Consider the following 44,621-nt stretch of genomic DNA (forward strand, 5'->3'; position numbering starts at 1 on the left):
GCCGCCGTCCACATGGGCCGGCTGATCGATGGCCTGCTGGCCTTCGCACGGCTGGGCCGCGCCGCGCTGCGGGTGCAGCCGGTGGACATGCTGGACCTGCTGCGCGCCAGCCTCAACCGCGTGCAGCACGACCCGGCGCTGCGCCGCCCCGCCGACCAGTGCCAACTGCGCTTGCCCGACCAGCTCCCCACCGTGCAGGGCGACCCGCTGCTGCTGGCGCAGGTGTGGGACAACCTGTTGGCCAACGCCTTCAAATACACCCGCCCACGCACGCCCGCCGTCATCGAAGTGGGGGGGCACGTGGCGCACGGCCACGGCGCTGCGCCCGAGGCGGTGTTCTGGGTGCGCGACAACGGTGTGGGCTTCGACCCCGCGCGCGCCGAGCGGCTGTTTGGCATGTTCCAACGCCTGCACCGCGCGCAGGATTTCGAAGGCACCGGCATCGGCCTGGCCCTGGCGCGGCGCATCGTGGAACGGCACGGCGGCCGCATCTGGGCCGACGCGCAGCCCGACCACGGGGCAACCTTTTACTTTGCCCTGCCGCTGGCCTTCACCCCGCCGCCGGCGCCGGACGCGCCAGCCGTCGAGGCCACCCCGGCATGAGCACCCAGCCCCCACCAGCACCGCCGTGGCTGGACGCCCAAGCCACGGCCGAGGCGCTGCCCTACCCTGCGCTGGCCGACGCCGTCGAGGCGCTGCTGCGCGACGACACCGTGACCGTGCCGCCACGGCTGGTGCAGCCCTTGGCCGGCGGCGGCAGCCTGTTCGTGATGCCGGCGGCCGATGACCGCGTCGCCATCACCAAGCTGATCACCTTCGTGCCGGACAACCCCGCGCACGGGCGCCCCGCGATCCAGGGGGACATCGTCGTCTTCGACGCGCGCGACGGCCGCCGGCGCCTGTTGTTGGACGGCCCCACGGTGACGGCACGGCGCACGGCGGCTGTGTCGCTGCTGGCGGCGCGGCGGCTGGCGCGCCGCCCCGGCGGGCCGCTGCTGATCGTCGGCGCTGGCGTGCAAGGCCGCGCGCACCTGGAAGCGTTTGCCGCAGGCCTGGGCGTGCGGCAGGTGCGCATCGCCTCGCGCAGCCGCGCCAGCGCGGACGCATTGGTGGAGCACGCGACGCGCCTGGGCCTGGACGCCCAGCGGGTGGACGACGCCGACGCCGCGCTGGCCGACTGCCCGCTGGTGGTCAGCAGCACCACGGCCCAGGCCGTGGCGTTGCGGGCCCGCCCGCGCGCCGATGCCTTCGTGGCCGCCGTGGGTGCCTTCACGCCGCACATGGTGGAGTGGGCGCCCGAGGTGTGCCGCCACCTGGCGGCCAGCGGCACGGTGGTGGTGGACACCCGCGACGCTGACCACGAAGCGGGCGACCTGTTGCAAGCCGGGCTGGACGTTGGCGCCCTGCCCACGCTGGCCGACGTGGTGCGCGATACCCCGGCTTGGCGGCGCGCACGGCGCGCCGATGGCCCGGTCTTTTTCAAAAGCTGCGGCTGGGCCGGCTGGGATCTGGCCGCCGCCCGCTGCGTGCTGGCGGCCGGCAGCCGCTGAACCTTCCCCCAGGAGTTTGATGCCATGGTGCAACGCTTCGACGTCGGACCACGCCTGTCCGAAATGGCCATCCACAACGGCACGGTGTACCTCGCCGGCCAGGTGCCGGACGACCCCAGCCAGGACATCGAAGGCCAGACGCGCCAGGTGCTGGCCATGATCGACACGCTGCTGGCGCGCGCGGGCACCGACAAAACCCGGCTGTTGATGGTGCAGATCTACCTGGCCGACATGGCCGACTACGACGGCATGAACCGCGCCTGGGACGCGTGGGTGCCGGCCGGCCACACCCCGCCGCGCGCCACCGTGCAGGCCAAGCTGGCCCACCCCGACTGGAAAATCGAAATCGTCGCCACGGCGGCGCTCTGACCCGAGCGGCGGACGGCGCCGCCGCAACGCCGCCCGCGGGTCCACGGCCACCTCAGCGGTAGGTGCGCAGGTGGATGCTGGTCTCGGTGCTGTGGATGCCTTTGATGAGGCGAATGCGCTCGAGGATGTCGGACAGCTCGTTCATCGACAGCGCTTCCAGCTCGGCCAGCAGGTCCCAGCGGCCGTTGGTGTCGTGCAGCTTGACCACGCCCGGCTCACCCAGCAGGCTGGCGATCACCGCGCGCGTCTGGTTGCCCTCCACCAGCACACTCATCCAGGCGCGGATGCGCTCCGGCTCCGACTCGGGCCGCAGCCGCACCGTGTAGCCCAGGATCACGCCGGCGTCCTCCAGGCGACGCATGCGGTTGGTCACGGTGCCGCGCGACACCTTCAGTTTGTGCGCCAGATCGGCCACGCTCAGGCGCGCGTTGCGCCGCAGCAGCGCGATCAGGGCCTGGTCCAGCTCATCCATGGCCACCCCCGTAATTTGACGTTTCGACAATCATGGCTATCTATTTCGACAGCAAAACACCATATCGTCAACATTCTGTCGTTTTAGATTGTCATCGATCCGCTCGACACTTGCGCGCATCCGCAACCTTCCCTCACCGCAGGAGAGCGCAACATGACCCACCCGCACCCCGCGCGCGTGCGCACACGCTACCTCAGCGCCCCGGCCATGGTCCGCCTGGTGCAGACCCTGGGCGTCGAGGCCTGCTTGCGCGGCATCGCCGCGTGCATCCGCGACGACTTTGGCCGCTGGCCCGACTTTGACAAGACCGCCCGCGTGGCCAACCATTCGAACGTCGGCGTCATCGAGCTGATGCCGATCGCCGACGACACGCTCTACAGCTTCAAATACGTCAACGGTCACCCCAAAAACACCCGCGACGGCCTGCCCACCGTGATGGCCTTTGGGGTGCTGGCCGACGTGGCCACCGGCGCGCCACTGCTGCTGAGCGAGCTGACGCTGACCACGGCGCTGCGCACCGCGGCGATGTCGGCGTTGGCCGCGCAGGCGCTGGCGCGCCCGCACAGCCGTGTCATGGCGCTGATCGGCAACGGCGCGCAGGCCGAGTTCCAGGCCCTGGCGTTCCAGCACCTGCTGGGCATCGAGGAGCTGCGCCTGTTCGACACCGACCCCGCCGCCACCGACAAACTGGTAGCCAACCTGCGCGGCAGCGGGCTGGCCTTGACCCGCTGCGTCAGCACCGCCGAGGCGGTGCGCGGCGCCGACATCGTCACCACCGTCACCGCCGACAAGACCAACGCCACCATCCTGACCCCCGACATGCTCGAACCCGGCATGCACATCAACGCCGTCGGTGGGGACTGCCCCGGCAAGACCGAGCTGCACGCCGACGTGCTGCGCAGCGCGCGGGTGTTTGTGGAGTACGAACCGCAGACCCGCATCGAAGGCGACATCCAGCAACTGCCTGCGGACTTTCCCGTCACCGAACTGTGGCAGGTGCTGACCGGCCAGGCCCCTGGTCGCACCAGCGCCGCGGAGGTGACGGTGTTCGACTCGGTCGGCTTCGCGCTGGAGGACTACGCCGCGCTGCGCTTCGTGCACGCGCAGGCCCAGCGGCTCGGCGTGGGCGAAACGCTGGACCTGATCCCGGATCTGGACGACCCGAAAAACCTGTTCGGCCTGCTGCAACCGCGCGCGGCGGCGCTGCGCCGCGCGGCCTGAGCCCGCCGCCGATGGGCCGCTGCACGCCCCCCCGCCGCCGTCAGAACAACGGCAGGCGGTGGGTGTGCTTGACCTCCTCCATCACCGCGTAGGTGCGCGTCTCGCGCACGCCGGGCAGTTGCCACAGCACGTCACCGGCAAAGCGGCGGTAGTCGGCCATGTCGGCCACGCGCGTCTTGACCAGGTAGTCAAAACCCCCGGCCACCATGTGGCACTCCAGCACCTGGGGCGCCGCCTGCACCGCCGCCTTGAACTGCTCGAACACGTTGGGCGTGGTGCGGTCCAGCAGCACCTCCACAAACACCAGCAGCCCCGCGCCCAGCTTGGCGGGGTTGAGGCGCGCTTCGTAGCCCAGGATGTAACCCTCGCGCGTCAGACGCTGCACGCGCGCCAGCACCGCCGTGGGCGACAGGCTCACCGTCTCGGCCAGCTTCAGGTTGGTGATGCGGCCGTCGCGCTGCAGGGCGTCGAGGATGCGCAGATCAATGCGGTCGAGGTCGTCCATGCCGAGATTTTCACTAAACATTGGCCTAAAAACAACATTTCATTCATTTGAAAGCGCATCACACTTGGGCCATCGTCAATGACCACACGCCCCGCCATGAACACCCTGGCCGACACCGCTCACCTGCAACCTGTCCCGACGCCGCTGGCCGATGGCCCCATCGCCCGCGCGCCGACGATGGCGGCGCTGCCCGCCCTGCACCGTGTGCCCGAGCCCGAGCTGCTGGTGTCGCTGCTGCCGCGCGCGCGCCTGGACGACGCCCAGCGCGCGCGCATCACCGCGTTGGCGCAACGGCTGGCGGCCGGCCTGCGTGAACGCGCCCCGCAGCGTGGCCGCGAGGGGCTGGTGCAGGCGTTGCTGCAGGAATACCAACTGTCGTCGCACGAGGGCGTGGCGCTGATGTGCCTGGCCGAGGCGCTGCTGCGCATCCCCGACACCGCCACGCGCGACGCGCTGATCCGCGACAAGATCGGGCGCGGCGACTGGCGCGCGCACCTGGGCCACAGCCCCTCCGTGTTCGTCAACGCAGCCACCTGGGGCCTGCTGTTGACGGGCAAGCTCACCGCCACCCACAGCGAGGAAGGACTGACCACGGCGCTGGGCGGGTTGCTGCGCAAGGGCGGCGAGCCGCTGATCCGGCGCGCGGTCGACATGGCCATGCGGCTGCTGGGCGAGCAGTTCGTCACCGGCCAAACCATCGACGAGGCGCTGCGCCGTGCCCAAGCGCGGGAAGCGCAGGGCTTTCGTTACTCCTACGACATGCTGGGCGAGGCGGCGCTGACCGCTGCCGACGCGCAGCGCTACTTCGACGCCTACCGCGCGGCCATCGACGCCATCGGCGCGGCCAACGCCGGGCGTGGCCCGATCGACGGGCCGGGCGTGTCGATCAAGCTGTCGGCGCTGCACCCGCGCTACAGCCGCGCGCAGTACGCGCGCGTGATGGATGAGCTCTACCCTCGCCTGCGCGCGCTGGCCGAAGCGGCCCGGGCGGTGAACATCGGCCTGCACATCGACGCGGAGGAAAGCGACCGGCTGGAGCTGTCGCTGGACCTGCTGCAGCGGCTGTGCCACGAGCCGTCGCTGGCCGGCTGGGACGGCATCGGTTTTGTCGTCCAGGCCTACCAAAAGCGCGCGCCCGCGGTGGTGGAGCACGTCATCGCGTTGGCGCGGCGCAGCGGACACCGCCTGCTGGTGCGGCTGGTCAAAGGCGCTTATTGGGACAGCGAAATCAAGCGCGCGCAACTGGATGGGCTGGACTACCCCGTCTTCACGCGCAAGGCCTACACCGACGTGGCCTACCTGGCGTGTGCACGCGCGCTGCTGGCCGCCCCGGACGCCGTCTTCCCCCAGTTCGCCACCCACAACGCGCAGACGCTGGCGGCGATTCACGAAATGGCCGACCCCGCCCGCTGGCACCCGCACCAATACGAATTCCAGTGCCTGCACGGCATGGGTGAGCCCCTGTACGAGCAGGTGGTCACCCCGGTCAGCGCCGGCGGGCTGGGGCGGCCCTGCCGCATTTACGCGCCGGTGGGCACGCACGAAACGCTGCTGGCTTACCTGGTGCGCCGTCTGCTGGAAAACGGCGCCAACACATCGTTTGTGCACCGCATCGCCGACCCCCAGATCCCGCTGGACGCGCTTGTCGAAGACCCCGTGGACACGGTGCAAGCCTGGGCACGGGCTGAGGGTGCTGTGGGCCTGCCGCACCCCCGCATCGCGACGCCAGCGCAGTTGTACGGCGCGGCGCGGCCCAACAGCGCCGGGTGCGACCTGAGCGACGAGGCCACGCTGGGCACGCTGGCGCAAGCCCTGCACAGAAGCCGCGCCGCACCGGTGGCCGCGCACGCGCTGCTGGCCGCCCCGCACCGCCCCAGTGGCCCGCTGCGCACCGTGCGCAACCCGGGCGAGCTCGACGACACCGTCGGTCACATCCACGAAGCCGGCGCCGACGACGTGGCCGACGCATTGGCCGTGGCCCAGCGCGCCGCAGCGTCCTGGGCCGCCACCCCGGCATCCGAGCGTGCCGCGTGCCTGCGCCGCGCCGCCGACGCCTTGCAGGCCGACCTGCCCGCCTTCGTCGCGCTGCTGATGCGCGAAGCGGGCAAAACCGCCGCCAACGCCGTGGCCGAGGTGCGCGAAGCGATCGACTTCCTGCGCTTCGACGCCGCCCAGATCACCGACACCCACTGGCCCGCCGACGCCGCGCCGCTGGGGCCGGTCGCGTGCATCAGCCCGTGGAACTTCCCGCTGGCCATCTTCACCGGGCAGATCGCCGCCGCGCTGGCCGCCGGCAACCCGGTGCTGGCCAAGCCCGCTGAGCAAACGCCCTTGGTGGCCGCGCGCATGACGGCGCTGCTGCACGCGGCGGGCGTGCCACGCGACGTGTTGCAACTGCTGCCCGGCGCCGGCGAAACGGTGGGGGCGGCGCTGGTGGCCGACGCGCGCACCGCGGGCGTGCTGTTCACCGGCTCCACCGAGGTGGCCAAGCTGCTGCAGCGCACGCTGGCTGCGCGCGTGCGCACCGGCGCCGACGGCCGCGCCGCCCCCATCCCGCTGGTCGCCGAAACCGGTGGCCAAAACGCGATGGTGGTGGACAGCTCGGCGCTGGCCGAGCAGGTGGTGCAAGACGTGCTGGTGTCGGCTTTCGACAGCGCCGGCCAGCGCTGCTCGGCGCTGCGCGTGCTGTGTCTGCAGGAGGATGTCGCCGACCACCTGCTGGCCATGCTGCGTGGCGCCATGGCCGAGCTGCGCATCGGCCCCGCCACGCGGCTGAGCACCGACGTCGGCCCGGTCATCGACGCCGCGGCGCGCGACGCCATCGTCGCCCACATCGAGGCCATGCGCGCACGCGGCTGCCGCGTTTGGCAAGCGTCCCTGCCGCCCGAGGCCGGGCGCGGCACCTACGTCGCCCCCACCCTGATCGAACTGGACGGGCTGGCGCTGCCCGAGCGTGAGGTGTTCGGCCCCGTGCTGCACGTGGTGCGCTGGCGCCGGGGCGAGCTTGACGCGCTCGTGGCCGCCATCCACGCCACCGGCTACGGCCTGACCTTCGGCGTGCACAGCCGCATCGACGAAACCATCGACCGCCTCACCCAGCGTGTGCACGCCGGCAACCACTACGTCAACCGCAACATGGTGGGCGCCGTGGTGGGCGTGCAGCCCTTTGGGGGCGAAGGCCTGTCCGGCACCGGCCCCAAAGCCGGTGGCCCGCTGCTGCTGTACCGGCTGCTGGCCGATCCGCCCGCCGACACCGTGCAGCGCGCGCTGGCCTTTGCCGCGGGCCAGCCGGTGGCCGGGTGGCCGTCCGCCGTGGTCTTGCGCGGCCCCACCGGGCAGCGCGACACCTACCGCTTGCTGCCGCGCCAGCGCGTGCTGTGTCTGGCCGACGACGCCACTACCGCCGAGCGCATGGCGCACACCCTGCGCGCCCTGGGGGCACAACCCCTGGTGCCCGACGGCACCGAGCCCCTGGCCTGGCTGCAACGCCAGCCCTCGCCACCCCAAGCGGCGCTGGTGGCCGCGGGCGCGGCCACGGTGTTGGCGTGGCAACAGGCGCTGGCCGCGCACCCCGGTCCGCTGGTGCCGCTGTACGCCTGGCGCGGCGAGCCCGTGCCCGCCGCCGCCCTGACCGAGCGCAGCCTCAGCGTCAACACCGCCGCGGCCGGGGGCAACGCCAGCTTGATGGGCCTGGACTGACGCCGCGCCGCCCCGGGGTGTTGTGGCGTGCCGCCGAGCGGTGCCCGCTCACCCCCGCCCCGCGTACACGCGCCGTCCAAAAATCGCGCTGCCCACGCGCACCATCGTGCTGCCTGCGGCGATGGCGTGTTCCAAGTCGTCGCTCATGCCCATCGACAGCGTGTCCAGCTCCGGCGGGTGGCCCAACGCGGCGCGCAGGGCGTCGAACAGACGGGCGGCTTGCGCGAACACCGCGCGCATGGCCGCCGCGTCGGGCTGGGGGTCGGGTATGCACATGATGCCGCGCAGGCGCAGCCGCGGCAGCGCCACCACCGCCTGCGCCAGCGGCACCAGTTGCTGCGGCGCCACGCCTGCCTTGGTCGGCGCGCCATCGATATTGACCTGCAAACACACCTGCAGCGGCGGCAGGTGGGCGGGCCGCTGCTCGTTGAGCCGCTGCGCGATTTTGAGCCGGTCGAGCGACTGCACCCAGTCGAAGTGCTCGGCCACCAGGCGCGTTTTGTTGCTTTGCAACGGCCCGATGCAGTGCCACTGCAAGCCCTCCCAGCCGGCCTGACGCAGCGCCGCGATTTTGTCCACGCCTTCGTGCACGTAGTTTTCGCCAAAGGCACGTTGGCCGGCCGCCGCGGCCTCGGCCACCGCCTGCGGCCCAAAGGTCTTGGACACCGCCAGCAGTGTCACACCGCTGGGGTCGCGCCCGGCCGCCGCGCACGCCCGCGCGATGCGCTCACGCACGGCTTGGAGATTGTCTGCAATCGTTGCCATAATGAGTCCGTCAATCAACCTGCAGCGGTGGTCCTTGTGGGGCCGCCGCCGCCCACGGTGAACATACGGGATGGACGTCACCCAACTGCTGGCCTTTGCGGTCAAAAACAAGGCTTCCGACCTGCACCTGTCGGCTGGGCTGCCACCGATGATACGGGTGCACGGCGACGTGCGGCGCATCAACGTCGAGCCGCTGGACCACAAGCAGGTCCACGCGATGATCTACGACATCATGACCGACGCCCAGCGCAAGGCGTACGAGGAGTTTTTGGAGTGCGACTTCTCGTTCGAAATCGCTGGGCTGTCGCGCTTTCGTGTCAACGCCTTCACGCAGCACCGCGGGGCAGCGGCGGTGTTTCGCACCATTCCGTCCAAGGTGCTGACGCTGGAAGACCTGAACTGCCCGCGCATCTTTGCGGATCTCGCGATGAAACCGCGCGGGCTGGTGCTGGTCACCGGCCCCACCGGCTCGGGTAAATCGACCACGCTGGCGGCCATGGTCAACCACCGCAATGAACATGACCCCGGCCACATCCTCACCATCGAAGACCCGATCGAGTTCGTGCACGAGTCCAAAAAAAGCCTGGTCAACCAGCGCGAAGTGGGGCCGATGACGCACTCCTTCGCCGCGGCGCTGCGCTCGGCCCTGCGCGAAGACCCCGACGTCATCCTGGTGGGCGAGATGCGCGACCTGGAGACGATCCGCCTGGCCATGACCGCCGCCGAAACCGGCCACCTGGTGTTTGGCACGCTGCACACCTCCAGCGCGGCCAAGACCATCGACCGTATCGTCGACGTGTTCCCGGCCGAAGAAAAGGACATGATCCGCGCGATGCTGTCGGAGTCGCTGGTGGCGGTGATTTCGCAAACGCTGCTCAAAACCGCCGATGGCAAGGGCCGCGTCGCCGCGCACGAAATCATGATCGGCACCCCTGCGATCCGCAACCTGATCCGCGAAAACAAGGTCGCCCAGATGTACTCGGCCATCCAGACCGGGCAGCAGTACGGCATGCAAACGCTGGATCAGGCCTTGCTGGAGCTGGTGCGACGCAACGTGATCAGCGCTGCCGAAGCGCGCAGCAAGGCCAAAAACCCCGACAACTTCCCGCTTTGACGGCGGGCGTGCCTGCGCACGGCCGCGCACCACCCCGCCCTACCGGAGCGCCCACCATGGAACGCGATCAAGCGAGCAATTTCATCCACGAGCTGCTGCGGCTGCTGGTCAGCCGGGGCGGCAGCGATCTGTTTCTGACGGCGGATTTCCCTCCCGCCATCAAGGTCGATGGTGTGATCCAGAAGGTGTCGGCGCAGCCGCTGACCGGGCAGCACACCCAGGCGCTGGCACGCGCCATCATGAACGACAAGCAGGCCGCCGAGTTCGAGCGCACCAAGGAGTGCAACTTCGCCATCAGTCCTGCCGGCATCGGGCGCTTCCGTGTCAACGCCTTTGTGCAAATGGGCAAAGTGGGCCTGGTGCTGCGCACCATTCCGTCCAAAATCCCCACCATCGACGAGCTGGGGCTGCCCCAGATCCTCAAGCAGTTGGCGCTGGCCAAGCGCGGCATCTGTATCGTCGTGGGCGGCACCGGCACCGGCAAGTCGACCACACTGGCCGCGATGGTGGACTGGCGCAACGAGCACACGCAAGACCACATCGTCACCATCGAAGACCCGGTGGAGTTTGTGCACCAGCACAAAAACTGCATCGTCACCCAGCGCGAAGTCGGCCTGGACACCGACAGTTGGGAGATCGCGCTGAAAAACTCCCTGCGCCAAGCGCCCAACGTCATCCTGATGGGCGAAATCCGCGACCGCGAGACGATGGAGCACGCGATCGCGTTTTCCGAAACCGGCCACCTGTGCCTGGCCACGCTGCACGCCAACAGCGCCAACCAGGCCATGGAGCGCATCATCAACTTCTTTCCGCACGACCGCCACGCCCAGCTGCTCAAGGACGTCTCGCTCAACCTGCGCGGCATGGTGGCGCAGCGCCTGTTGCCGCGCGAGGACGGCAAAGGCCGCGTGGCCATCGTCGAGGTGCTGCTCAACAGCGCCCTCATCGCCGACCTGATCATGAAGGGCGAGATCAACGAGATCAAGGAGGTCATGAAGCGCAGCACCGAGGTCGGCATGCAAACCTTCGACCAAGCGCTGTTCGACGCCTTCGAGGCGTACCAGATCTCCTACGAGGACGCGGTGCGCAACGCCGACTCGCAAAACGACATCAAGCTGCGCATCAAGCTGGAAAGCCAGCGTGCCCGCAACAGCGACTTGGCCGCGGGCACCGAGCACCTGCAAATCATGTAACCCTTGCACGAGGTCCGCGATGCCCAACGTCAACCCGAAAGCCACCTACGAACCGTGCCCACCCCAACGTGTTGCCTTCATCGGTCTGGGGGTGATGGGCTGGCCAATGGCCGCGCACCTGGCGCTGGCCGGCCACGACGTCACCGTGTACAACCGCACCGCCGCCAAGGCCGACGCGCTGGTGCGTGCGCTGGCCGAACGCGGCGTGGCGCGCGTGCGCACGGCCCCAACGCCGCGCGCGGCCGCCCAAGGTGCTGGCTTCGTGATGGCGTGCGTCGGCAACGACGACGACCTGCGCAGCGTCGTGTTGGGGCCTGACGGCGCGCTGGCGGGCATGGCGCCCGACGCGGTGTTGGTGGACCACACCACGGCGTCGGCCGAGGTGGCGCGCGAGCTGTACGCCGCCGCCCAGGCGCAGGGGGCGCACTTCATCGACGCGCCCGTCTCCGGTGGGCAAGCCGGCGCCGAAAACGGCATGCTCACCGTGATGTGCGGCGGTGACGAAGCGCCCTTTGAGCGCGCACGGCCGGTCATCGCGGCCTACGCCCGCGCCGTCACACGCATCGGGGCCAGCGGCGCCGGGCAACTGGCCAAGATGGTCAACCAGATCTGCATCGCCGGCCTGGTGCAAGGCCTGGCCGAGGCCATCGCCTTTGGCCAACGCGCCGGGCTGGACATGAAGCTGGTGCTGGACGTCATCGGCAAGGGCGCCGCGCAAAGCTGGCAAATGGACAACCGCGGCAAGACGATGGTGGACGACCGCTTCGACTTTGGCTTTGCCGTGGACTGGATGCGCAAAGACCTGGCGCTGTGCCTGCAGGAAGCACGCCGCAACGGCGCGCGCTTGCCGGTGACAGCGTTGGTGGACCAGTTTTACGCCGACGTGCAGGCCATGGGCGGCGGGCGCTGGGACACCTCCAGCCTGATCCGCCGCCTGCGCTGAGCGCCCGGGCGCAGCCTGCCGGGCCGTGCCCCGGCCACCGCCGCCGTCACGGCTGCTTGGTTGGGGCGTCGGCCGGCTTCGGGGCGGGCTGCAGCCGCGCCAAATCCGCCTCGCTGATCAGCTCGAACACGCGCACCACGCGCTGCACGCCGGGCACAGCACGGGCCACCTCGGCGGCGCGCTGCGCCTCGCGCGCGGTCACCAGCCCCATCAAGTACACGGTGCCGCGCTCGGTCACCACCTTGATGGCGTTGGCCGACAGGTCCTTGGCATCGACAAAGGCCGCCTTGACGCGCGCCGTCACCAGCGCGTCGGCCGAGCGCGCCGTCAGCGAGGGCGAGCCCATCACCGCCAGCTCGTCGACCACACCGGCCACGTTGTCCACCCCCTGCACGATGCGCAGCACCCGCTGACGGTCGGCCTCCGAGGCCACCTCGCCGGTGAGCAGCACCTTGCGGTTGAAACTGGTGGCGTTGACCCGCGCGCGCTCGCCCAGCTGCTCACGCACCCGCGCGGCCACCTTGAGCTCAATGGTTTCGTCCTCCAGCTGGGTGCCGGTGGTGCGGCGGTCGCTGGCCACCAGCACCGTGCCACCCACGGCCGCCCCCGCCACCAGCGGGGCGCAGCCCGGCAGCGTCGCGCCCAGCAACACCATCGCCGCCAGCGCCGTGCCCAGGCGCAACCCCCGTCCATGCTTGTTGGATGTCATGTCGTCACCGTCTCCAGCTCGTCGTCGCCCAACAACTGGGCATCCAGCGCGTCGCACAGCGCGTGCAACGCCACCAACTGCGCCTCCAGCACGCGCGGCGCACGCTCGGCGGGCACGGCCGCCCACACGTCGCCGTCGCGCAGCGCGTCGGGCAGATCCCCCACGCGGGCGCCGCTGAGCACCACCACCGCGATGTCGCGCTCGTGGGCCGTATCCACCAGCGCCAGCGCGTCGGGTCCGGGCGGACCCGCGCACACCAGCAGCAGCACGTCACCAGGCAGCCCCAGCGCCCGCAGCTGCCGCACCGCGGCGGCTGCGGCCACATCGCCCACCGTTGCCACCGACGCCAGCGTCGCGTCGGCGCCCAGCACCAGCGCCGCCAGTTCGGGGCGCTCGCGCTCGAAGCGGCCCACCAGCTGCGCCACCAGCGCCTGCGCCAGCGCCGCGGCCACCCCTTGGCCCCACGCCAGCACCTTGCCGCCGGCGGTGAGCCCGTGCAGCAACACCTGCGCGGCCGCTTCCAGCGGCGCCCCCAGGGCCTGCGCGCACTGGTACTGCACGTCGGCACCGTCGATGAAGTGCTGCTGGATGCGGGGCATGAGCATGGGCGCAATCTTAGCCGGTCAATCCCACGCGCCGGCCTCGAACGCGGCGCGCAGCCACTCGATGCGAGGCGGCGGCTGGCCGCCGAGTTCCCCGTCGATGACGACAACGTCGAAGCGGCACGGCGGCACCTGCGCCAGCCGCGCCACAAAGTGCCTTGCCGCAAAGACGACACGCCGCTGCTTGGCCCACCCCACACTGGCCGCGGCCCCGCCGTGGTCGGCGCGGCTGCGCTGACGCACTTCGACAAACACCAGCGTGCCGTCGGGCTCGGCCATAATGAGGTCGACCTCGCCCCCGCCGCGGCCCGGGCTGCGCACGTTGCGCCGCACCAGACGCAGGCCGTGGGCCTGCAAATGGCGCAACGCCAACGCTTCGGCCGCGTCGCCGCGCGCCTTGGTGGTGGGTCGTGCCCCTTGACGTTGCGATGGCATCACCGACATGGACCAATCCCTCCCTGCCCCGCACGGCGTCGATGCAGCCCATGACGTGCACCGGCTGGCGGCCGAACAACATTATCCGGCGCAGGCGTTGTACGTGGTGGCCACGCCGATCGGCAACCGGGCCGACATCACGCTGCGCGCGCTGCACGTGCTGGCGCTGGCCGACACCGTGGCGTGCGAGGACACGCGCCACACCGCCCAGCTGCTGCGCGGCTACGGGCTGCAGCGCCCGCTGCTGGCGGTGCACGAGCACAACGAAGCCAGCGCCGCCCACGAGGTGGTGCAGCGCTTGCTGAGCGGCCAGCGCGTGGCCTACGTCAGCGACGCCGGCACCCCGGGCATCAGCGACCCCGGCGCGCGGCTGTGCGCGGCGGTGCAGGCCGCCGGCCTGCGCTGCATCCCGGTGCCGGGCGCCAGCAGCGTCACCGCACTGCTCAGCGTGGCGGGCCTGGGCGACGGCGCGGTCACGGTGGCGGGGTTTTTGCCCCCCAAAGGCCAAGCGCGCGCCCAGGCGCTGCAACGCTGGCTGGCACTGCCCACCGCGGTGCTGCTGCTGGAAGCGCCGCACCGCATCGAGCGCTTGGCCGACGAGCTGCGTCCGCTTGGTGCGCGCCGGGTGACGGTGGGGCGCGAGCTGACCAAGCAGTTCGAGGAAATCGCAACGCTGCCCTGCGCCGAGCTGGGCGCCTGGCTGCTCGATCGCCCCGAGCGGCTGCGCGGCGAGTTCGCGCTGGTGCTTCACGGGCCCGTCACGGTGGGCGGGCATGCTGGGCCCGAGCTCGACGCCGAGGCACGTCGCGTGCTGGCGTTGCTGCTGCAGGAGCTGCCCGCGGCACGGGCGGCGCGCCTGGCCGCGGCCATCACCGGCGCGCCGCGCGACGCGCTGTACGCCGCCGCCCACACGCCGGCGCCCCCCGCTTGACCCCGACCCCATGCACCGACAGGGAGCCCGCCATGACGATTCGCAACCTCGATGCGCTGCTGCAACCGCGCCGCGTGGCGGTGCTGGGGGCGTCGGACCGCCCCGGCAGCGTCGGCGCCACCGTGTGGCGCAACTTGCACGGACGCTTTCAGGGCGAGCTGTACGCCGTCAACCCGCGCCAGCCCGCGCTGGGCGTGCCGGTGGCACGCAGCGTGGCCGAGCTGCCGCACGCGCCCGACCTGGCGGTGATCTGCACCCCGCCAGCCACCGTGCCGGGGCTCATCGCCGAGCTGGGCGCACGCGGCACGCGCGCCGCGATCGTCGTCACCGCGGGGCTGGACGCCACGCTCAAGCAAGCCATGCTGCAGGCCGCGCGCCCCTACACCCTGCGCATCCTGGGCCCCAACTGCATCGGCATGCTGGTGCCCCACCTGGGCCTCAACGCCAGTTTCGCGCACGCCCACGCCCAGCCCGGCGCCATCGCGTTCGTGTCGCAGTCCGGGGCGCTGGTCACCGCGGTGCTGGACTGGGCCAACGACCGCGGCATCGGGTTTTCGCACTTCATCTCGCTGGGCGACCACGCCGACGTGGACTTTGGCGACCTGCTCGACTACCTCGGCAGCGATGCGCGCACGCGCGCCATTTTGATGTACGTGGAATCGATCACCGCGCCGCGCAAATTCATGTCGGCCGCGCGCGCGGCGGCGCGCAACAAGCCCGTGGTGCTGGTCAAGGCCGGCCGCTCGGCCCAGGGCAGCCGCGCCGCCGCCTCGCACACCGGTGCCCTGGCCGGGGCCGACGATGTGTTCGACGCCGCCATCGCGCGCGCGGGCATGCTGCGGGTCAACACGCTGCAGCAGCTCTTTTTGGCCGTGGAGGTGCTGGCGCGCTTTCGCGACAACCGCAGCGAGCGGCTGCTGGTGCTGACCAACGGCGGCGGTGCGGGGGTGATGGCGGCCGACGCCGCCGCGCACATGGGCGTGGCGCTGGCCACGTTGCCCGAGCCGCTGGCGCAGGCCTTGGACGCCGTGCTGCCCCCCAACTGGTCGCGCGCCAACCCGGTGGACATCATCGGCGACGCCCCCGCGCAGCGCTACGTGGAGGCGCTGCGCATCCTGCGCCAGGATCGCGACAGCGCGATCCTGTTCATCCACGCACCCACCGCCATCGTGCCCGCCGACACCATCGCCGAAGCTCTGGCGCCACTGGCCGCCGAACGCCCGCCGCGCGTGTTGGGGTGCTGGCTGGGCAGCGGTGCGGTGGCCGCGGCGCGGGCCCGTTTTCGGGCGGCGGGTGTACCCGACTTTGCCACCCCCGAAGAGGCGGTGCGCGCCTTTGCCTACCTGCGGCAGTACCACCGCCACCAAGAGGAACTGCTGCAGACGCCGCCCGCGCCGCCTGGCATCGGGTTGGACCTGCCCGCCATCCGCACGTTGGTGGAGCAGGTGTTGGCCAGCGGCCGCGAGTGGTTGACCGAGCCCGAGGCCAAGCGGTTGTTGGCGCACGCCGGCATCCCCACCACCCCGGTGCGCACCGTGGGCCCTGACCCCGACGCCGCCGCGCAGGCCGCCCAGGCGCTGGGCTTTCCGGTGGTGCTCAAAATCCTGTCGCCCGACATCACGCACAAGTCCGACGTCGGGGGCGTACGCCTCAACCTGCACGACGCGGCCGAGGTGCGCAGCGCCGCCCACGCCATGCTGCAACGCGTGGCCAGCGCGCGGCCCGACGCGCGGCTGGAGGGCTTCGCGCTGCAGCCCATGGTGCAGCGCCGCCACGCCCACGAACTGATCGTCGGCGCCACCATCGACCCGCTGTTTGGGCCGGTGATTCTGTTTGGCGCCGGCGGCACGGCGGTGGAGGTGCTGGGCGACCGTGCCGTGGCGCTGCCCCCGCTCAACGTCGCGCTGGCCGACGCGCTGATCGAGCGCACCCAGGTGGCGCGGCTGCTGCGCGGCTGGCGCGACGTGCCGGCCGCGCACCGCCCCAGCATCCACGCCGCGCTGCTGGCCGTGGCGCAACTGCTGGCCGACGTGCCCGAAATCGCCGAGATCGACATCAACCCGCTGGTCGTCGACGCCCAGGGTGCGGTGGCGCTGGATGCGCGCGTGCGGGTCAGCGCCCAGCGCCCCGGCGGCGCGGCGCGCTTTGCCATCCGCCCCTACCCCGCCGACCTGATCGAGGTCATCCCCTGGGGTGACGACACCGTCACGCTGCGGCCCATCCGCCCCGAAGACGAAGCCCAGCACCTGGCGTTTCTGGAGCGCGTCGACCCGGAGGATATCCGCATGCGCATCTTTTACAGCCGCCGCAGCATCGAGCACACCGAGCTGGCGCGGCTGACCCAGATCGACTACGACCGCGAAATGGCCTTCATCGCCACGCGCGCGCTGCCCGAAGGGGGCGAAGAAACGCTGGGCGTGGTGCGCGGCATTTGCGACCCCGACAACGACAGCGCCGAGTACGGCATCCTGGTGCGCTCCGACCTCAAAGGCCGGGGGCTGGGCCGCATCCTGATGGACAAGCTCATCCGCTACCTGCGCGCGCACGGCACGCGGCGCATCGTGGGCCAGGTGCTGCGTGAAAACACCCCGATGCTGGCGCTGCTGGCCCGGCTGGGCTTTGCCATCGCCCCGCACCCGGACGACCCCGAGCTGCGCCTGGTCGAGCTGCCGCTGCAAACCCCGGCGCCCTGATCGCCCACGCCCGGCCTGGCCTGGCGGGGTTGACCGTTCGTCGGATTTTTGTTGCAGCGCAACAAACTGTCCTTGTGTTGTCACACAGAATCCCTATACTTGGTTTTGTTGCACTGCAACATGACCTCACACACAAGGAGTCCTGCCATGATGACCGCCGACCAACTCGTCGCCCTGCACAAGAAAAACGTCACCACCGTGTTCGACCTGGCCGACAAAACGCTGGCCGGCGTCGAAAAGCTGGCTGAGCTCAACCTGCAAGCCATCAAGGCGCTGCTGGCCGAATCGGCCGAGCACACGCAAGCCGCGCTGGCCGTCAAGGACATGCAAGACCTCGTCGCGCTGCACAACGCCATCGTGCAACCGGTGGGCGAAAAAGTGGCCTCGTACCACCGCCACGTGTACGACATCGCCTCGGGCGTGCAGGCCGAAGTGACCAAGGTGCTGGAAGCCCAGGCCCAGGAAGCGCACAAGCAGTTCCTGGCGCTGCTGGACGGCATGGTCAAAAACGCCCCGCAGGGCACCGAGCCGGCCGTGGCCGCCGTCAAGCAAGCGGTGAGCACCGCCGCCGCGGCGATGGAGTCGGTGCAAAAGGCCGTCAAGCAGGCGGCCGAACTGGCCGACGCCAACCTGAAGGCCGTGGCCAGCACCGCCGTGGCCGCCACCAAAACGCCGCGCACCGCCAAGGCCTCGGCCTGACGCGCGCCGCGCAACGGCGCCGCAGCCCGGCCGCGGCGTCAGCCGGGTAACCGACCGCGCCCCTTGGGCGCGGTTTTTTGTTGTTGCGCCGCCGCATAATCGGGCCGTCCCCAACCCCAAGCACCGGAGGAACCCGCATGACCCTGCAAACCATCGGCATCATCGGCGCCGGCACCATGGGCAATGGCATCGCCCAGGTGTGCGCCACCCACGGCTTGGACGTCGTGATGGTCGACATCAACGACGCCGCGCTGCACAAAGGCCTCGCCACCATCACCGCAAGCCTGGAGCGGCTGCTCAAAAAAGAAAAGCTCACCGCCGCCGAGCGCGACGCCGCCTTGGCCCGCATCCGCACCTCGACGAACTACGACGACCTCAAGGGCGCGCAGTTGGTCATCGAAGCCGCCACCGAAAACCTCGAGCTCAAGATCAAGATCCTGCGCCAGCTCGACGCGCTGCTGGCGCCCGAGGTCATCGTCGCCACCAACACCAGCTCCATCAGCATCACGCAGTTGGCCGCCGTCACCGGGCGCGCCGACCGCTTCATCGGCATGCACTTTTTCAACCCGGTGCCGCTGATGGCGCTGGTGGAAATCATCCGCGGCCTGCAAACCAGCGACGCCACGCACGACACGGTGCGGCAGCTCGCGCTCAAGCTTGGCAAGACCCCGATCACGGTCAAAAACTCGCCGGGCTTCGTGGTCAACCGCATCCTGGTACCGATGATCAACGAGGCGTTTTTCGTGCTGGCCGAAGGGCTGGCCAGCCCGGAGGACATCGACGCCGGCATGAAGCTGGGCTGCAACCACCCGATCGGGCCGCTGGCGCTGGCCGACATGATCGGGCTGGATGTGTGCCTGGCGGTGATGAACGTGTACTTCGCCGAGTTCAACGACAGCAAGTACCGCCCGTGCCCGCTGCTGAAGGAAATGGTGGCCGCCGGCTACCTGGGCCGCAAAACCGGCCGCGGCGTGTACACCTACGCTTGAGCGCGCACGGCCGCGCCGCGCGTGCGGGCCACCCGCGCAAGCGGCGCGCCCTACACCACGGACGGCTGCGGCGCCGCCACGTAGTGGCCGGATTTACCACCCTGCTTTTCCAGCAGCCGCACGTCGCCGATCGTCATGCCGCGGTCGGCGGCCTTGCACATGTCGTAAATCGTCAGCAGCGCCACCTGCACGGCGGTCAGCGCTTCCATCTCCACGCCGGTGGGGCCCACCGTCTCGGCCGTGGCCTGCACCCGCACCGCTGGCCCCTGCGGCTCGACGGTCAAATCCAGCGCCACGCGCGTCAGCGCGATCGGGTGGCACAGCGGGATCAGCTCCGCCGTGCGCTTGGCGGCCATGATGCCGGCGATGCGCGCCACCCCCAGCACGTCGCCCTTTTTGGCGGTGCCACGCTCGATCAACGCCAGCGTGGCCGGCTGCATGTAGATGCGCCCTTCGGCCACCGCCACCCGGTGCGTGGCCGCTTTGGCCCCGACGTCCACCATGTGGGCCTGGCCTTGGGCGTCGAAGTGCGTCAGGGGTGAGGCAGGGATGTCGGCGGGGTTGGAGCTCATGATGGCCTTCGTTGGTCGGGAATTTGCCTTGCAGACACGGCATCATACGGCCATGCAACGATCCACGGGCACCCCCCATGCATGGCCGCAACCCGCGCACGGACCTGCGCTGCGCCCTTGGTGCTGCACACGACGCCATTGGCTGGCGCAAGCCCTGCGCAGCGCGTTTGCCGTGCCGGTGGCGGCCGCGCTGGGGCCGTGGTTGGGCACACCGGCCCACGCCCAGACGGTCGCCCTGCCCGCGCTGGGCGACGGCGGCGACATGACGCTGGCCGTAGAACGCGAGCTGGGCGACCAGATCGCGCGCGCCATCTACCGCGACCCGGCTTACCTGGACGACCCCGCGCTGGCCGAACTGCTGCAGGCGCTGTGGCAGCCCTTGCTGGCCGGCGCCCGCCAACGTGGCGAGCTCAGCGACGAGCTGGCGCAGCGCTACGCGTGGCGGCTGCTGCTGGGCCGCGATCCCAGCGTCAACGCCTTCGCGTTGCCCGGCGGCTACCTGGGCATCCACTTGGGCTTGATCGGGGTCACGCAACGCGCCGACGAACTGGCCAGCGTGCTGGCGCATGAAATGAGCCACGTCACCCAACGCCACATCGCGCGGCTGCTGACGCGCCAAAGCCAGCAGGCCCCGCTGGTGCTGGCCGCGATGATCCTCGGAGCGCTGGCGGCCAGCGCGGCCAAAAACGCCGACATCGCCGGCGCGGCGGTGGCCGGCGGCCAGGCGCTGGCGGTGCAAGGGCAGCTCAACTTCTCGCGCGACATGGAGCGCGAAGCCGACCGCATCGGGCTGGCGGTGCTGCAGGCCGCCGGCTTCGACGGCCAGGGCTTCATCGGCATGTTCGAGCGGCTGCAACAATCGGCTCGCCTCAACGACGACGGCAGCTTCCCGTACCTGCGCAGCCACCCCCTGACGACCGAGCGCATCGCCGACATGCGCGCCCGGCTGCAACTGCAGCCCGCCAACCCGCCCACCGCCAGCGTATCGCCGCACTGGTACGCCGCGATGGCCGCGCGCGCGCGCGTGTTGGCCGACCCCGCGCCCGACCGACTGCGCACCCACGCCCGCGCGCGGCGGCCCGAGGACCCCGCCACCGCCTACGCCGCGGCGCTGGCGCACGGCCTGCTGCGCGAGCCCGCCGCCGCCCTGGACGCCCAAGCAGCGCTGCAACGCAGCCTGCCCACCGACGACGCCGCCGCGCAACGCGCCGCACGCTGGCTGCGGCTGGAGCTGCTGACGCTGCTGCACCCGGAAGCCACGCTCGACCCCGCCGCGCGCGCCAGCCTGCCGACGCTGACCCGCGCGGCGCTGGACGACGGCACACGCGCCGGCCTGCTGCTGGCCGCGCAGGCCGCCACCCGCGGTGGCGACGGTGAGCTGCGGCGCGCGTGCGCGCAGCGGCTGCAAGCCTGGTGCGTGCAACGCCCCGACGACGCCCAGGCCTGGGAGGTGCTGGCTGGCGTGCAGCGCGCGCTGGGGCAGCCGGTCCGTGCCGGGCGCGCCGAGGGCGAGGCCCGCTTGGCGCTGCTGGACGAAACCGGCGCGCTGGACCGCTTTCGCGCCACCCAGCGCCTGGCGGCCCAACAGCGCAGCGACGATTGGCAGGAGCTGGCGGTGCTCGACGCCCGCGTGCGCCACGTCGAAGCCGTGCTGCGCGAGCGCGAAGCCGCGCTGCGCCGCCGTCCCTGACAAGCTGCGGCCTGGGCAATCAGCGTGCAACGCGGCCCGATGGCGGGCCCGCCGCTGGCAACGGCAGCAGGCCGTCGTGTAGAGCGCACTCCACACAGGGGGACGTTGGCACGCCACAAGCCCGACCGTTTCGGATATTGCGATTTTCGTTGGTTTCGTTTAAAGTGAGGTTCCTGCTCACGTCGGCCTCGACGAGGAGTCCCCCCTATGAACGCGCCCACCATGGCCCAAACCCTGCCTTCCGCCGAAGACATCGCCCTGGCCCGGGAGTGCGGCCGGGTGTTGTCAACCATCCTCACGACCCGCGCCGAGACCCAGCGGATCGACTTCCATGACGACCAGGGCACGGTGCGCACCGTGTCGATCCCGACGTCGGCCCTGCGCCTGCTGCTGGACGTGCTGACCGAGATCGGTCAGGGCAATGCCGTGTCCATCATTCCGATCCACGCCGAGCTGACCACGCAGGAGGCCGCCGACCTGCTCAACGTCTCGCGCCCCTTCCTCGTCCAGTTGCTCGAGAAAGGCGAGATCCCGTTCCACAAGGTCGGCACGCACCGCCGCGTGCGCTACCAGGACGTGATCGCCTACAAAAACCGCATTGACGCCGAACGGCGCAAGGCACTGGATGCGTTGGCGGCCCAAGCCCAGGAACTCGGCATGGGGTACTGAGGCGGATGGGATCGCACTTCACCGTCGTCTATGACGCCTGCGTGCTCTATCCGGCCCCGCTGCGGGATCTGCTCATGCACTTGGCGCTGTCGGACCTGCACCGGGCCCGCTGGAGCGAGCGCATCCATGACGAATGGACGCGCCATGTGCTGGCCAGCCGCCCGGACCTGACGCGTGAACAGCTGCAGCGCACGCGCGATCTGATGAACGCGCATGTACGGGATTGCCTGGTCACCGGGTTCGAACACCTGATCCCGTCGATCCAGCTGCCGGATGCGGACGACCGCCATGTGGTGGCCGCCGCGATCCACTCGGGGGCGAGCCTGATCGTGACCTTCAACCTCAAGGACTTTCCGCCAGAAGCGCTCAAGCCCTACAACCTCGTGGCCCAACACCCCGACGACTTCATCGTCGACCTGCTGGACCTGCACCCGGCCAGCGTGCTGGAGGCGGCGGCGCGGCACCGGCGATCCCTCAAAAACCCGCCCAAAACGGCAGATGAATACCTGGACACCCTGCTGGCGCAGGGGCTGACGCAATCGGTGGCGCTGATGCGTCCATGGACCGTGGCCCTCTGAGCCGCGCGAGGAGAGGGCGTGGGCACGACGAGCCGATCGTGCTGCTCCTGCCGCACGACAGTGGCGACATCGATCGCGCCGTGTGGGCGCGCACCCACCCAAGCGAACCGGACAAGCAGCTCGATGCCACCGAATCCAGCGTCAAATCACGCTGCCCTTCGGCAGCGCAGCACAACGGCACGAGGTCATCGAAGAGCGTGGGGTACCCGGCGATCCTTGCACGCCCCATCATCCCAGCCGCTATCATGCGCACCCTCGATGCGGTGACCACGACCTTGCAAGCAGCCACTCCACCCATGGCCGGTATCCACATCACGGACATCGAAGCCGCGATCAACTACTGGCGCGCCCGCCAGCCGTCGCCCGACGGCGTCACGCTGCCTGCGCCGCTGCGCGCGTTGGCCGAGGTGTACGCGCTGATGATTCACTACGGCGAGGACGAGGCCGACGAGCACACCATGCCACGCCCCGCCTACGAGGCCTGGCGCGCCTGGTACGACACCACGCCGGACACACCCTGCATCGCCATTTGCTCCACCAACCAGGGTGACGCCGTCTGCAAGGGCTGCGGGCGCACGCACGACGAGGTGACCCGCTGGCCGGCGCTGACCCCCGGCGAAAAGCGCGCCGTGTGGCGGCGCATCACGCGCGAAGGCAGCGCGTGGCGCTTCAACGTGTACGCCGAGCGGGCGCTGGAGCAGCGCAGCACAGACGCGCCACCCGCGGCCACGCCGGCCGCACCGCCTGCCCCGACGCGCTGAAGCTGGGCAGCACGCAGCGGCGCGTGCCCCGGCTGTACGCTCAGATACGCTGCGCCAGCCGCGCCGCCTGGCCGGTGTAGGCCGCTGGCGTCAGCGCGCGCAGGCGGGCTTTTTCGGCCTCGGGGATCGGCAAGCCGTCGATGAGCGCGTGCAGCGCCTCGCGCGTGACGGCCTGGCCGCGCGTGGCCTCTTTCAGCCGCTCGTAGGCGCCGGGCACGCCGTAGCGGCGCATCACCGTCTGGATCGGCTCGGCCAGCACCTCCCAGGCCGCATCCAGGTCGGCCGCCAGCGCCGCGGCGTTGAGCTCCAGCTTGCCCAGCCCCGTCAGCAGCGATTGATGCGCCAACACCGCGTAGCCCAGCGCCACGCCCATGTTGCGCAGCACGGTCGAGTCGGTCAGGTCGCGCTGCCAGCGGCTGATCGGCAGCTTGTCGCTCAGGTGGCGCAGCAGCGCGTTGGCCAGGCCCAGGTTGCCCTCGGCGTTTTCGAAATCGATCGGGTTGACCTTGTGCGGCATCGTCGACGAGCCGATCTCACCCGCCTTCAGCTTTTGCTTGAAGTAGCCCAGGCTGATGTAGCCCCAGACGTCGCGCGCCAGGTCGATCAGGATGACGTTGCTGCGCCCCACGGCGTCGAACAGCTCGGCCATGTAGTCGTGCGGCTCGATCTGAATGCTGTACGGCTGGAACGTCAACCCCAGCCCGATCGGGGCGTCGGGTGGGGTATCGGGCCCCGGCGCTGGCGTTTCCACCACGCTGCGCGCAAAGGCTTCCCAATCCACCTGCGGGTACGCCGCCAGGTGCGCGTTGTAGTTGCCCACCGCGCCGTTCATCTTGGCCAGCAACGGCACCGCCGCGATGCGCGCGCGCGCCGTTTGCAGCCGCGCCACCACGTTGGCCAGCTCCTTGCCGACCGTGGTGGGGCTGGCGGTTTGGCCGTGCGTGCGGCTCAGCATCGGCTGCTCGGCCCAGGCGTGCGCGGCGTCGCGCAGGCGCTCGATGATGGCGTCCAGCCCCTGCAGCAGCACGGCACGCCCGGCTTGCAGTTGCAGCGCGTGGCTGGTGTTGTTGATGTCTTCGCTGGTGCAGGCAAAGTGCACGAATTCGCCGGCGCGCTGCAGTTCCGGCCAGCCTGCAAACACGCCCGGCACGCCCAACTCGGCGTGGCCGCGGATCCAGTACTCCACCGCCTTGACGTCGTGGTTGGTGGTTTTTTCAATGGCCTTGATGGCGGCCGCATCGGCCGGCGAGAAGTCGCGCACGACACGCCGCAGGTGCGCGCGCGCCGCTGCCGACAGCGGGGCAAACTCCGGCAGGCCCAGGTCGCTGAGCCGCTCGAACCACGTCAGCTCCACCTGCACGCGGCGGTGCATGAAGCCGTATTCGCTGAAAATGGGGCGCAGCGCAGCCAGCTTGGCGGTGTAGCGCCCATCCAGCGGGCTCAGGGCGGTCAGGGCGGCATCCGCCGCGGCAAGGGAGGCGTCAGCGTGGGCTTGCATAGTAGCTCGCGATTGTAGGCGCCTACCACCCCCCGCCAGGCGCCGCGCGCAGCCAATCCGTACAATCGGCAGCCCGGCGCCCCGCCCGGTTGCGGGTGGTGGGCGCGGCCACAGCGGATCCTCGACACCATGAAACTCAAGCTCATCGGCAGCCTCACCAGCCCCTACGTGCGCAAGGTGCGCATCGTCATGGCCGAAAAAAAGCTCGACTTCCAGCTCGAGCTGGCCGACCCCTGGGCCGCCGACTCCACCGTACCCGACGCCAACCCACTGGGCAAAGTGCCGTGCCTGGTGATGGAGGGGGGCGAGGCGGTGTTCGACTCGCGCGTCATCGTCGAGTACTTGGACACCCTGTCGCCGGTGGGCAAGCTGATTCCGGCCGCCGGGCGCGAGCGTGCCGAGGTCAAAACCTGGGAGGCGCTGGCCGATGGCGTGCTCGACGCCGCCGTGGCCGCCCGCATGGAGCAGGCATGGGTCGGACGCAGCGACGCGCAGCGCTGCCAAGCCTGGATCGAGCGCCAGCTCGCCGCGGTGCAGCGTGCGCTCAAGGCCATGAGCCTGGGGCTGGGCGACCGCCCCCACTGCCACGGCGTGCACCTGACGCTGGCGGACATCGCGGTCGGCGTGGCGCTGGGGTACTTGGACTTCCGTTTCCCCAGCATCGACTGGCGCACCACCTACCCCAACCTGGCGCGGCTGTACGAGCGGCTGATGCAGCGCCCCAGCTTTGCCGATACCGTGCCGCCGCGCGCCTGACAGCCGCCCGGGGCCGGGCGCCGAACATAAAAAAAGACCGCGAAGCCCCGGCCGAGACAACAGGAGGAGGGAGGGAGGAGGAGAACCGCCCCGGTCGGTCGTTCTGGCAAGTGGCGTTGCAACCAGCCGCCCATTGCCGCGCTTCGCGGTCACGTCAAACCCAACGACGACGCACGCTGCGTGGGAGCCGCGCACGCTGGCCAAAGTTCCCGGTGGATGGCAACGCCGTGCCGCCGTTCGTCGCCCCGACGGACGGCACGCTCACGCCGCGGCGGGCAGGCGCACCTGCACCGCCAGGCCACCCCAGGGCGAACGTTGCAACTGCAACTGTCCGCTGTACAACGACACCACCTCGCGCACGATATCCAGACCCAAGCCGGCACCGGGGGCGCGTTCGTCCGCGCGCACGCCGCGCTGCAGCACGGCCGCACACTGCTCGGGCGTCAGCCCCGGGCCGTCGTCTTGCACGCACAGCACCCACCACGGCCCCTCCTGCCAGGCCCGCACCTCGACGCGCGTGCGCGCCCATTTGCCGGCGTTGTCCAGCAGGTTGCCGGCGATTTCCTGCAAATCATGCGCTTCGCCGGCAAAGGCCAGGCCGGGCGGCGTGACCTCGACATCCCACGCCAACTCGGCCCCCTCGTCGGGGCGCTGCGGCGCATGGGCGTGCACCTTGCGCATCACGCGCAGCAGCCCCTCCAGCACCGGCTGCACCGGCGTGGGACGCGCCGGGTGGGCAGCGCTGGCGGCGCGCGCGCGGCGCAGGTGCCAGTCCACCTGTTCGCGCAGGCGCTGCACCTGCTCCTGCAGCGCGGTGGCGAGGGCCGGCTCGCGCGGCTGCAACTCCTCGGCCAGCGTGCCGATCACCGCCAGCGGGGTCTTGATCGCGTGCGCCAGGTTGCCGGCCAGCCGCCGCGCGCGCTCCACGCCCTGCTCGTCGTGCGCCAGCACGCGGTTGAAGTCCTCCACCAGCGGCTGCACTTCCGCCACGAAGTGGCCACGCAAGCGCGTCTCATGACCGTCGCGCACACGCTGCACGGCATGCTGCAGCGCACGCAGCGGCCGCAGGCCCAGCCACAGCTGCGCCGCCACCGCCGCCAGCAGCGCCGCGCCCAGCCCCGCCAGCGACCGCGCCAGCGCACCGTGAAAGGCGCCCAGCGCCTGCTCCAGCTCGCGCGTGTCGGCGGCGACGACGACGCGCCAGCGCGGCCCGTGATCGCCCCACTGGACGGCGCGCTCCAGCGCCCGCAGCCGCTGCCCGGCTGGCCCGGGCAGCGCATGCCGGTGCAACGCGCCGTCCGGCAGCGTGTCGTCGGCCAGCGGCAGCCGCTCGTCCCACAGCGAGCGCGAGCGCAGCGCCGGCTCCGCCTCGGCGCGCCCCACCGCCTGCACCTGCCAGTACAGGCCGCCATAGGGGCGCTGCCAGCGCGGGTCGGCCAGCGGCCGCGCCAGCACCGGCTGCCCGTCGGCATCCGGCTCCAGCGCCGCCAGCAGCTGCGTCAGCTGGTCCTGCAGCCGCAGGTCGAACTGCTGCGTGACGTGGCGCTCGAACAGCCGCGCGATCGCCACCCCGGCCAGCACCAGCGCCAACGACACCGCCAGCAGCGCCGCCAGCAGCAGGCGCCAGCGCAGCGAGGCGGCCCAGCGCCTCATCCGCCGGCGGCCTCCAGCCGGTAGCCCAGGCCCCGCACCGTCTCGATGCTGCCGGGCGGCAGCTTGCGCCGCAGCCGGGCGACGAACACCTCGATGGTGTTGGAGTCGCGCTCGGCGTCGCTGCCGTACAGGTGCTCGGCCAGCTCGGTGCGCGGCACCACCTGGCCGGCGCGGTGCATCAGGTACGACAGCACGCGCAGCTCCTGCGCCGTCAGCACGAGGGGCTGGCCCGCCACGCTGGCGCGCTGCTGGCGCGTGTCCAGCTCCAGCGCGCCGCAGCGCAGCACCGGGTGCGCAGCACCATGGGCACGGCGGATCAGCGCGCGCACGCGCGCCAGCAGCTCCTCGGTATGGAACGGCTTGGTTAGGTAGTCGTCCGCCCCGGCGTCGATACCGGCCACCTTGTCCTGCCAGGCGTCGCGCGCGGTCAGAATCAGCACCGGCGCCGTCACCCCCTCGGCGCGCCAGCGCTGCAGCACCGTCAGTCCGTCCAGTTGCGGCAGGCCCAGGTCCAGCACGATGGCGTCGTAGGGCTCCACGCCGCCCAGCTCCCACGCGCGGCGGCCGTCGGCCGCCACGTCCACCGTGTAGCCGGCCGCGCGCAGGCTGGCCGCCAGCCGCTGCGCCAGCGCCGCCTCATCTTCCACCAGCAGCACCCTCACCGCTTGCCTTTCTTCACTTCGGTCTTGAGCACGCTGCCGTCGCGCGCATCCACATACCACTCGACCAGCCGCCCGTCGGGGCGCAGCACCTTGAATTCGTACACCCAGCGGCCGTGCTCGCGCTCCAGTTCGGTGGCGATGACCTCGCCGCCCAACTGCGGCTGCACCCGCTGCAGGATCTCGCCCAGCGGCCGAATCTCGCCGGCCAGCACGGCTTCGCGCGCGCGCCGCTGGTCGCCGCCGCCATCGGCCCACGCGCCCGACCAGGCGACGGCCAGCAGCGCGGCCGCCAGCCCCACGGCCCCGGCGCGCGCCCCCCATGCCACCCGCCCGGGGGCGTGGACCCGGCGCTCGCGCGGGGGGGCATCGGGGGTTGCTTGCGTACGCATGCCGGCATGGTAGCGGCGCACGGCTGAACCGGGCATGAACCGCATGGCGTGACGGAGCGATGGGCCGGCCACGAGCCGTGCCTGAACGGTGCATGGCCGTGTCGTTCACGCGCCGTTCAGGCACGGCGGCGCACACTGGCCGCCGTGGGTTGATCTCGACTCCCACGGTTCCCTCTGACCTGTTCCAAGGAGTTTTTCATGCGCATCGTTGCCCCCCTCGCCGCTCTGTCGCTGACGCTGGCCGCCGGCGCCGCCCTGGCCGGCCCCCAATGCAACGCCCCCAAAGACAAATGGATGAAGGAAGCCGACTTCCGCGCCATGGTGGAAAAGCAGGGCTACCAGATCAAGACCTTCAAGGTCAGCTCCGGCCAGTGCTACGAGATTTACGGCCACGACAAGGCCGGCAAGAAAGTCGAAATCTACTTCGACCCCGCCACCGGCGCCGAAATGCAGCGCAAGTAAGCCCCCGCAGGAGCCCTGCCATGCAACGCCCCGCTTCGCTGTACGTCTGGGATCCGGTCGTGCGCCTGTTCCACTGGAGCCTGGTGGCCTGCGTGCTGCTCAACCAGTTCGTGTTGGAAGCCGGTGAAACCCCGCACCGCTGGGTCGGCTACGCAGCGACGGCCCTGGTGGGGTTGCGCCTGCTGTGGGGCGTGATCGGCAGCCGCCACGCCCGCTTTGCGGACTGGTGGCCCACCCCGGCGCGGCTGCGCGCCCATGTGCGCGGACTGCTGGCCGGCCAGCCGGACGACCATCCGGGCCACAACCCGCTGGGCGCGCTGATGATGCTGGCGTTGATGGCCCTGGTGCTGGCGCTGGGCGTGACGGGCTGACTCCAGGGCACGGACGCCTTTTTTGGCGAGGAGTGGCTGCAGGAGCTGCACGAGGGACTGGCCAACACGCTGGTGATGGCCGCGGGCGTGCATGCGGCGGCCGCGCTCGTGATGGGCCGCCTGCAGCGCGTCACGCTGGTGCGCGCCATGGTCACCGGTGTCAAACGCTACGATTGACCCCGCTCTTCCGCCACCCACCCGCCGCCCCATGGCCAGCACCCTGCGCACCTACCGCCGCCTCGTCGCCTCGCGCATCGCGGCGGTGTCCCTGATCGTGGCGGCGCTGGTGTCGGTGTTGGCCTGGTTCGTCTCGATCGAGAACCTCGAGGAAGAAGCGGTCGGCCTGGCGGTAGAGGAATCGCGCCGCGCCGTGCTGCAGATGAACGCCGGCGACGCCGCGCGCCCGCTGGTGGCGCCCGCCGAGGAAGCCGCGCGGCTGCTGACCGGTGGCTTCTTCGACATTGCCGAAATCTACGACGAACGCGGCGAGCGGCTGGCCGAGCACGCCACCACGCGCGGCGAGGCGGTCGAAGCCCAACTGCAGCGCCACGCCCGACCGCAGCACACACGACCCGGCTACGAATCGCTGCACCTGCCCGACGGCCGTTGGGTGCTGCGCGTGTTCGTGCCGGTGTGGCGCGACGCGCAGCAACCCGGCTCAGGCCTGCTCGGCTATGTGGAGGGCGTGCGCGTCGTGCCCGACTGGCAGCGCGACCAACTGCGCAGCGACGCGCTGGGCGCAGCGGCCCTGGCGGCGCTGGCGGCCATTCTGTGCGGGCTGGTGATCACACCCATCGTCATGCACCTGTCGCGCGACAACGAGCGCAAGGCGCAGCAGGTGCTGGCCTCGCACGTGGCGATGATGGAGGCGCTCGGCCGCGCCATCGCCAAGCGCGACTCCGACACCGGCGCGCACAACTACCGCGTAGCCTGGATCGCCGCCCGGCTGGGCGAGACGCTGGGCCTGCGCGACGAGGCCATGCGCGCGCTCATCATCGGCAGCTTCCTGCACGACGTCGGCAAGATCGGCATCCCCGACCGCATCCTGCTCAAGCCCGGCCGCCTGGACGACGACGAGATGCGCGTCATGCGCACCCACGTCGCGCTGGGCGAGGAAATCGTCGCCGACATCCCGTGGCTGGCCGCTGCGGCGCAGGTGGTCGCCTGCCACCACGAAAAGTGGGACGGCTCCGGCTATCCGCGCGGGCTAGCCGGCGAGGCCATCCCGCTGGCGGCGCGCATCTTCGCCGTGGCCGACGTGTTCGACGCACTGTGCTCGCGCCGCCCCTACAAGGAGCCGATGCCGCTGCCGCAGGTGCTGGACATCCTGCGGCGCGACGCCAACAGCCACTTCGACCCGCAGGTGGTCCACACCTTTGTGCCGATGGCCGCCGATCTGCACGCGCGGCTGGACGGGCTGGACGAGGCCGCCTGCCGCGCGCTGTTGCACGAGCGCATCACGCACCACTTCGGCTTTGCGTAAGCCGCGGCTGTCCGCGCCGCGGGTCAGCCGAACTTGACGAACAGCCGCGCGTACGGCGCCTTCAGGCCACCCAGCGCCTTGCGCACCGCGTCGGCGTCACCCTGCCGCACAGCCTCGCGCAGGGCCTGCACCGAGGCCGACGACCGCCCCGTGGACCGGCCCCGCGGCCGGATGGCCGCAAGGCTGCACCCGCCAGCTTAACCGCCGATGAACGCCGCGTTCACGCTGGCGACGGCCCCCTGCCGGCATCCTGCACGCATCCGAACCGCGATACCCGGAGCCGACCATGACCCTCCCGATCCGATGCCCCCGACCGACCCGCCAGGCCGCCGCGCGCGCGGCGCTGGCGGCCATCCTGACCGTCACCGCCGTGCTGGCCCGCGCCGGCGACACCACGCCGGCGGCGGAGCTGGCCCGCTTCGAGGCCGAGGCCGGCCGCGCCGGGGACACCGCCGCCGGCCAGCGCCTGTTCACGCAGCGCCACGGCGGCGAGTGGTCGTGCAGCAGCTGCCACGGCGAGCCGCCGACCCGCGCCGGCCGCCACGCCAGCACCGGCAAGACGATCCCGCCGCTGGCCCCCGCCGCCAACCCGGACGCGCTGACCGAGCGCGCCAAGGTCGACAAGTGGCTGCGGCGCAACTGCGGCGACGTGCTCGGCCGCGCCTGCACCGCCGCCGAGAAGGCCGACGTGCTGGCCTGGCTGACCCGCCTGCGCTGACCCCGCCCGGACGCCCGAAGGAGCCCCGACGATGACCACCCCCTCGACACGATCGCGCGCGCGGCGCCTCGCCGCCGCCCTGCTGACCGCCCTGCCAGCGTGGCCGGCGCTGGCCGACGGCGTGCGCCTGCCGGCCCAGGTGCCCCCGGCCTACCGCAGCGAGTGCGGCGCCTGCCACGTCGCCTACCCGCCCGGGCTGCTGCCGGCGGCGTCGTGGCAGCGGCTGATGGGCAGCCTCGAGCGCCACTACGGCACCGACGCCTCGCTCGACCCCGCCACGGTGCGGCAGCTTGCCACCTGGCTGCAGGCGCACGCCGGAACGGGCAAGCGCGTCGGCCCCGAGCCGCCCCCGCAGGACCGCATCACGCGCAGCGCCTGGTTCGAGCGCAAGCACCGCCAGCTCGACGACGCCGTCTGGCGCCTGCCGAGCGTCAAGAGCGCGGCCAACTGCGCCGCCTGCCACGGCGGCGCCGAGCAGGGCCGCTTCGACGCGCACGACCTGCGCATGCCCGCCGGCCTGCCGGCGCGCTACCACCGCGCCTTCCTGGACGACTGATCCCTTTTGCCGGAGCCGACGCCATGTTCGCCACCACCCGACCCGACGTGCCCGAGCGCGCCCCCGGCGCCGCCGCGGCCACCCCCCCGACCCCCGGCCGGCGCGTCACCGACGCGCCGACGCGCGCCTTCCACTGGCTGTTCGCGCTCAGCTTCGTCGGCGCCTACCTCACCGCCGACGGCGAGCGCTGGCGGCTGGTGCACGTCGTGCTCGGCTACACGATGGCCGGGCTGCTGGGCTGGCGCGTGCTGTACGGCCTCGTCGGCCCGCGCCACGTGCGGCTGGCGGCGCTGGCGCGCAAGCTCGCCGCCGCCCCCGGGTGGGTGCGCGCCACGCTGCAGGCGCTGCGCGCAGGGGACTGGAACGCGCTGGCCAGTGCCGGCCGGCAGGGCCAGAACCTGGCGCTGGCCGGTGTCATCGCCGCGCTGCTGCTGGCGGTGCCGCCGCTGGTGGCCAGCGGCGTGGCCACCTTTCACGACTGGGGCGGCGAGTGGCTGGAGGAAGTGCACGAGTTTTTCGGCAACGGGATGCTCGCGCTGGTGCTGGCGCACCTGGGGCAGCTCGCCGCGCTGAGCGTGTGGCGGCGGCAGAACCTGGCGCGGCCGATGCTGACCGGCCGCACCCCGGGCCGCGGCCCGGATCTGGTCACGCACAACCACGGCGCGCTGGCCCTGCTGCTGGTGCTGGCGGTGCTGGCCTACTGGGCGTGGGAGTGGTCCAACGCCCCAACCCGCGGGATGCCGGGGGGCACGGCCGCGTCGGGCTGGACGCTCGGGGCACCGCAGGCCTCCGCCGCGGACCGGCACCACGACGACGAGGACGACGACTGACACCGGGCCGGTGCGTCACGCGCTGGGCGCGCCATGGATCAGCGGGCCGGGATCGGCACCGGGCAGCGCACGGCCTCTGCGCTGCCGCGCGTCCAGCACCACCCGGGCCGATCGGCCTGGGGATGGGGCGTCCCCTGGCGGTCCAGGCGCACGTCCATCGCCGTCCAGCGAACGGCGCCCTGACGATCGACGGTCAGGCGCACCAGCCAGCCGGTCGTCGTCTCTGGGGCACGAAAGCCATCGAACACGAAATTGCCCAGGCTGTAGATGATCGGGCGGCCTCGGTAGACCTCGGTGTCCTGGACCACATGGGGGTGCCCCCCGATCACGGCATCGGCGCCGGCATCGATCATCCACCGGGCCAGAGCGCGCTGGCGGGCGCTCGCCCGCGGTTCGTATTCCCAACCCCAGTGCATCACGGGGATGACCACATCGGCCCCGTACACCTGCCGCGCACGCCGATCAGCCGAGCACCGCGCGCGCCACCTGGGTGTACAGCGGGATACCGATCAGGATGTTGAACGGGAACGTCACCCCCAGGCTCAGCCCGAAGTACAGCGCCGGGTTGGCCTCCGGGATCGCGTAGCGCAGCACCGCCGGCACCACGATGTACGAGGCGCTGGCCGACAGCACCATCAGCAGCACCGCGTCGCCCACCGGCATGCCCAGCACGGTGGCCAACCCCAGCGCGATGCTGGCGTGCACCAGGGGCGCCAGCCCCGCATAGGCCAGCAGCACCGGCGACGCCTTGCGCGCCTCTTGGAAGTTGCGCGCCACCATCAGACCCATGTCCAGCAAAAAGAAGGCCAGCATGCCCTTGAACAGGTCGCCCGAGAACGGCTGCATCACCGCCTTGCCGGTCTCGCCGCTCAGGTAACCGATGACCATCGATCCCAGCAGCAGCATCTGCGCGCCGTCGGTGAAGGACTCGTGCAGGATGTGCCCGATGCGCAGATCGGGCGAGCCGTCCACCCCGCGCTCCTTGCGGATGGCGTTGGCCAGCAGCACGGCGACGATGATGGCCGGCGACTCCATCAGCACCATCGCCACGGTCATGTGGCCGCCGGGGGCCAGCCCGGCGCTGGTCAAAAACTGCGTCGCCGTGACGAACGTCACCGCGCTGACCGACCCGTAGCACGCCGCCACGGCCGCCGCGTCCAGGCGCGAGACGTGGCGGCGCAAAAACGCGTAACCCATCAACGGCACGATCACCGCCATGGCCATGGCCGCGCCGATGCCCAGCAGGATCTCGGGGTTGAAGCCCGCCTGCGCCAGCGCGAACCCGCCCTTGAGCCCCAGCGCCATCAACAGGTACAGCGACAGGAACTTGGCGATGGCCGGCGGGATCTCCAGATTGGAGCGTACCGCGCCGGCCAGCACACCAAAAACGAAGAACAGGATGGCGGGATCGAGCAGACTTTGCATGCGGACCTTCAGTCAAACGACGTCAAACGTTCAACTGTAGCCGCGCTCAGGCATGCGGTTCCATCGATTTTTTTGGTGGAAACCATCGATGGAAGACGATGATTTACGACCCATCAACCCCGTCACGCCCGTGATGGGCGGATACCCGACTCGTACCATCCCTTGCTGCGGTTGACGATCGACACCACCGCCAGCATGACCGGCACTTCGATCAGCACCCCCACCACGGTGGCCAAGGCGGCACCGGACTCGAAGCCGAACAGGCTGATCGCCGCCGCCACGGCCAGCTCGAAGAAATTGGACGCACCGATCAACGCCGACGGGCATGCGACGGCGTGCGACTCGCCCACGCGCCGGTTGAGCCAATACGCCAGCGACGAGTTGAACGCCACCTGGATGAGGATGGGCACCGCCAGCAGAGCGATCACGAGCGGCTGCCGCAGAATCTGCTCGCCCTGAAAGGCGAACAGCAGCACCAGCGTCGCCAGCAGCGCCGCGATGGACCACGGCCCCGTGCGGCGCATGGTGGCATCCAGAACCTGCGGTCCGCGCGCGAGCAGCCGGCGCCGCCACGCCTGGGCCAGCAGCACGGGCACCACGATGTACAGCCCCACCGACACGAGCAAGGTGTCCCACGGCACGGTGATCGCCGACAAGCCCAGCAAAAAGGCCACCAGCGGCGCGAAGGCAAACACCATGATGGTGTCGTTGAGGGCCACCTGCGACAGCGTGAACAGCGGGTCGCCGCCGGTCAGACGGCTCCAGACGAACACCATCGCCGTGCACGGCGCGGCCGCCAGCAAGATCAGGCCGGCCACATAGCTGTCGATCTGCTCCGTGGGCAACCAGGGCGCAAACCACTGGCGCACGAACAACCAGGCCAGAAACGCCATCAAAAACGGCTTGACCAGCCAGTTGACGAACAGCGTCACCCCGATGCCGCGCACATGGCGGCGCACCTGTCCCAGCGCGCCAAAGTCCACCTTCACCAGCATCGGGATGATCATCACCCAGATGAGCAGGCCCACCGGCAGGTTGACGCGCGCCACCTCCAGCCGCCCGATGGCCTGAAACAGGCCCGGCAACCATTGCCCGAGGGCGATGCCCACCACGATGCAAACCGCCACCCAGAGCGTCAGGTAACGCTCGAACGCGCTCATGGGCGCGCCAGCCGCCTGCTTGGCGGCAATGTCACACTGCGCGCTCACGGCCTCAGCTCCCGGCCAGGGCGCGCGCGCTGTCCTGCAGCAGGGCGCGCGCCAGCTTCTCGGGTGGCAATTGCGTCAGCATCTCCAGCCGGCGCTTCATCAGCTGCATGGTGCGGCGGAAGGCCTCGTGCTTGACCTCGCCCGGCTCGTCACCCGCGGACGGATCGGCGTAGCCCCAGTGGGCCGTGGCCGGGTGTCCGGGCCACACGGGGCAGACCTCGCCCGCCGCGTTGTCACAAACGGTGATGATCAGATCCATCTCGGGCGCGTCGGGGCCGGCAAACTCATCCCAGCTTTTGCTGCGCAGCCCATCGGTGGCAATGCCCGCCTCGCGCAGCACGGCCAGCGCCAGGGGGTGGGGCTGCTGGTTCGGGCGCGGGCTGCTGCCCGCCGAATAGGCCCGAAAACGCCCGCGGCCCAGGTCGTTGAGCAGCGCCTCGGCCAGGATGCTGCGGGCGGAGTTGTGGGTGCACAAAAACAGCACGTTCAGGGGGCGGGAGGTCATGGCCTCATCCTCAGCAGCAGGCCGCCGCGCAGCAAGCGCCGGAGGCGGCATCCGCCTCGCGGAAGACGGCAATGTCGCCCAGGGTGTGGAAATGCTCCCAGGCGATGCCCTGGGGGTCGGTCACCCAATGCTTTTCGCTGCGGGCGTAGCAGCAGGTGGTGGCCCCTTCGTCGAGCAGGGCCATGTCCGCGGCCTGGGCGCGGGCCTTGAGCTCGCCCAGCTCCGACGCCTCGTCCACCTGAAAGCCCAGGTGATCCCCCCCCGGCGCCGCGCCGCGCGTGGAGATCGCGAAGTTCAGCCGCGGATCGTCGAGCATCCATTTGGCGTAGTCGCGCTCGACGCGCACCGGCGCGGCCGCGAACAGGCGCGAGTAAAACGCAATGCTCTGGTCCAGATCCTGGACATGCAGATGGACGTGGAAGCGCTTCACGGAATTCTCCTTCGAAGGGCGGGGATCAACAATCGCAGGCCAGGGCGTCCGGGGTGATGCAGGCGTCGCCCCGGCAGCAGTTTTCGGTGAGGTAGGCGAGCAGCGCCTGCATCGCATCGAACGCGGCCCGGTAAATCAGATGCCGGCCCTGCCGCTCCTGCGTCACCAGGCCGGCATGCAGCAATTCCTTGAGGTGAAAAGACAGCGCGCTGGGGGCGACTCCCAGCGCCTCGGCCAGGGTGCCCGGGGTCAACCCATCAGGGCCCGCCACCACCAGGGCGCGAAACGCGCGCAGCCGCACGGGCTGGGCCAGGGCGGCCAGGGCTTGGACGGTTTGGGCTTCGGTCAGCATGAAAGCCATCATAAAACATTTCAATAAATATTCAACTATTGAATTGATGGCATCTCCTATCCCCAACACCGCGGCCGCCTTGTGCTCACAGCCGCAGGGCGCCCCCGTAGCCGGTCAGCTCCAGATACCCGCGTCCCACGCGGCGACCATCCAGGGTGCGCAGCTCGCACAAGCCCTCCCAGTAGAGGGCACTTCGCATAACCCCATTTCCGAAGGCTGAACCGGCATGAGGGCGCTCGCGTCGTTCAGTTCGGGGTTCTCGGTGCCGCTCAGGCCCCGTCATCGCAGCCTTGGCGGGCGCCCGAGGCCCTGCAAAACGGCGTTTGCAGGCTGCAGCGGGCGCACCTCTGCCTTCATCGCGCACACCCGCACGGGTCATGGCGCACCAGCCAGACCAGCCGCTTGGCGTTGTACGCCGCGCACTTCAGCAGGATCGCCAGTTCGTTTCTCGCCAGCGTCATCGCCCGCACGCACTTGCCGCCCAACTGCTCGAGGCCGGCGAACACATGTTCGCCTCTGGCGCGGACGCGGTTGATCGCCTTGTTGCGCGCGTCCAGTCGCACGCGCCGCTCCTGCCCGGGCTTGGCACGCCGCGCGATGCCGTCGCGCAGCCCGTGGGCCTGCAGCCACTGGCGGTTGGTCTGCGCGTCGTAACCTCGGTCGGCCAGCAGCCGCGCGCCGGTGTTGGCGCGGTCCAGCACCTCCTTGAGCGTCTGGCCGTCATCGACATTGGCCGGCGTGACCTTGACCCGGCGGATCAGCTTGTAGCGCGCGTCCGCGTTGGCGTGCACCTTGTAGCCGTAGAAGCTCTTGCCGTGCTTCTTGGTCCAGCGCGCGTCGCGGTCGGTGTGCTGCAGCCGCTTGGCATTCCAGCCCTCGGGCCTGCGGCCTTCGTTGAGCGCTTCGCGCTCGTCCTTGTTCGCCTGGGTGAGCGGTGCCTGCACGATGCTGGCATCCACGATCTGCCCGCCGCGCGGGATGTAGCCGTGCTGCTGCAACTGCAGGCTCACCGCCTCGAAGATGGCGCGCCCGCCCAGACCGCCTTGGGCCAAGCGCTGCTTGAAACTCCACAGCGTGCGCGCATCGGGGATGTGCAGTGCTGCGTCCAGGCGGCAGAAGTGCGGCAAGCTCATGCGGTCCAGCACCTGGTACTCGCAGTCCTCGTCGCTGAGGTTGTACAGCGACTGGATGAACAGCAGCCGCACCATCACCTCGGTGGGGTACGGCGGGCACCCGCCTTTGCTACGGTCAGCGCGAGGGCAGGCGGTGTCGACCCGGGCGGCAATGGCCGCGAAGTCGATCAGTTCGTCCATTGCTGCCAGGTTGGCGATGAAGCCGCCGAGCTTGGCTTGGCGCTGGTCCTGCACGAAGCCGCAGCCTGCGGATGTACCGGTTCGGCAGTGACATCCTCCATTTCCTCGTCTGGACGATGGGCCAGCCGATACAGAATCGGTAGCACCAGCAGCGTCAGCACGGTGGAAGACAAGATGCCTCCGATCACTACGGTAGCCAGCGGGCGTTGCACTTCCGCGCCTGTTCCCGTGGCAATCGCCATCGGGATGAAACCCAGCGACGCCACTAGGGCCGTCATCAGCACCGGCCGCAAGCGTGTCAGCGCGCCCTCGCGGATGGCTTCATCCAGCGGCGTTCCGTCCTCGCGCAAGCTGCGGATGTAGGAAATCATCACTAGGCCATTGAGCACGGCCACACCTGACAGCGCGATGAAGCCCACGGCAGCGGAAATCGACAGAGGAATGTCGCGCAGCCACAGCGCCAGAATGCCGCCGGTCAAGGCAAACGGAATACCGGTGAAGACCAGCAAACCATCCTTGACATTGCCGAACATTGCAAACAGCAATACGAAGACCAGAAGCAACGACACAGGGACGACGATTTGCAATCGCTGTGTCGCGGACTGCAGGTTTTCAAATGTGCCACCCCAGCTCGTCCAGTAGCCTGCGGGAATCTTGACCTGCGCCAAAGCAGCTTCAGCATCGGCCACAAAGGAACCGACATCACGGCCACGCACGTTGGCGCTGACCACGATGCGGCGCTTGCCGTTTTCCCGGCTGATCTGGTTGGGGCCGGGTGCCAACTCGAAGCTCGCCACTTCACCCAGTTGAATGAAGTTGGTTCGGCCTTCAAGACCTCCCGTACCTGTTCCGCGCGGCAAAGGAATCGGCAAGCGCTTCATGCCTTCCAAGTCGTTGCGCAGGGATTCTGGCAACCGAACCACGATGTCGAATCGACGGTCGCCTTCAAACAGCGTCCCGGCCTCACGCCCTCCGATGGCCGTGGCCACTGCATCTTGGATGTCGGCCACGTTCAGCCCGTAGCGCGCGGCCTTCTGACGATCAATGTTGACCGTGAGCATCGGCAATCCAGTGGTCTGTTCAACCTTGACCTCGGACGCACCGGGGATCTTCTGCAACATGGACGAGATTTCTTCGGCTGTCTTGTTCAATACGTCCATGTCGTCGCCGAAGATCTTCACCGCCACATCGCTGCGGACCCCTGAAATGAGTTCGTTGAACCGCAATTGGATCGGCTGAGAGAACTCGTAGTTGTTGCCCGGGATCTTGCCCACGACTTCCTGAATGGCCGCCAGCAATTCGTCGCGCGACTTGCGTGGCTCCGGCCACTCCGACTGCGGTTTGAGCATGATGTAACCGTCGGAGATGTTCGGCGGCATGGGGTCGGACGCGATTTCCGCCGTGCCGGTGCGCGCGAAAACGCGGTCGATCTCGGGGAACTTGGCTTTGAGCGTCGCCTCGATCTGCTGCTGCATTGCCACCGATTGCGAAAGGCTGGTGCCCGGAATGCGCAGCGCCTGGATGGCGAAATCGCCTTCGTTCAGGCTGGGCACGAACTCGCTGCCCATACGGGTGGCGATCAGGCCGCACAGCACCACTGCCACGGCGGCTGCCGTGAGCACCACCGCTTTAGCCGTCATCACGCGATCCAGCAGCGGGCCATACCAGCGCTTGGCCTGCACCATCAGCCAGTTTTCCTTCTCGCTGACGCGGTTGCCGATGAACAGTGCGACTGCAGCCGGGATGAAAGTCACTGACAAAATCATCGCCCCAACCAGCGCAGCAACCACTGTGAACGCCATGGGATGGAACATCTTTCCTTCAACGCCGGTCAGGGCGAAGATGGGCAGGTAGACCACCATGATGATGAGTTGCCCGAACAGCAGCGCGCGGCGTGATTCCTTCGATGCCAGGAACACCTCGTGAAAACGCTCCGAGCGCGTCAAAGGCCTGCCGTACTGAGCTTGTGCATGGGCGAGACGTCGCACACAGTTCTCGACGATCACAACCGCACCGTCGATGATGATGCCGAAGTCCAGCGCCCCGAGGCTCATCAGATTGGCACTCACCTTGTTGGTCACCATCCCCGTGAAGGTGAACAGCATTGACAAGGGGATCACGGCCGCCGTAATGATGGCCGCGCGAATGTTGCCCAGGAACAGGAATAGGATCACGATCACCAGGATCGCGCCTTCCAACAAGTTCTTCTTCACCGTGCTGATGACTTTGTCCACCAAGACAGTACGGTCGTAAACGGTCACCGCATGAACGCCTTCAGGCAGACTGCGGTTGATTTCTTTCAGTTTTTTGTCGACTGCTTGAGAGACGGTTCGACTGTTCTCGCCGGCGAGCATGAAGGCCGTGCCCAGCACCACTTCGCGCCCGTTGGCTGTGGCGGCACCCGTGCGCAGTTCACGCCCCAGCCCAACCTCGGCCACGTCACGCACCCGGATCGGCACACCACCGACGCTGCTGACGATCACGTTGCTGATGTCCTCCAAGGTTTTGACCTGACCGGGCGCTCGAATCAGATATTGCTCGCCACGCTTTTCGATATAGCCCGCGCCCACGTTGCCGTTGTTGCGCTCCAATGCCGTCACGATGTCCTGCAAGGTGATGCCCAGCGAGATGAGGCGCTCAGGATTAGGGGCGATCTGGTATTCCTTGGAATAGCCGCCAATGGAGTTGATTTCTGCGACGCCGGGCACGTTGCGCAACTGTGGCTTGATGATCCAGTCCTGAATCTCGCGCAGATCGGTGGCCGTATAGGGTTGGCCATCAGGCTTCTTCGCACCATCCTTGGCTTCGACCGTCCACAGGTAGATCTCGCCCAAGCCGGTCGAAATCGGACCCATGGTCGGGGTAATTCCGGGGGGCAACTTGTCGCGCGCCTCCTGGAGGCGTTCGTTGACCAATTGGCGCGCAAAGTAGATGTCGGTGCCGTCCTTGAAGATCACGGTCACCTGTGACAGTCCATAGCGGGATAGGGAACGGGTTTGCTCCAGGTTGGGAAGGCCCGCCATCGCGGTCTCAATCGGGTAAGTCACCCGTTGCTCGGTCTCCAGCGGTGAGTACCCCGGTGCTTGGGTGTTGATCTGTACCTGGACGTTGGTGATGTCCGGCACTGCATCGATGGGGAGCTTCTGGTAGTTGAATACGCCGACGGCCGCCATACCGATGACTGCCAGCAACACCAACCATCGATGTTCGATGGATGCTCGAATAAGTTTTTCAAACATGTGCGTGGCTCCGGTATCAATGGGTGTGTTCGGCAGAGGCCTTGCCGAGCTCAGACTTCAGGACAAAACTTCCTGCTGCCGCGTAGGGAGCCCCCGGCTTGAGTCCTTGCACCACCTCGACCCGCTTGCCATCACTGCGGCCCAACTGCACGGGCTGGGCAATGAAGCCTCCGTTCACTTTCACGAACACCACGGGCTTGTCGCCCAAGGTCTGAATGGCGTCACTGGCCACAGTCACGGGTACTTCCGCCTCCGATGCAGTCACCTCCACACTGACAAACAGACCAGGACGCCAAACGCCCTTGGGGTTGGACAAGACCACGCGGGCCTTGGCCATGCGAGTCTGTTCACCGATCAACGAACCCACAAAAGTTATGGTTCCGGTCGCGCTGGCATCGAAGGCCGTCGCTTTGATGGTGACCTTCTCGCCAACCCTGACCAGCGGCAAATCCTTCGCGGGCACGTTGATCTCGGCCCAGACCTGTCCCAGGTCAGACACGGTGAACACGACGGCGTCTTCCTTGACGGCTTCACCCAGGCTCAGATGCTTTTCAATCACCAAGCCGTCGAATGGCGCGCGCAGCTCGAAGCGATTGAGCCCCCCCGAAGATCCTGATGTCAGACCCAAGGCGGACAGCTTCTGCTGGGCGTTGGCCACGGCGACCTCTGCCTCGTGTAAGGCTTGCTTGGCTTGCAGGTAGTCCTGCTCGGCAGAGATCTTCTGCTCCCAGAGCCGCTTTTCACGCTCATACGTGGTCTTGGCCAAGGTCAATCGCTTTTGTGCTATCTGCAACTCGCTGCGCAGCTCTGATGCCGCCGGGCTGGCGATGACGGCCAAAACTTGGCCTCGTCTGACCGCCTGCCCCAGACTGACCTGCACACTCTCGACCACACCCGCAATGCGCGGAACAATGTGCGAAGTCCGGTCTTCATTCAGACGAATTTCGCCTGGCAATTGCAAAACAGACTTGATGCGCGCAGGACCTGCCGTGTCGATGCCAATGGATGCGGCCTTGATTTGTGCATCGCTAAGCTCGACCTTCCCTTCCTCTTGGTTCAGGACGAACATGAAGGACTCGGTGGCAGTCTGGGCAACGATGCTGATCTCGAACGCGTGTGGCTCGGGCACCACCTCACGGCTCACCAGGCTGTCCTTGTCAGGTGCAAAGTTGAGGGTCTGCGTCTCTCCGGTCAAGCGCGTGATGGTGGCGCTGACTTTGGCTGCATTGTTTGGAAGCGGCTTATCTTTGCTGAACAGCCAGATCCGCAGGCGTGGTTCGCCTCCGTCCTCGGCCAGCAAAGCCTCCAGCCCAAAATCTCCTTCCTTGAACAGCTTGCCGCCATGAGGCCCCTTGCTGGGGCCTTCGTGGTGCTCGCCGTCAGCGTGGCCTTTGTCATGATCGTGCCCATCGCCACTCGTCTTGCCGTGGTGCTCACCATCACTGTGCGCTTTCGCTTCAACGTGGCTGCCATGACCGTGGCCATCATCTTCCGCCGTCTTGCTTGTCTTGTTGCTCAGAATGGCGGTGCCAAGCACTACGCCAGTCACGGCAATTGCAGCGATGGCGACCAACTGCTTTTTGCTGATGTTCAGTTTTTTTGTGTCGATTTTCATATTCATTCCTGATTGGATGGCTTGTCGGCATTCGGGGTGGAGTCGCCGAGCACCCGGTCAATGTCCGCGGCCGCGCGATGCGCTTCGGCCAGTGCCTTGAGGTATTGGGACTTGGCGGCGAAGTAGGTGCGCTGCGCGTCTAGCACTTCTAGAAAGTTGAACTTGCCGTTCTCGAATCCGATGGTGGCTGCGTCGTAGGCACTCTTAGCCCCGGGGAGTACGTCCCGTTGCAAGACCTCGACTTCCCTGCGAATGGCGTCCAGCCGCTCGCGGGCTTGCATCACTTCAGTGCCGACTCGCACGTTCAACGCCTGGAGTTCGTCCCGGGCTTTGTCTTCGCGCTTCAGCGCTTCCAGCAAGTTGCCCTGATTGCGATCAAACAACGGCAACGGCACGGAGACGCCGAACAGCAGCTGATCACGCTGCAGCTCATTGGAGCGCTTCACTCCCAGGCTGAAGGTGACATCGGGTACCCGCTTGCTGCGCTCCAAATCGACCAGTGATCTGCGGCGTTCCATCTCTAGCTGCGCACGACGCAAGATTGGCGAGACAGACAGGCGTTGCTGGACACTGTCGAAGCTTGGAACGGGCGGGAGCGCTTCAATATTGCCCGCGACGAGGGTGAAGCGAGGTGGATTGGCACCCAGCAAGCTGGCAAGACGTCCCCGAGCGTTGCGCAGCTCGCTTTGCGCCTGGGCGAGTTCAACGCGCACCCCGGCCTCAGCCACCCGGGCCTTTGATTCTTCGACGGGAGAAACCTTACCCGCTGCCACGCGCTTGGCAACCGCGTCGGTCACTTTTCTCGCCAAATCGACACTGTCAAGAGCCAGTGCTACACGCTCCTGGGCTGCCAGCGTTTCGAAGAAGGCGGCGACCACAGCGGCGCGGATTTCGATGCGCCGCACATTCAGTTCTTCCACTGCGATGTCGCGCCCTCGCTCGGCGGCCGCGATACGGGCCGCGCGCTTGCCGCCCATTTCAACGGGAAGGTTGATCTGCACGCTTTGTGTGCGAGTCGCTGCCCTCTGGTCTTCCAGCGAGTACGCCAGTTCGGGATTGGGGCGAGCTTGCCCCTGGATCACCTGACCTTGCGTTGCCTCGATTTCCCGCCTTGCGACAGCCAGGTCTAGATTGCTGTCCAGGGCTAAATCGATGGCCTTTTGCAGCGTCAGGATCGTTGCCGCTTCGCTCTGCAAGCCGCTTTTGACGGCTGGATGATTGTCTTGTGCTGCTGGCAACGCCTGAGCGAAAGCTGCCCCTGCAGCGAGCGCTACGAGCAAGCTCGTCGCAGCCGCGACTCCTGATGTGCGGAGGACGGAGACTGACTTCCGTCGTTTGTGATTGTGATGACTCTTCAACATCCGATTCTCCAGTGATATTCAAATACACGAGGGAATCGGCGGAGAGCGATCCAAATGATCGCCTGCTCGTCGTCACGTCAGCCGAGCTGAGGTCGGCTTGATACGGTCACGCGCTAGGCGTATCCGTGCATTGGTGATGACGAAGGGGAAGGAACGCGCTCCCCGCCGATCAGGCGAGGACACGCCACTGAGGGCGTTCAAGGCGTTCAAAAGGGGGCGACGTTAGACGAGCCCAGTAATCTGCTGTATCCAGAGACGAGTCGGCCAGCGATGCAATCGTGACTGCCCCAGGCAAGGCCGACAAACATCCCGCGTGACAGGATGCGCAATCGGGATCGCCACCGATGGTCTTGGCTGGATCGGAAGATGCGTCTTTGCCATCCGCAGTCTTGTGCTGATGGTCATGGTGACCAAAGTGCTTGGCTGCGGCACCGGTTTCGTGTTGGCAATAGCTGGCTGCAGCCGCCCAGCCAAGCTGTAGCGGCATAAACACCAACAAAAGGATTGCCAACCATTTACGCATATGGACAACAGTGTAGCAGGGCGGTATCAAGCACCAAGTGCAACGGTGGAATCACTGAAGGGAGTGGCTGGTTTGGGTGACCTTCTCCAGCATGGCCTGGTAGACGGCGATCG

The 44,621-nt window shown here is 69.1% G+C and carries 43 protein-coding genes and 2 pseudogenes (1 of these 45 cut by a window edge); 23 read left to right on the forward strand and 22 right to left on the reverse strand.

Annotated elements, in window-relative coordinates:
• The 3 genes in view from EDC36_RS07020 to EDC36_RS07030 are tightly spaced (at most 24 nt apart) and all read left to right on the forward strand, a layout consistent with a single transcriptional unit that may run on beyond the window.
• Positions 1-603, forward strand: partial view of a sensor histidine kinase gene (locus EDC36_RS07020; RefSeq protein WP_132962549.1) — the 3' portion only. The gene continues 1,128 nt to the left of window position 1, outside the view; only the last 603 of its 1,731 coding nucleotides appear in the window; its start codon lies off the left edge, out of view; the stop codon is at positions 601-603.
• Positions 600-1,550 carry a delta(1)-pyrroline-2-carboxylate reductase family protein gene (locus tag EDC36_RS07025; RefSeq protein ID WP_132962550.1) on the forward strand — a complete coding sequence of 317 codons (951 nt, stop codon included), beginning with the start codon at positions 600-602 and terminating at the stop codon, positions 1,548-1,550. Before EDC36_RS07020 ends, EDC36_RS07025 begins: the two co-directional genes overlap by 4 nt.
• 24 nt (positions 1,551-1,574) lie before the next feature.
• Positions 1,575-1,919 carry a RidA family protein gene (locus EDC36_RS07030; protein WP_132962551.1) on the forward strand — a complete coding sequence of 115 codons (345 nt, stop codon included), beginning with the start codon at positions 1,575-1,577 and terminating at the stop codon, positions 1,917-1,919.
• A 52-nt stretch (positions 1,920-1,971) separates the two neighbouring features.
• Here EDC36_RS07030 and EDC36_RS07035 read toward each other — a convergent pair whose 3' ends face one another.
• Positions 1,972-2,391 (reverse strand): Lrp/AsnC family transcriptional regulator, encoded by a 420-nt coding sequence (locus tag EDC36_RS07035; RefSeq protein ID WP_132962552.1) that lies wholly within the window; start codon positions 2,389-2,391, stop codon positions 1,972-1,974.
• Between the two features lie 153 nt (positions 2,392-2,544).
• Between EDC36_RS07035 and EDC36_RS07040 the strand changes: the two genes are divergently transcribed.
• The gene (locus EDC36_RS07040) at positions 2,545-3,612 is read left to right on the forward strand and encodes an ornithine cyclodeaminase (protein WP_132962553.1); all 1,068 of its coding nucleotides are present in this window, start codon (positions 2,545-2,547) and stop codon (positions 3,610-3,612) included.
• 40 nt (positions 3,613-3,652) lie between these two features.
• Here the strand turns inward: EDC36_RS07040 and EDC36_RS07045 are convergent, their stop codons facing one another.
• On the reverse strand, positions 3,653-4,117 hold the full coding sequence (locus EDC36_RS07045) for an Lrp/AsnC ligand binding domain-containing protein (RefSeq protein ID WP_132962554.1): 465 nt from the start codon (positions 4,115-4,117) through the stop codon (positions 3,653-3,655).
• 96 nt (positions 4,118-4,213) lie between these two features.
• Here EDC36_RS07045 and putA point away from each other — a divergent pair, with 96 nt between their 5' ends.
• A complete protein-coding gene (gene putA, locus EDC36_RS07050; protein WP_390616574.1) occupies positions 4,214-7,816 on the forward strand; it encodes a bifunctional proline dehydrogenase/L-glutamate gamma-semialdehyde dehydrogenase PutA in 3,603 nt (1,200 codons plus the stop codon).
• Between the two features lie 48 nt (positions 7,817-7,864).
• Here the strand turns inward: putA and EDC36_RS07055 are convergent, their stop codons facing one another.
• Positions 7,865-8,581, reverse strand: coding sequence for a YggS family pyridoxal phosphate-dependent enzyme (locus EDC36_RS07055; protein ID WP_132962556.1), 717 nt, complete (start codon positions 8,579-8,581; stop codon positions 7,865-7,867).
• 70 nt (positions 8,582-8,651) lie between these two features.
• On the opposite strand from EDC36_RS07055, the gene EDC36_RS07060 reads away from it, so the two are divergent.
• From EDC36_RS07060 to EDC36_RS07070, 3 genes are read left to right on the forward strand one after another with little or no spacing between them, the layout of a single operon-like run.
• Complete coding sequence (locus EDC36_RS07060) at positions 8,652-9,695, forward strand: type IV pilus twitching motility protein PilT (RefSeq protein WP_132962557.1); 1,044 nt, start codon at positions 8,652-8,654, stop codon at positions 9,693-9,695.
• A gap of 56 nt (positions 9,696-9,751) precedes the next feature.
• The gene (locus tag EDC36_RS07065) at positions 9,752-10,888 is read left to right on the forward strand and encodes a PilT/PilU family type 4a pilus ATPase (protein WP_132962558.1); all 1,137 of its coding nucleotides are present in this window, start codon (positions 9,752-9,754) and stop codon (positions 10,886-10,888) included.
• Positions 10,889-10,907: 19 nt separating this feature from the next.
• On the forward strand, positions 10,908-11,831 hold the full coding sequence (locus EDC36_RS07070; RefSeq protein WP_132962559.1) for an NAD(P)-dependent oxidoreductase: 924 nt from the start codon (positions 10,908-10,910) through the stop codon (positions 11,829-11,831).
• A 46-nt stretch (positions 11,832-11,877) separates the two neighbouring features.
• Here the strand turns inward: EDC36_RS07070 and EDC36_RS07075 are convergent, their stop codons facing one another.
• Genes EDC36_RS07075 through EDC36_RS07085 form a run of 3 tightly spaced genes read right to left on the reverse strand, consistent with a single transcriptional unit; the run spans position 11,878 to position 13,586 of the window.
• The gene (locus tag EDC36_RS07075) at positions 11,878-12,540 is read right to left on the reverse strand and encodes a BON domain-containing protein (protein WP_132962560.1); all 663 of its coding nucleotides are present in this window, start codon (positions 12,538-12,540) and stop codon (positions 11,878-11,880) included.
• Positions 12,537-13,145, reverse strand: a complete 609-nt coding sequence (locus EDC36_RS07080) for an SIS domain-containing protein (protein ID WP_132962561.1) — start codon at positions 13,143-13,145, stop codon at positions 12,537-12,539. Before EDC36_RS07080 ends, EDC36_RS07075 begins: the two co-directional genes overlap by 4 nt.
• A gap of 18 nt (positions 13,146-13,163) precedes the next feature.
• Complete coding sequence (locus tag EDC36_RS07085) at positions 13,164-13,586, reverse strand: YraN family protein (protein WP_165902828.1); 423 nt, start codon at positions 13,584-13,586, stop codon at positions 13,164-13,166.
• Here EDC36_RS07085 and rsmI point away from each other — a divergent pair.
• The 4 genes from rsmI to EDC36_RS07105 all read left to right on the forward strand — a co-directional run bounded on the left by rsmI (position 13,585) and on the right by EDC36_RS07105 (position 18,889).
• Complete coding sequence (gene rsmI, locus EDC36_RS07090) at positions 13,585-14,508, forward strand: 16S rRNA (cytidine(1402)-2'-O)-methyltransferase (RefSeq protein ID WP_132962563.1); 924 nt, start codon at positions 13,585-13,587, stop codon at positions 14,506-14,508. The two genes, EDC36_RS07085 and rsmI, sit on opposite strands and share 2 nt — an antisense overlap.
• Positions 14,509-14,540: 32 nt before the next feature.
• A complete protein-coding gene (locus EDC36_RS07095; protein WP_132962564.1) occupies positions 14,541-17,201 on the forward strand; it encodes a bifunctional acetate--CoA ligase family protein/GNAT family N-acetyltransferase in 2,661 nt (886 codons plus the stop codon).
• 147 nt (positions 17,202-17,348) lie between these two features.
• On the forward strand, positions 17,349-17,900 hold the full coding sequence (gene phaP / locus EDC36_RS07100) for a TIGR01841 family phasin (RefSeq protein ID WP_132962565.1): 552 nt from the start codon (positions 17,349-17,351) through the stop codon (positions 17,898-17,900).
• Between the two features lie 137 nt (positions 17,901-18,037).
• Positions 18,038-18,889, forward strand: a complete 852-nt coding sequence (locus tag EDC36_RS07105) for a 3-hydroxybutyryl-CoA dehydrogenase (protein ID WP_132962566.1) — start codon at positions 18,038-18,040, stop codon at positions 18,887-18,889.
• Positions 18,890-18,939: 50 nt separating this feature from the next.
• On the opposite strand, the gene moaC is transcribed toward EDC36_RS07105, so the two are convergent.
• Complete coding sequence (gene moaC, locus EDC36_RS07110) at positions 18,940-19,461, reverse strand: cyclic pyranopterin monophosphate synthase MoaC (RefSeq protein WP_132962567.1); 522 nt, start codon at positions 19,459-19,461, stop codon at positions 18,940-18,942.
• Positions 19,462-19,513: 52 nt separating this feature from the next.
• Between moaC and EDC36_RS07115 the strand changes: the two genes are divergently transcribed.
• From EDC36_RS07115 to EDC36_RS07130, 4 genes are all read left to right on the forward strand, one after another.
• Complete coding sequence (locus EDC36_RS07115; protein ID WP_132962568.1) at positions 19,514-21,151, forward strand: M48 family metalloprotease; 1,638 nt, start codon at positions 19,514-19,516, stop codon at positions 21,149-21,151.
• A gap of 207 nt (positions 21,152-21,358) precedes the next feature.
• Complete coding sequence (locus tag EDC36_RS07120) at positions 21,359-21,820, forward strand: helix-turn-helix domain-containing protein (RefSeq protein WP_132962569.1); 462 nt, start codon at positions 21,359-21,361, stop codon at positions 21,818-21,820.
• Positions 21,821-21,825: 5 nt separating this feature from the next.
• Positions 21,826-22,398, forward strand: coding sequence for a PIN domain-containing protein (locus tag EDC36_RS07125; RefSeq protein ID WP_132962570.1), 573 nt, complete (start codon positions 21,826-21,828; stop codon positions 22,396-22,398).
• 296 nt (positions 22,399-22,694) lie between these two features.
• Entirely contained in the window at positions 22,695-23,159 is a 465-nt protein-coding gene (locus tag EDC36_RS07130) for a DUF3717 domain-containing protein (protein WP_132962594.1), read from the forward strand.
• Positions 23,160-23,199: 40 nt separating this feature from the next.
• Here the strand turns inward: EDC36_RS07130 and purB are convergent, their stop codons facing one another.
• Positions 23,200-24,657 (reverse strand): adenylosuccinate lyase, encoded by a 1,458-nt coding sequence (gene purB, locus EDC36_RS07135; RefSeq protein ID WP_132962571.1) that lies wholly within the window; start codon positions 24,655-24,657, stop codon positions 23,200-23,202.
• 129 nt (positions 24,658-24,786) lie between these two features.
• Between purB and EDC36_RS07140 the strand changes: the two genes are divergently transcribed.
• Positions 24,787-25,413 (forward strand): glutathione S-transferase N-terminal domain-containing protein, encoded by a 627-nt coding sequence (locus EDC36_RS07140; RefSeq protein ID WP_132962572.1) that lies wholly within the window; start codon positions 24,787-24,789, stop codon positions 25,411-25,413.
• 261 nt (positions 25,414-25,674) lie between these two features.
• On the opposite strand, the gene EDC36_RS07145 is transcribed toward EDC36_RS07140, so the two are convergent.
• Genes EDC36_RS07145 through EDC36_RS07155 form a run of 3 tightly spaced genes read right to left on the reverse strand, consistent with a single transcriptional unit; the run spans position 25,675 to position 28,117 of the window.
• Positions 25,675-27,066: a sensor histidine kinase gene (locus tag EDC36_RS07145; RefSeq protein ID WP_132962573.1), complete on the reverse strand. Its 1,392-nt coding sequence runs from the start codon at positions 27,064-27,066 to the stop codon at positions 25,675-25,677.
• Positions 27,063-27,728 (reverse strand): response regulator, encoded by a 666-nt coding sequence (locus EDC36_RS07150; RefSeq protein ID WP_068607291.1) that lies wholly within the window; start codon positions 27,726-27,728, stop codon positions 27,063-27,065. Before EDC36_RS07150 ends, EDC36_RS07145 begins: the two co-directional genes overlap by 4 nt.
• The gene (locus tag EDC36_RS07155) at positions 27,725-28,117 is read right to left on the reverse strand and encodes a PepSY domain-containing protein (protein WP_132962574.1); all 393 of its coding nucleotides are present in this window, start codon (positions 28,115-28,117) and stop codon (positions 27,725-27,727) included. Before EDC36_RS07155 ends, EDC36_RS07150 begins: the two co-directional genes overlap by 4 nt.
• Before the next feature lie 198 nt (positions 28,118-28,315).
• On the opposite strand from EDC36_RS07155, the gene EDC36_RS07160 reads away from it, so the two are divergent.
• From EDC36_RS07160 to EDC36_RS07185, 6 genes are all read left to right on the forward strand, one after another.
• Entirely contained in the window at positions 28,316-28,579 is a 264-nt protein-coding gene (locus EDC36_RS07160) for a PepSY domain-containing protein (protein WP_132962575.1), read from the forward strand.
• 20 nt (positions 28,580-28,599) lie between these two features.
• On the forward strand, positions 28,600-28,950 hold the full coding sequence (locus tag EDC36_RS07165; RefSeq protein WP_341539530.1) for a cytochrome b/b6 domain-containing protein: 351 nt from the start codon (positions 28,600-28,602) through the stop codon (positions 28,948-28,950).
• Positions 28,951-29,158: 208 nt separating this feature from the next.
• A complete protein-coding gene (locus EDC36_RS07170; RefSeq protein WP_243646511.1) occupies positions 29,159-30,433 on the forward strand; it encodes an HD-GYP domain-containing protein in 1,275 nt (424 codons plus the stop codon).
• A gap of 286 nt (positions 30,434-30,719) precedes the next feature.
• Positions 30,720-31,151 (forward strand): DUF1924 domain-containing protein, encoded by a 432-nt coding sequence (locus tag EDC36_RS07175; protein WP_132962576.1) that lies wholly within the window; start codon positions 30,720-30,722, stop codon positions 31,149-31,151.
• Positions 31,152-31,182: 31 nt separating this feature from the next.
• The gene (locus tag EDC36_RS07180; RefSeq protein WP_132962577.1) at positions 31,183-31,707 is read left to right on the forward strand and encodes a diheme cytochrome c; all 525 of its coding nucleotides are present in this window, start codon (positions 31,183-31,185) and stop codon (positions 31,705-31,707) included.
• A 23-nt stretch (positions 31,708-31,730) separates the two neighbouring features.
• Positions 31,731-32,537 carry a cytochrome b/b6 domain-containing protein gene (locus EDC36_RS07185; protein WP_132962578.1) on the forward strand — a complete coding sequence of 269 codons (807 nt, stop codon included), beginning with the start codon at positions 31,731-31,733 and terminating at the stop codon, positions 32,535-32,537.
• A 38-nt stretch (positions 32,538-32,575) separates the two neighbouring features.
• Here EDC36_RS07185 and EDC36_RS07190 read toward each other — a convergent pair.
• The 11 genes and pseudogenes from EDC36_RS07190 to EDC36_RS07240 form a co-directional block, all read right to left on the reverse strand.
• Positions 32,576-32,989: pseudogene (locus tag EDC36_RS07190) on the reverse strand (CapA family protein); the annotation flags it as partial.
• Between the two features lie 10 nt (positions 32,990-32,999).
• Positions 33,000-33,962, reverse strand: coding sequence for a sodium-dependent bicarbonate transport family permease (locus EDC36_RS07195; protein ID WP_132962579.1), 963 nt, complete (start codon positions 33,960-33,962; stop codon positions 33,000-33,002).
• Between the two features lie 122 nt (positions 33,963-34,084).
• Positions 34,085-35,170 (reverse strand): ACR3 family arsenite efflux transporter, encoded by a 1,086-nt coding sequence (gene arsB / locus EDC36_RS07200; protein ID WP_185971189.1) that lies wholly within the window; start codon positions 35,168-35,170, stop codon positions 34,085-34,087.
• A 4-nt stretch (positions 35,171-35,174) separates the two neighbouring features.
• Positions 35,175-35,675, reverse strand: a complete 501-nt coding sequence (locus EDC36_RS07205) for an arsenate reductase ArsC (RefSeq protein WP_068607303.1) — start codon at positions 35,673-35,675, stop codon at positions 35,175-35,177.
• A gap of 10 nt (positions 35,676-35,685) precedes the next feature.
• Positions 35,686-36,105, reverse strand: coding sequence for an ArsI/CadI family heavy metal resistance metalloenzyme (locus tag EDC36_RS07210; RefSeq protein WP_132962580.1), 420 nt, complete (start codon positions 36,103-36,105; stop codon positions 35,686-35,688).
• A gap of 25 nt (positions 36,106-36,130) precedes the next feature.
• On the reverse strand, positions 36,131-36,457 hold the full coding sequence (locus EDC36_RS07215; protein WP_243646512.1) for an ArsR/SmtB family transcription factor: 327 nt from the start codon (positions 36,455-36,457) through the stop codon (positions 36,131-36,133).
• 85 nt (positions 36,458-36,542) lie between these two features.
• A pseudogene (locus tag EDC36_RS13370) lies at positions 36,543-36,647 on the reverse strand (lipocalin family protein); the annotation flags it as partial.
• Positions 36,648-36,810: 163 nt separating this feature from the next.
• Positions 36,811-37,824, reverse strand: a complete 1,014-nt coding sequence (locus tag EDC36_RS07225) for an IS5 family transposase (RefSeq protein ID WP_243646513.1) — start codon at positions 37,822-37,824, stop codon at positions 36,811-36,813.
• Positions 37,758-41,009: a CusA/CzcA family heavy metal efflux RND transporter gene (locus tag EDC36_RS07230; protein ID WP_243646514.1), complete on the reverse strand. Its 3,252-nt coding sequence runs from the start codon at positions 41,007-41,009 to the stop codon at positions 37,758-37,760. The genes EDC36_RS07225 and EDC36_RS07230 overlap by 67 nt, the downstream gene beginning before the upstream one ends.
• Positions 41,010-41,025: 16 nt before the next feature.
• The gene (locus tag EDC36_RS07235; RefSeq protein WP_132962582.1) at positions 41,026-42,624 is read right to left on the reverse strand and encodes an efflux RND transporter periplasmic adaptor subunit; all 1,599 of its coding nucleotides are present in this window, start codon (positions 42,622-42,624) and stop codon (positions 41,026-41,028) included.
• A gap of 2 nt (positions 42,625-42,626) precedes the next feature.
• Positions 42,627-43,985, reverse strand: a complete 1,359-nt coding sequence (locus tag EDC36_RS07240) for a TolC family protein (RefSeq protein ID WP_132962583.1) — start codon at positions 43,983-43,985, stop codon at positions 42,627-42,629.
• Positions 43,986-44,621 lie beyond the last annotated feature (636 nt).

Origin of the sequence: Tepidimonas ignava (assembly GCF_004342625.1) — a bacterium.
Classification (GTDB): Bacteria; Pseudomonadota; Gammaproteobacteria; order Burkholderiales; family Burkholderiaceae_C; genus Tepidimonas; species Tepidimonas ignava.

Coding starts and splice junctions, on each gene's coding strand:
- EDC36_RS07160 (WP_132962575.1), top strand. CDS start 28,316: ATGCGCATCGTTGCCCCCCTCGCCGCTCTGTCGCTGACGCTGGCCGCC.
- EDC36_RS07195 (WP_132962579.1), bottom strand. CDS start 33,962: ATGCAAAGTCTGCTCGATCCCGCCATCCTGTTCTTCGTTTTTGGTGTG.
- EDC36_RS07230 (WP_243646514.1), bottom strand. CDS start 41,009: ATGTTTGAAAAACTTATTCGAGCATCCATCGAACATCGATGGTTGGTG.
- EDC36_RS07155 (WP_132962574.1), bottom strand. CDS start 28,117: ATGCGTACGCAAGCAACCCCCGATGCCCCCCCGCGCGAGCGCCGGGTC.
- EDC36_RS07060 (WP_132962557.1), top strand. CDS start 8,652: ATGGACGTCACCCAACTGCTGGCCTTTGCGGTCAAAAACAAGGCTTCC.
- EDC36_RS07040 (WP_132962553.1), top strand. CDS start 2,545: ATGACCCACCCGCACCCCGCGCGCGTGCGCACACGCTACCTCAGCGCC.
- EDC36_RS07140 (WP_132962572.1), top strand. CDS start 24,787: ATGAAACTCAAGCTCATCGGCAGCCTCACCAGCCCCTACGTGCGCAAG.
- EDC36_RS07115 (WP_132962568.1), top strand. CDS start 19,514: ATGCAACGATCCACGGGCACCCCCCATGCATGGCCGCAACCCGCGCAC.
- EDC36_RS07170 (WP_243646511.1), top strand. CDS start 29,159: ATGGCCAGCACCCTGCGCACCTACCGCCGCCTCGTCGCCTCGCGCATC.
- EDC36_RS07125 (WP_132962570.1), top strand. CDS start 21,826: ATGGGATCGCACTTCACCGTCGTCTATGACGCCTGCGTGCTCTATCCG.
- EDC36_RS07035 (WP_132962552.1), bottom strand. CDS start 2,391: ATGGATGAGCTGGACCAGGCCCTGATCGCGCTGCTGCGGCGCAACGCG.
- EDC36_RS07240 (WP_132962583.1), bottom strand. CDS start 43,985: ATGTTGAAGAGTCATCACAATCACAAACGACGGAAGTCAGTCTCCGTC.
- rsmI (WP_132962563.1), top strand. CDS start 13,585: ATGGACCAATCCCTCCCTGCCCCGCACGGCGTCGATGCAGCCCATGAC.
- EDC36_RS07175 (WP_132962576.1), top strand. CDS start 30,720: ATGACCCTCCCGATCCGATGCCCCCGACCGACCCGCCAGGCCGCCGCG.
- EDC36_RS07120 (WP_132962569.1), top strand. CDS start 21,359: ATGAACGCGCCCACCATGGCCCAAACCCTGCCTTCCGCCGAAGACATC.
- EDC36_RS07075 (WP_132962560.1), bottom strand. CDS start 12,540: ATGACATCCAACAAGCATGGACGGGGGTTGCGCCTGGGCACGGCGCTG.
- EDC36_RS07095 (WP_132962564.1), top strand. CDS start 14,541: ATGACGATTCGCAACCTCGATGCGCTGCTGCAACCGCGCCGCGTGGCG.
- putA (WP_390616574.1), top strand. CDS start 4,214: ATGAACACCCTGGCCGACACCGCTCACCTGCAACCTGTCCCGACGCCG.
- EDC36_RS07130 (WP_132962594.1), top strand. CDS start 22,695: ATGGCCGGTATCCACATCACGGACATCGAAGCCGCGATCAACTACTGG.
- purB (WP_132962571.1), bottom strand. CDS start 24,657: ATGCAAGCCCACGCTGACGCCTCCCTTGCCGCGGCGGATGCCGCCCTG.
- EDC36_RS07030 (WP_132962551.1), top strand. CDS start 1,575: ATGGTGCAACGCTTCGACGTCGGACCACGCCTGTCCGAAATGGCCATC.
- EDC36_RS07055 (WP_132962556.1), bottom strand. CDS start 8,581: ATGGCAACGATTGCAGACAATCTCCAAGCCGTGCGTGAGCGCATCGCG.
- EDC36_RS07165 (WP_341539530.1), top strand. CDS start 28,600: ATGCAACGCCCCGCTTCGCTGTACGTCTGGGATCCGGTCGTGCGCCTG.
- moaC (WP_132962567.1), bottom strand. CDS start 19,461: ATGAGCTCCAACCCCGCCGACATCCCTGCCTCACCCCTGACGCACTTC.
- EDC36_RS07105 (WP_132962566.1), top strand. CDS start 18,038: ATGACCCTGCAAACCATCGGCATCATCGGCGCCGGCACCATGGGCAAT.
- EDC36_RS07065 (WP_132962558.1), top strand. CDS start 9,752: ATGGAACGCGATCAAGCGAGCAATTTCATCCACGAGCTGCTGCGGCTG.
- phaP (WP_132962565.1), top strand. CDS start 17,349: ATGATGACCGCCGACCAACTCGTCGCCCTGCACAAGAAAAACGTCACC.
- EDC36_RS07080 (WP_132962561.1), bottom strand. CDS start 13,145: ATGCTCATGCCCCGCATCCAGCAGCACTTCATCGACGGTGCCGACGTG.
- EDC36_RS07045 (WP_132962554.1), bottom strand. CDS start 4,117: ATGGACGACCTCGACCGCATTGATCTGCGCATCCTCGACGCCCTGCAG.
- EDC36_RS07070 (WP_132962559.1), top strand. CDS start 10,908: ATGCCCAACGTCAACCCGAAAGCCACCTACGAACCGTGCCCACCCCAA.
- EDC36_RS07235 (WP_132962582.1), bottom strand. CDS start 42,624: ATGAAAATCGACACAAAAAAACTGAACATCAGCAAAAAGCAGTTGGTC.
- EDC36_RS07215 (WP_243646512.1), bottom strand. CDS start 36,457: ATGCTGACCGAAGCCCAAACCGTCCAAGCCCTGGCCGCCCTGGCCCAG.
- EDC36_RS07180 (WP_132962577.1), top strand. CDS start 31,183: ATGACCACCCCCTCGACACGATCGCGCGCGCGGCGCCTCGCCGCCGCC.
- EDC36_RS07185 (WP_132962578.1), top strand. CDS start 31,731: ATGTTCGCCACCACCCGACCCGACGTGCCCGAGCGCGCCCCCGGCGCC.
- EDC36_RS07205 (WP_068607303.1), bottom strand. CDS start 35,675: ATGACCTCCCGCCCCCTGAACGTGCTGTTTTTGTGCACCCACAACTCC.
- EDC36_RS07085 (WP_165902828.1), bottom strand. CDS start 13,586: ATGTCGGTGATGCCATCGCAACGTCAAGGGGCACGACCCACCACCAAG.
- EDC36_RS07025 (WP_132962550.1), top strand. CDS start 600: ATGAGCACCCAGCCCCCACCAGCACCGCCGTGGCTGGACGCCCAAGCC.
- EDC36_RS07145 (WP_132962573.1), bottom strand. CDS start 27,066: ATGAGGCGCTGGGCCGCCTCGCTGCGCTGGCGCCTGCTGCTGGCGGCG.